The 55939-nt window shown below is 65.0% G+C and carries 49 protein-coding genes and 1 other RNA gene (2 of these 50 only partly in view); 29 read left to right on the plus strand and 21 right to left on the minus strand.

The window, feature by feature from the left end; translation table 11 throughout:
- Positions 1–209, minus strand: the 5' portion of a protein-coding gene (locus AC4OR5_RS16940; RefSeq protein ID WP_003140367.1) for a glutamate/aspartate ABC transporter substrate-binding protein. It extends 700 nt beyond the left edge of the window; 209 of the gene's 909 nt are visible here — the first part of the coding sequence; its start codon is at positions 207–209; the stop codon falls past the left edge of the window.
- 451 nt (positions 210–660) lie between these two features.
- On the opposite strand from AC4OR5_RS16940, the gene pagP reads away from it, so the two are divergent.
- From pagP to AC4OR5_RS16955, 3 genes are all read left to right on the plus strand, one after another.
- A complete protein-coding gene (gene pagP, locus AC4OR5_RS16945) occupies positions 661–1119 on the plus strand; it encodes a palmitoyltransferase PagP (protein WP_009876132.1) in 459 nt (152 codons plus the stop codon).
- A 95-nt stretch (positions 1120–1214) separates the two neighbouring features.
- Positions 1215–2009 carry an SDR family NAD(P)-dependent oxidoreductase gene (locus tag AC4OR5_RS16950; RefSeq protein ID WP_003082773.1) on the plus strand — a complete coding sequence of 265 codons (795 nt, stop codon included), beginning with the start codon at positions 1215–1217 and terminating at the stop codon, positions 2007–2009.
- Between the two features lie 183 nt (positions 2010–2192).
- The gene (locus AC4OR5_RS16955) at positions 2193–3782 is read left to right on the plus strand and encodes a RimK family alpha-L-glutamate ligase (RefSeq protein WP_003133393.1); all 1590 of its coding nucleotides are present in this window, start codon (positions 2193–2195) and stop codon (positions 3780–3782) included.
- 10 nt (positions 3783–3792) lie between these two features.
- Here AC4OR5_RS16955 and AC4OR5_RS16960 read toward each other — a convergent pair whose 3' ends face one another.
- Entirely contained in the window at positions 3793–5358 is a 1566-nt protein-coding gene (locus AC4OR5_RS16960) for an aminotransferase class I/II-fold pyridoxal phosphate-dependent enzyme (RefSeq protein WP_016254137.1), read from the minus strand.
- A gap of 65 nt (positions 5359–5423) precedes the next feature.
- Positions 5424–6116, minus strand: coding sequence for a helix-turn-helix transcriptional regulator (locus tag AC4OR5_RS16965; RefSeq protein WP_003082787.1), 693 nt, complete (start codon positions 6114–6116; stop codon positions 5424–5426).
- A gap of 434 nt (positions 6117–6550) precedes the next feature.
- Here AC4OR5_RS16965 and AC4OR5_RS16970 point away from each other — a divergent pair, with 434 nt between their 5' ends.
- The 4 genes from AC4OR5_RS16970 to AC4OR5_RS16985 all read left to right on the plus strand — a co-directional run bounded on the left by AC4OR5_RS16970 (position 6551) and on the right by AC4OR5_RS16985 (position 9578).
- Entirely contained in the window at positions 6551–6889 is a 339-nt protein-coding gene (locus AC4OR5_RS16970) for a hypothetical protein (RefSeq protein WP_016254138.1), read from the plus strand.
- Between the two features lie 182 nt (positions 6890–7071).
- Positions 7072–7422 carry a YciI family protein gene (locus AC4OR5_RS16975; RefSeq protein WP_003082795.1) on the plus strand — a complete coding sequence of 117 codons (351 nt, stop codon included), beginning with the start codon at positions 7072–7074 and terminating at the stop codon, positions 7420–7422.
- Between the two features lie 174 nt (positions 7423–7596).
- Positions 7597–8346, plus strand: coding sequence for a DUF899 domain-containing protein (locus AC4OR5_RS16980; protein ID WP_003107663.1), 750 nt, complete (start codon positions 7597–7599; stop codon positions 8344–8346).
- A gap of 17 nt (positions 8347–8363) precedes the next feature.
- Entirely contained in the window at positions 8364–9578 is a 1215-nt protein-coding gene (locus AC4OR5_RS16985) for an RNA polymerase sigma factor (RefSeq protein ID WP_116271268.1), read from the plus strand.
- Between the two features lie 7 nt (positions 9579–9585).
- Here AC4OR5_RS16985 and AC4OR5_RS16990 read toward each other — a convergent pair whose 3' ends face one another.
- From AC4OR5_RS16990 to AC4OR5_RS17000, 3 genes are all read right to left on the minus strand, one after another.
- Positions 9586–10797, minus strand: a complete 1212-nt coding sequence (locus AC4OR5_RS16990; protein WP_023097807.1) for an MFS transporter — start codon at positions 10795–10797, stop codon at positions 9586–9588.
- Positions 10798–10967: 170 nt separating this feature from the next.
- The gene (locus AC4OR5_RS16995) at positions 10968–11381 is read right to left on the minus strand and encodes a VOC family protein (protein ID WP_003082839.1); all 414 of its coding nucleotides are present in this window, start codon (positions 11379–11381) and stop codon (positions 10968–10970) included.
- Positions 11382–11417: 36 nt separating this feature from the next.
- Positions 11418–11843, minus strand: coding sequence for a YciI family protein (locus AC4OR5_RS17000; RefSeq protein WP_003086910.1), 426 nt, complete (start codon positions 11841–11843; stop codon positions 11418–11420).
- A gap of 257 nt (positions 11844–12100) precedes the next feature.
- Here AC4OR5_RS17000 and AC4OR5_RS17005 point away from each other — a divergent pair, with 257 nt between their 5' ends.
- From AC4OR5_RS17005 to AC4OR5_RS17015, 3 genes are all read left to right on the plus strand, one after another.
- Positions 12101–12370 (plus strand): MoaD/ThiS family protein, encoded by a 270-nt coding sequence (locus AC4OR5_RS17005; protein WP_003086912.1) that lies wholly within the window; start codon positions 12101–12103, stop codon positions 12368–12370.
- 20 nt (positions 12371–12390) lie between these two features.
- On the plus strand, positions 12391–13497 hold the full coding sequence (locus AC4OR5_RS17010; protein ID WP_003109596.1) for a WD40/YVTN/BNR-like repeat-containing protein: 1107 nt from the start codon (positions 12391–12393) through the stop codon (positions 13495–13497).
- Between the two features lie 68 nt (positions 13498–13565).
- Positions 13566–14042: a YbaK/EbsC family protein gene (locus tag AC4OR5_RS17015; protein WP_003086914.1), complete on the plus strand. Its 477-nt coding sequence runs from the start codon at positions 13566–13568 to the stop codon at positions 14040–14042.
- Between the two features lie 15 nt (positions 14043–14057).
- On the opposite strand, the gene AC4OR5_RS17020 is transcribed toward AC4OR5_RS17015, so the two are convergent.
- Positions 14058–14456 (minus strand): VOC family protein, encoded by a 399-nt coding sequence (locus AC4OR5_RS17020; protein WP_003109594.1) that lies wholly within the window; start codon positions 14454–14456, stop codon positions 14058–14060.
- A 37-nt stretch (positions 14457–14493) separates the two neighbouring features.
- Positions 14494–15144, minus strand: a complete 651-nt coding sequence (locus AC4OR5_RS17025) for a helix-turn-helix domain-containing protein (RefSeq protein WP_003082844.1) — start codon at positions 15142–15144, stop codon at positions 14494–14496.
- Between AC4OR5_RS17025 and rhtA the strand changes: the two genes are divergently transcribed.
- A complete protein-coding gene (gene rhtA, locus AC4OR5_RS17030) occupies positions 15143–16036 on the plus strand; it encodes a threonine/homoserine exporter RhtA (protein ID WP_023106893.1) in 894 nt (297 codons plus the stop codon). The genes AC4OR5_RS17025 and rhtA overlap by 2 nt on opposite strands.
- Here the strand turns inward: rhtA and pmpM are convergent.
- The gene (gene pmpM / locus AC4OR5_RS17035; protein ID WP_003140343.1) at positions 16019–17452 is read right to left on the minus strand and encodes a proton-coupled multidrug efflux MATE transporter PmpM; all 1434 of its coding nucleotides are present in this window, start codon (positions 17450–17452) and stop codon (positions 16019–16021) included. The genes rhtA and pmpM overlap by 18 nt on opposite strands.
- 491 nt (positions 17453–17943) lie before the next feature.
- Here pmpM and AC4OR5_RS17040 point away from each other — a divergent pair, with 491 nt between their 5' ends.
- The 4 genes from AC4OR5_RS17040 (at position 17944) to AC4OR5_RS17055 (ending at position 22378) form a co-directional block, all read left to right on the plus strand.
- Positions 17944–18267 carry a hypothetical protein gene (locus AC4OR5_RS17040; RefSeq protein WP_003082848.1) on the plus strand — a complete coding sequence of 108 codons (324 nt, stop codon included), beginning with the start codon at positions 17944–17946 and terminating at the stop codon, positions 18265–18267.
- Positions 18268–18495: 228 nt separating this feature from the next.
- Complete coding sequence (locus AC4OR5_RS17045) at positions 18496–19020, plus strand: RNA polymerase sigma factor (protein WP_023126326.1); 525 nt, start codon at positions 18496–18498, stop codon at positions 19018–19020.
- Positions 19017–19859 (plus strand): FecR family protein, encoded by an 843-nt coding sequence (locus AC4OR5_RS17050; protein WP_058161173.1) that lies wholly within the window; start codon positions 19017–19019, stop codon positions 19857–19859. Before AC4OR5_RS17045 ends, AC4OR5_RS17050 begins: the two co-directional genes overlap by 4 nt.
- Positions 19860–19936: 77 nt before the next feature.
- Entirely contained in the window at positions 19937–22378 is a 2442-nt protein-coding gene (locus tag AC4OR5_RS17055) for a TonB-dependent receptor (RefSeq protein WP_058161175.1), read from the plus strand.
- Between the two features lie 195 nt (positions 22379–22573).
- Here AC4OR5_RS17055 and AC4OR5_RS17060 read toward each other — a convergent pair whose 3' ends face one another.
- The 3 genes from AC4OR5_RS17060 to AC4OR5_RS17070 all read right to left on the minus strand — a co-directional run bounded on the left by AC4OR5_RS17060 (position 22574) and on the right by AC4OR5_RS17070 (position 24605).
- Positions 22574–23344 carry a Fic/DOC family protein gene (locus AC4OR5_RS17060; RefSeq protein WP_023112887.1) on the minus strand — a complete coding sequence of 257 codons (771 nt, stop codon included), beginning with the start codon at positions 23342–23344 and terminating at the stop codon, positions 22574–22576.
- Entirely contained in the window at positions 23341–23601 is a 261-nt protein-coding gene (locus AC4OR5_RS17065; protein WP_003102002.1) for a hypothetical protein, read from the minus strand. The genes AC4OR5_RS17060 and AC4OR5_RS17065 overlap by 4 nt, the downstream gene beginning before the upstream one ends.
- A gap of 167 nt (positions 23602–23768) precedes the next feature.
- The gene (locus tag AC4OR5_RS17070) at positions 23769–24605 is read right to left on the minus strand and encodes a PhzF family phenazine biosynthesis protein (RefSeq protein WP_058134538.1); all 837 of its coding nucleotides are present in this window, start codon (positions 24603–24605) and stop codon (positions 23769–23771) included.
- A 268-nt stretch (positions 24606–24873) separates the two neighbouring features.
- Between AC4OR5_RS17070 and AC4OR5_RS17075 the strand changes: the two genes are divergently transcribed.
- A complete protein-coding gene (locus AC4OR5_RS17075; RefSeq protein ID WP_176608084.1) occupies positions 24874–26067 on the plus strand; it encodes an HNH endonuclease in 1194 nt (397 codons plus the stop codon).
- A 93-nt stretch (positions 26068–26160) separates the two neighbouring features.
- Here AC4OR5_RS17075 and AC4OR5_RS17080 read toward each other — a convergent pair whose 3' ends face one another.
- Both AC4OR5_RS17080 and fabF read right to left on the minus strand, forming a co-directional pair.
- On the minus strand, positions 26161–27141 hold the full coding sequence (locus AC4OR5_RS17080) for a Shedu immune nuclease family protein (protein ID WP_058161177.1): 981 nt from the start codon (positions 27139–27141) through the stop codon (positions 26161–26163).
- Between the two features lie 348 nt (positions 27142–27489).
- Positions 27490–28758 carry a beta-ketoacyl-ACP synthase II gene (fabF, locus tag AC4OR5_RS17085; RefSeq protein WP_058161178.1) on the minus strand — a complete coding sequence of 423 codons (1269 nt, stop codon included), beginning with the start codon at positions 28756–28758 and terminating at the stop codon, positions 27490–27492.
- A gap of 108 nt (positions 28759–28866) precedes the next feature.
- Here fabF and AC4OR5_RS17090 point away from each other — a divergent pair, with 108 nt between their 5' ends.
- The 3 genes from AC4OR5_RS17090 to AC4OR5_RS17100 all read left to right on the plus strand — a co-directional run bounded on the left by AC4OR5_RS17090 (position 28867) and on the right by AC4OR5_RS17100 (position 32169).
- Positions 28867–29373, plus strand: coding sequence for a winged helix-turn-helix transcriptional regulator (locus AC4OR5_RS17090; protein WP_003086962.1), 507 nt, complete (start codon positions 28867–28869; stop codon positions 29371–29373).
- 214 nt (positions 29374–29587) lie between these two features.
- The gene (pdxB, locus tag AC4OR5_RS17095; protein WP_034028845.1) at positions 29588–30730 is read left to right on the plus strand and encodes a 4-phosphoerythronate dehydrogenase PdxB; all 1143 of its coding nucleotides are present in this window, start codon (positions 29588–29590) and stop codon (positions 30728–30730) included.
- 368 nt (positions 30731–31098) lie between these two features.
- Positions 31099–32169 (plus strand): hypothetical protein, encoded by a 1071-nt coding sequence (locus AC4OR5_RS17100; RefSeq protein ID WP_031655406.1) that lies wholly within the window; start codon positions 31099–31101, stop codon positions 32167–32169.
- Between the two features lie 673 nt (positions 32170–32842).
- On the opposite strand, the gene aceK is transcribed toward AC4OR5_RS17100, so the two are convergent.
- Positions 32843–34576, minus strand: coding sequence for a bifunctional isocitrate dehydrogenase kinase/phosphatase (aceK, locus tag AC4OR5_RS17105; protein ID WP_058161179.1), 1734 nt, complete (start codon positions 34574–34576; stop codon positions 32843–32845).
- Between the two features lie 135 nt (positions 34577–34711).
- Between aceK and AC4OR5_RS17110 the strand changes: the two genes are divergently transcribed.
- Complete coding sequence (locus tag AC4OR5_RS17110) at positions 34712–35245, plus strand: GNAT family N-acetyltransferase (protein ID WP_003086964.1); 534 nt, start codon at positions 34712–34714, stop codon at positions 35243–35245.
- A gap of 162 nt (positions 35246–35407) precedes the next feature.
- Here the strand turns inward: AC4OR5_RS17110 and guaD are convergent, their stop codons facing one another.
- From guaD to alkB2, 5 genes are all read right to left on the minus strand, one after another.
- Positions 35408–36712 (minus strand): guanine deaminase, encoded by a 1305-nt coding sequence (gene guaD, locus AC4OR5_RS17115; protein ID WP_058161180.1) that lies wholly within the window; start codon positions 36710–36712, stop codon positions 35408–35410.
- Between the two features lie 70 nt (positions 36713–36782).
- Complete coding sequence (xdhC, locus tag AC4OR5_RS17120) at positions 36783–37622, minus strand: xanthine dehydrogenase accessory protein XdhC (protein WP_003087215.1); 840 nt, start codon at positions 37620–37622, stop codon at positions 36783–36785.
- A gap of 26 nt (positions 37623–37648) precedes the next feature.
- Positions 37649–40048 (minus strand): xanthine dehydrogenase molybdopterin binding subunit, encoded by a 2400-nt coding sequence (xdhB, locus tag AC4OR5_RS17125; RefSeq protein ID WP_023126260.1) that lies wholly within the window; start codon positions 40046–40048, stop codon positions 37649–37651.
- The gene (gene xdhA / locus AC4OR5_RS17130; protein ID WP_003117772.1) at positions 40041–41495 is read right to left on the minus strand and encodes a xanthine dehydrogenase small subunit; all 1455 of its coding nucleotides are present in this window, start codon (positions 41493–41495) and stop codon (positions 40041–40043) included. Before xdhA ends, xdhB begins: the two co-directional genes overlap by 8 nt.
- Positions 41496–41715: 220 nt before the next feature.
- Entirely contained in the window at positions 41716–42849 is a 1134-nt protein-coding gene (alkB2, locus tag AC4OR5_RS17135) for an alkane 1-monooxygenase AlkB2 (RefSeq protein WP_003083349.1), read from the minus strand.
- Between the two features lie 180 nt (positions 42850–43029).
- On the opposite strand from alkB2, the gene AC4OR5_RS17140 reads away from it, so the two are divergent.
- The 7 genes from AC4OR5_RS17140 to AC4OR5_RS17170 all read left to right on the plus strand — a co-directional run bounded on the left by AC4OR5_RS17140 (position 43030) and on the right by AC4OR5_RS17170 (position 52720).
- Positions 43030–43689, plus strand: a complete 660-nt coding sequence (locus AC4OR5_RS17140) for a GntR family transcriptional regulator (RefSeq protein ID WP_003087224.1) — start codon at positions 43030–43032, stop codon at positions 43687–43689.
- A gap of 25 nt (positions 43690–43714) precedes the next feature.
- Positions 43715–47203: a chromosome segregation protein SMC gene (smc, locus tag AC4OR5_RS17145; RefSeq protein ID WP_031636342.1), complete on the plus strand. Its 3489-nt coding sequence runs from the start codon at positions 43715–43717 to the stop codon at positions 47201–47203.
- A 164-nt stretch (positions 47204–47367) separates the two neighbouring features.
- Positions 47368–48237, plus strand: a complete 870-nt coding sequence (gene zipA / locus AC4OR5_RS17150) for a cell division protein ZipA (protein WP_058161181.1) — start codon at positions 47368–47370, stop codon at positions 48235–48237.
- 92 nt (positions 48238–48329) lie between these two features.
- Positions 48330–50714, plus strand: coding sequence for an NAD-dependent DNA ligase LigA (gene ligA, locus AC4OR5_RS17155; protein WP_058161182.1), 2385 nt, complete (start codon positions 48330–48332; stop codon positions 50712–50714).
- Between the two features lie 45 nt (positions 50715–50759).
- A complete protein-coding gene (locus tag AC4OR5_RS17160) occupies positions 50760–51137 on the plus strand; it encodes a hypothetical protein (RefSeq protein WP_003083354.1) in 378 nt (125 codons plus the stop codon).
- A 110-nt stretch (positions 51138–51247) separates the two neighbouring features.
- Positions 51248–51344: signal recognition particle sRNA small type (gene ffs / locus AC4OR5_RS17165), an RNA gene on the plus strand.
- A 293-nt stretch (positions 51345–51637) separates the two neighbouring features.
- Positions 51638–52720 (plus strand): type I restriction endonuclease, encoded by a 1083-nt coding sequence (locus AC4OR5_RS17170; protein ID WP_003133016.1) that lies wholly within the window; start codon positions 51638–51640, stop codon positions 52718–52720.
- 178 nt (positions 52721–52898) lie between these two features.
- On the opposite strand, the gene AC4OR5_RS17175 is transcribed toward AC4OR5_RS17170, so the two are convergent.
- Positions 52899–53765 (minus strand): substrate-binding periplasmic protein, encoded by an 867-nt coding sequence (locus tag AC4OR5_RS17175; RefSeq protein ID WP_023657576.1) that lies wholly within the window; start codon positions 53763–53765, stop codon positions 52899–52901.
- 36 nt (positions 53766–53801) lie between these two features.
- Between AC4OR5_RS17175 and dnaX the strand changes: the two genes are divergently transcribed.
- Together dnaX and AC4OR5_RS17185 are read left to right on the plus strand one after the other, a co-directional pair.
- The gene (gene dnaX, locus AC4OR5_RS17180) at positions 53802–55871 is read left to right on the plus strand and encodes a DNA polymerase III subunit gamma/tau (RefSeq protein ID WP_034026239.1); all 2070 of its coding nucleotides are present in this window, start codon (positions 53802–53804) and stop codon (positions 55869–55871) included.
- Between the two features lie 45 nt (positions 55872–55916).
- Positions 55917–55939, plus strand: the beginning of a protein-coding gene (locus AC4OR5_RS17185) for a YbaB/EbfC family nucleoid-associated protein (RefSeq protein ID WP_003087236.1). The gene runs 304 nt beyond the window's last position; the window shows 23 of its 327 coding nt (coding positions 1–23); its start codon is at positions 55917–55919; its stop codon lies beyond the right edge, outside the window.

Raw genomic sequence — 55939 nt, forward strand, 5'->3', positions numbered from 1 at the left:
TTCAGTTGCAGGTCGTGGGAGTAGCCGATCGGCTTGCCCGGCTCGGTGCCGAGGTAGGAGAAGGGAATCGAAGCGTCACGGTGACCGAGGGTGATGGTGCCGGTGTCCTTGATCTTCTTCAGCGTGCCGGTGAGCTCGTCAGCGACGACCGGAGCGGACAACAGAGCGGCCACGATGGCGGTGCTCAGCAGACTGGGAGCGATACGCATGAATTTCTTCCTCGACTTGTTTTGATTTTTATTGAGCCGCGAGCGCCTGGCCTCTCCGGGACAGGGTGTTTCGCGGTTTTCCCCGGCGGGGGAAGCCACGAGAGTATCGTGCTTGCCGAACAGTGTAGTGGCAGGATGCATGCCAGCTTATGAAATCCGGCTTTTTTTAGTCTAACTATTTGAAAGTAAAAGAAATTAAATTTGGATGAAAATGCCCCGAAATGGCCTTTCGTCCGCTCTTCCGAATATTTTCGGGGCATGGCGTTCGGTTTTCCGAACGTTTCGCCGAGGTCCGTTCTTGAGCCATTCCGGGTTTTTCTGACGGTTCGTTCAGAAATTGTTCAGGCTTCGTTCAGGCCCGATTCAGGCCGGGTTCAGCAGAATTCACGCTGCGAGGCGCAAGCCGTCACGTCTTGCCTTCCTTACCTGGCGACGGCCGCCTGGAGTCCCCATGCGCTATCTCATCCTGAGCCTGCTGGCCGTGCTCGCCGCACCTGCCTGGGCTGCCGACGACGGCGACTTCTGGTACCTGCAGACCAGCGTCTACACCCGGCATTTCAACCCGGACCCGGAACACAACAACCACCAGGACCTGCTCGGCCTCGAATACAACCGCGCCGATGGTGTGCTGGCCGGCGGCGCGACCTTCCGCAACTCGTTCAGCCAGCGCTCCAACTACGCCTACCTGGGCAAGCGCTTCGACAGTGACAGCTACCCGGTCTACCTGAAGCTCACCGGCGGCCTGTTGCAGGGCTATCGCGGCGAATACCGCGACAAGATCCCGCTGAACCGCTTCGGCGTCGCGCCGGCGATCATCCCCTCGGTGGGCGTACGCTTAGGCCCGCTGGGCAGCGAGCTGGTGCTGCTCGGCAATTCGGCGGCGATGATCAACCTCGGCCTGCGTCTCTGAGGCACAGAGCGGGCACGGAACGCTGGCTGGTCTAGGCTGTCGTCTGTTCCCCGAGCCGCGTTCCTGAGCGGTTCGTCACTCGACAGGAGACTCCCATGCAGATCGATCTGAGCGACAAACTGGCAATCGTCAGCGGTTCCACCGCCGGCATCGGCTTCGCCATCGCCAGCGGCCTCGCCGCCGCCGGCGCCACCGTGGTGGTCAACGGACGCAGCCAGGCGGCGGTGGACCGTGCGATCGCGGCGATCCGGAACGGCCAGCCGGATGCCAGGGTACGCGGCGTCGCCGGCGACCTGGGCACGGCGGAAGGCTGCGCGGCTTTCGTTGCGGCCGAGCCGAAGGCGGACATCCTGGTCAACAACCTGGGCATCTTCGAGCTGAAGGACTTCTTCGACATCGAGGACGCCGAGTGGAGCCGCTTCTTCGAGGTCAACGTGATGTCCGGGGTGCGCCTGGCCCGCGCCTACGTCCCGGGAATGGTCGAGCGCGGTTGGGGGCGAGTGGTGTTCCTGTCTTCGGAATCGGCGTTGAACATCCCGGCGGACATGATCCACTACGGCTTCAGCAAGACCGCCAACCTCTCGGTGTCGCGCGGCCTGGCCAAGCGCCTGGCCGGCACCGGGGTGACGGTGAATGCGGTGCTGCCCGGACCGACCCTCACCGAAGGCGTCGCCGAGATGCTCCGCGAGGATGCGCAGAAGGCCGGGCAGAGCATAGAAGAGGCCGGCACCGCCTTTGTCCGGCAGCACCGTTCCAGTTCGATCATCCAGCGCCTGGCGACGCCCGAGGAAGTCGCCAACCTGGTGGTCTACACCTGCTCGACCCAGGCCTCGGCGACCACCGGCGCGGCCCTGCGGGTCGACGGCGGGGTGCTCGACAGCCTGGCCTGACGAGCGCGCAACGCCAGCGTAAAAATGCTCCTCGGCACTCGCGGCGCGGTACCCGGCGGCCCTGGCCGGTTGCCGCGCCGGCGCCTGGCGGCGGCGCTCGTAAAGCTTGCGTAACGAGGCGCGACAGGAGGCGCCGGCAGGTCTAGAACGGCAGGTACCGTCATTCAGAGGATACCGCCACTCATGTCAGCAGCCTCGTTAGCCACCCTCGACGGGTCGCTCCGCATGACCCCCGTCGAGCAACCCCGACCGCCGGCTCTCGCCGACCTCGGCAGCCGCCTGATGATCGTCGTCGAGCGACGCGAGGACTGGGCCTCCTACCTGCCCAGCGAGGAAGTCCTCACCGCCCAGGAATACCTCGAGCAATCGGCGCGCGACCACGGCGGCCGCCGCGTGCAGGTGATCAACCTGTGCCGCGGCTACAAGTACCTCGGCCTCGGCTACTACTGTTCGCTGCTGGCCGAGGCCCGTGGCCACCGGGTGATCCCGTCGCTGCGCTGCATCAGCGAACTGGCTCGCAAGTCGGTGTACGGGCTGGCCCTGGGTGGCCTCGACAAGGCCCTGGACAAGGCGCTGTGCCGTACGCCCTATGGCGCCACCGACGGCTTCACCCTGACCCTGTATTTCGGCCATACCGAGTTCGAGCCGCTGGCCGACCTCGCGCGCCAGTTGTTCGAAGCCTTTCCCTGCCCGATCCTGTTGGTGGAGTTCCGTCGCCAGCAGGGCTGGCATATCGAGGGCGTGCGCCCTGGCGTGCTGAACCGCCTGCGCAGCGACCAGGAGGATGTCTTCGCCGACGCCCTCGACGGTTTCAGCCGGCGCGCCTGGCGCATGCCGCGTTCGCGGCGGGTGGCGCGCTACGACATGGCGATCCTGCACGATCCCGACGAAGCGCTGCCGCCGTCCAACCCGCAGGCGCTGGCCAACTTCGTGCGGGTCGGCGCCAGCCTCGGCATCGACGTCGAACTGATCGGACGCAAGGACTACGCGCGCCTGGCCGAGTTCGACGCCCTGCTGATCCGCGAGACCACCCGGGTCGACCACCATACCTATCGCTTCGCCGAGAAGGCCGAGCGCGAAGGCCTGGTGGTGATGGACGACCCGGCATCGATCCTGCGCTGCACCAACAAGGTCTACCTGGCCGACCTGCTTGGTTGCCGGCAACTGGGCATGCCGCTCACCGAGATCCTCTACAAGGAACGCCCGCAGGACTGGCAGCGGGTGGCCCGGCGCCTGGGCTTCCCGCTGGTGCTGAAGATTCCCGATGGCTGCTTCTCCCGTGGCGTGGTCAAGGTCAACGACGACAGCGAACTGCTGGCGGCGGCGAGCGAGCTGTTCGAGCGCTCGGTCCTGTTGCTGGCCCAGGAGTTCTTCTACACCGAGTACGACTGGCGCATCGGCGTGCTCGACCGCCAACCGCTGTACGCCTGCCAGTACTTCATGTCGCGCGGCCACTGGCAGATCTACAACCACAAGGCCGACGGCCAGGACGTCAACGGCGAGTGCCGCGCCGTGCCGCTGGAGCAGGTGCCGCCGGCGGTGCTGGAGCTGGCCCTGGAGGCCGCCGGGCGGATCGGCGACGGCCTCTACGGGGTGGACCTGAAGCAGGCCGGCGACAAGGTGCTGGTCATCGAGGTCAACGACAACCCGAATATCGATGCCGGCATCGAGGACGGCCAGCTCGGCGACGAACTCTACCGGCGCATCCTCCAGGCCTTCGTCCAGCGCCTGGAACTCAAGCACCGTGGCCAGTTGAGCAAGGCGCTGCGCTGAACGGCGCGCCTCAGTCCGGCCGGCGCGTGGCCAGGCGCAGGCCGGAGCCGCGGGCGAGGGCGGCCGGCCTGACGCAACGGACCCGGTAGCGGCCGCGCTCATCGATCTCGATGCCCTGCAACTCGGGAGCGAAACCGGGAAAGTGCTCGCCGAAGGCCTGCAAGGCCAGCAGGTAGTCGATCAGCGCCGGCGATTCCTCGGCCACCCGTTCGCCGGGCAATAGCAGCGGTGTGGCCGCCGGATGGACGCCGACCAGGCTGGCGACCACACGGCCGCCGAGCCTGTCGATCGCCACCGCTTCGGTTTCGTCCCTGACCAGGTGCCCATAGACCGTGGCCGGCGCCAGCGCGGCGTGGCCGGCAGCCCTGGCGGCGGCGTCGGCGAGGGCGGTCAGGTGCAGCCGCAGGCTGGCTTCGTGGATCATCGCGCAGAGTTCGCGCAGGCCGATGTAGCGGTACAGCGGCGAGCTGTCGAGCAACTCCGGCAACACCTGCTTCAGCGGCGCATCGTCGTCGTGCCGGCGTTTGAATTCGCACAGCCTGTCCACCAGCGGCTGCGCGTGTTCCGCCCTGGCGCCCTGGGGAAACAGCAGCAGGAAGCGATAGTCGCCGGTGCGCAACGGGGCGATGCCGTGCCGGCGCAGGTAGCGGCAGACCACCGCGGCGGGTACTCCGAAGCTGGCCGGGCGACCGCGCGAATCGAGGCCGGGGGCGCTCAGGGCGACGCGCAGCGGGTCCAGCCGAGGACTGCTGTCGAGTGTCTCGGCGAGCCCGTGCCAGCGCTTCGCCGGCGTCTCCCGGCCGGCCTCGATGCCAGGCCCCGGGTTGCCCCGCAGTATCTCGAAGAACCACGTATCGCCATCCTCCCTGGCGAGCCGCGCGGCGGCTTCCCAGAGCGCCCGGCGAAAGGCCTCGGCGATGTCGCCGGCGTGCGCCGCCGGGGCTCCTGCGGACGTCTTGCGGTAGGCCGTGGAGAGGTCGTTCAGCGGCGTCGCCAGGCGCTCCGCGGTGCTCCCCGAGCCGATCCGCCACTGCTTGGCCGGCGCCAGATCGAGGCGTGCGCGGCCGTTGTAGCGGGCGCTCACCGGCGTGCGCGGGACCGGCGGGGCATAGTCGCGCAGCCGCCTGGGGCCCGCCGGGGCGCGCCATTCGCGCAGGTCGCTGTCGATGCGCTCGGCGATGAAGCGTGCGGGGCCGGCGGCCAGGTTGAAGCATCCCTGGACCTCGTCCAGTAGCTGGCTGGACAACTGCTCGATGCGCAGTTGACGAAACAACAGGAACAGCGGGATGGACGGCGCGACCTGGCGGAGTTCATCGAGGGCCGACAATTGTGCGGCCTCGTTCTCGCCTGTCGGCTCCGCGACGAGCAGGAGGATGCCGGCGGGGTGCGCGGCGTTGCCGAGAAAATCCAGGGCGACCTTGCGGCTTGGCGCCTGGAAGAGCCGATAGCCGCGTATTTCCAGTTGTCGACAAAGCTCGGAAAGACGATTCGCATCATTGGCCGCGTTTATGTTGGAAGTGACGAGTATTGAATGACGCGAAGGATTGTTTCGAGACATGCTGTTGTCCTTGTCCATTCGAACCGCTCGGTTTTGCCGGCAAAAGCGTCGCCCGGCACGCCGAAGGCTCTCGCGAGGCGCGACTAGTGATTGATGATGTACTTGGCGCTGGCGAAGGTCGGCGGGATATAGAAGTTCCACTTCTTTTGCCGGGCGAGTGCCTTGAAGGCGCCGATGCAACTGCAACCGACCTTCTGGAAGATGTTGCTCTTGTGAAACTTGACGGTACTCAGGGAGCGGCTGATCTGTTCGGCTATTTCTTTTTCCGAGAGACCGGAAAGCAGCAGGTAGATCACGTCCCATTCGCGCGAGGTGAACAACTCCGAGGGGGGCGTGAAGGTGAAGGTACCGATGCCGTCGGTGGCGATGAAGCCGCGCGGGGCGACCGAGGTCAGGGTCTTGGCATGGGCGATCACCCCGGTGCGGTTGCCGCGCCGGTCATACAGCGGCATGCGTTCGAAATACAGGCAGCAGGGCGCCGGATGATCGTCCGGCCTGAGCAGCGCCAGGGCCTCGATGCGCTTGCCGGTCTGGATGACCAGCTTGTCGTGCTCTTCGATGCTGGCACTGAAGGGGGATAGCAGGGAGTTCTTCTGGCCGAACCGCGGGGTGATCAGTTCGGTATAGCGACGATTGACATAGACGAAGTTGAGACAGTTGTCTTTCACACTCCAGGCCTCTTCGCTCTGCTCCCAGGAAATGATCAGTTCGATGGGAATGTGCACCGACATGTGGTGAGTCATGTCCAGCAGCTTTTCGATATCCAATAGCGTCATTGGCTACTCCACTCATTTACATGTGGGCGGGTCTTTGAATGGAAGAAAGATGGCGAGGCGAGTGCGTGCCGGGATGTTCGTTGGGTCCTGCGGAAGTTTCTCTGGCAAGTGCTATCTTCTTTTCGGTGGCGTTCGACTCCTGCGTCTGCGAAGTGTTACCGGAGCAACTACGCCGGGGCGCAATTCGATTTCAGGTTATATCCGCGACCTCATGCTCAGGCTGTACTTTTGATCGAGTTTTTTTGCGCTGTTCTAATAGGGGGCGGGCGCGTTGTTCGAAAAGTCGATTGACAGCTGACGGAGGTGGCCAGGGTCCTATCGAACAATTCCAGGAATTCCCTTTTTCCAATGCGCGATGCCGCTGGTCCGTACTTCGCTCGCCGGGGCCGTTGCGCGGCTATGGTGGAAGTCCCGAGGCCTATCGAGGCTTTGTCATGTCGCGTGTGCTTTTCCTGCTCCTGGCCATGGTGCTCGCCGGCCTGGGCCAACCGACCCTCGCCGCGCCCCTGCCGGACGAGCTGCCGGCAGCCTTGCCCGCCGCGCCGCCAGTCGCGCCGTTGCCCATGGGCGGCGCGCCACAGCCGCAACCGGAGGCCGCCGAGCCGGACCTGCCGGGCAGCGACGCGGCCAGCGCCGACGGGGAGGCGACGACCAAGGACGGCTTGAAGATCGGCAACGGCAGTCTCCGCCTGCGCCAGGACGATCCCGGGCCGACCCGGGAAAGCCCGCTGCGCGATCCCCGCCTGAATCCCTACGCACCGCGCCAGCCCTGACCGACGGCCCGCGCCCGGTGGCCGGGCGGGTCTAGGCTTGTGCTGCGGTCGGCGGCGTTCCACGGCGAGCGCCGACCGTTCGTCCGCGCCGCGGGCTTTTTTCCCCGCCGCTGTCGAAAGGCGCCCTCGCCGGGCGACTACCGAACGAACGGATCGTCGATCCGCACCAGGAGCCCACCGCCATGAAATACCTCTGCCTGATCTATTTCGACGAAGCGAAGCTGGCCGCCGTGCCGGCCGAGGAGCTTGCCGCCATCGTCGACGAGTGCATGACTTACTCCGACCAGTTGGGCAAGGCCGGCCACTACATCGCCTCGCACGCCCTGCAGTCGGTGCAGACCGCCACCACCCTGCGCCACCAGGGCGGGCGGCTGGCGATGACCGACGGGCCGTTCGCCGAGACCAAGGAGCAACTCGGCGGTTTCTACCTGATCGAGGCGCGCGACCTCAACCAGGCCCTGCAGATCGCCGCGAAGATTCCGCCGGGACGGCTCGGCTGCGTCGAAGTGCGACCGGTCAAGGAATGGGAGTGAGGGCGCCCGGCGCCGGAGGTGAAGCATGTGCCCCCTGTGCATCGCATCCCTGTCCCTGCTGTGCGCCGGCGGCGCTTCGCTGGCCGGCTTCGCCCTGGCGACCGGGCGCCGGCGCCGCTGGCGGAACGACCCCGGGCAGGCTGGAAAACCGAGAATTTCCGTGGAGAATCGGCAATGAATCCTTCTTTGCAGGACCACCCGGTGAGCAACCGGGAACAATGGCTGGACGCCCGTCGCCGTCTGCTGGCGCGGGAAAAGCAACTCACCCGCCTGCGCGACCAGGTCGCCGCCGAACGACGCGAACTGCCCTGGGTCAGGGTGGACAAGGACTACCGCTTCCAGGGCGAGCGCGGCGAGCGTTCGCTGGCCGAGTTGTTCGGCGGCAATAGCCAGCTAATCGTCTACCACTTCATGTTCGCGCCGGGCTGGAGCGAAGGCTGCGTCGGCTGTTCGTTCCTCGCCGACCACATCGACGGCGCCAACCGGCACCTGGCGCACCACGACGTCAGCCTGGTGGCGGTATCGCGCGCGCCCCTGGAGGAGTTCCAGGCGTTCCGCCGGCGCATGGGCTGGCGTTTCGACTGGTACTCCTCGTACGGCAGCGATTTCAACCGTGACTTCGGGGTGTCCTTCGACAAGGCGCAACTGGCCGCCGGCAGCGTCGACTACAACTACCAGCCGACCCCCGACGCCGGCGAGGAAATGCCGGGTGCCAGTGTGTTCCTGCGCAATCCGGCGGGCGAGGTGTTCCACACCTATTCGGCCTATGCGCGCGGCCTCGACATCCTGCTCACCACCTACAACTTCCTCGACCTGACGCCCAAGGGGCGCAACGAGGACGCGATCATGGACTGGCTGCGTCACCACGACCGCTACGACGAGGCGCCGAAAAGCGCCTGCTGCCACGCGCAGGCCAGCCATTGAGGGAGCACGGCGAGCCGTTGCGCAGCCGCATCGAGGCACTGTACCGCGAGGAGTCGCGGCGCGTGCTGGCGACCCTGATCCGCCTGCTCGGCGATTTCGAGCTGGCCGAGGAAGCCTTGCACGACGCCTTCATCGCCGCCGTCGAGCAGTGGCCGCGCGACGGTATCCCGCGCAACCCGCGCGCCTGGCTGGTTTCCGCCGGGCGCTTCAAGGCCATCGACAACCTGCGCCGGCGAGCGCGCTTCGACGCCTCGCAGCGACTGCTCGCCGAGCAACTGGAAGAGCAGGCCGAGGCGCCGGCGGAGGAGGGCGATGCGGTGGAAGACGACCGGCTACGCCTGATCTTCACCTGCTGCCACCCGGCGCAGACCCCCGAGGCACAGGTGGCGCTGACCCTGCGCGAGGTCTGCGACCTGCGCACCGAGGAGATCGCCCGCGCCTTCCTCGCCGCGCCCAGCGCCATCGCCCAACGCATCGTGCGGGCCAAGAACAAGATCCGCGAGGCCCGGATTCCCTACCAGGTACCGACCCTGGAGGAACTCCCCGAGCGGCTGGGCAACGTCCTGCAAGTGATCTACCTGGTGTTCAACGAGGGCTACTCGGCTTCCACCGGCACCAGCCTGACCCGCGCCGATCTCAGCGGCGAGGCGATCCGCGTCGGCCGCCTGCTGGTCGAACTGCTGCCCGACCCCGAGGCCCTCGGCCTGCTCGCCCTGATGTTGCTGCACGACTCGCGGCGCCAGGCGCGGACCTCGGCCAGCGGCGAACTGGTGCGGCTCGACGAGCAGGACCGCACGCTATGGGATCGCGGACTGATCGTCGAGGGGCTCGGCCTGGTCGAGCGGGCCCTGGCCAGCCGCCGTTTCGGGGCCTACACCCTACAAGCGGCCATCGTCGCGGTGCACGCCCAGGCCCCGCGCGCCGAGGACACCGACTGGGCACGGATCGTCGCCCTCTACGACGCGCTACTGCGCCTGGCGCCATCGCCGGTGATCGAACTCAACCGCGCCGTGGCCTTGGCCATGCGCGATGGCGTCGAGGTCGGGCTGGCCGCGGTCGATGCGTTGCTGGCGCGGGGTGAACTGGCCGATTACCACCTGGCGCACTCGGCGCGCGCCGACTTCTGCCGCCGTCTCGGTCGCCGCCGCGAGGCCTACCGCGCGGCGCTGGCCCTGGCGCGCCAGGAGCCGGAGCGGCGCTTCATCGAGCAGCGCCTGCGCGAACTCGATTGAAGCCGGCTCAGGCGCCGTTGGCGCAGGCCGTACGCGCTTCGCCGCCAACGCCACGGGTGAACCACCAGAACGCCAGGGCCGCCAGGCTGATCGCCGCGCCGAGCAGGCTCACCGCGTCCCAGCCGGCCCAGGCGTACATGGCGGTGCCGGCGCTGGCGCCGAGGCCGCTGCCGGCGGCGTAGAACAGCATGTAGCAACCCACCAGGCGGCTGTGGGCGCGCGGGTCGATGGCGAAGACCAGGCTCTGGTTGAGCACATGGATCGCCTGGCCGGCGAGATCGAGCAGCAGCACGCCGAGAATCAGCGCCGCCAGCGAATGCGCGCCGAGGGCGAGCGGCAGCCAGGACAGCAGCAACAGCAGCAGGGCGCCGCCGCTGAGCGCCTGGGCGTGGCCGCGATCGGCCAGGCTGCCGGCCCGCGCCGCGCCCAGCGCGCCGAGCGCGCCGACCAGGCCGAAGGCGCCGATGGCGCTGTGCGACAGCGAATACGGCGGCGCGCTGAGCAGCAATACCAGGCTGCTCCAGAACACCCCGAAGGCGGCGAACATCAACAGCCCGAGCAGGCCGCGCACCTGCAGCACGCGCTGGCTCGCCAGCAGGCCGAACATCGAGCCGAGCAGCTGCCGGTAGGACAGCCCCAGTTCGTTGCTCGGCGCCGCCGGCAGTACCCGCCAGAGCAGCAGGCCAAGCCCGCCCATGCTCGCTGCCGAGACCAGGTAGACGCTGCGCCAGCCGCCGAGGTCGGCGAGCAGCCCGGCCAGGCTGCGCGCCAGCAGCAGGCCGATCACCACGCCGCCCTGCGCCGCGCCGACCACCCGCCCGCGCTCGCCAGGCGCCGCCAGCGCCGCGGCGTAGGCCAGCAGTCCCTGGGTCATGGCGGTGCCGAGCAGGCCCAGTCCGAGCAGCCCCAGCGCCAGGCCGAGGGTATCGCCGGCGAAGCCCACCAGCAGCAGCGACAGCACCAGCAGCAGGAGCTGGACGAACATCAGCCGGCGCCGCTCCAGCAGGTCGCCCAGCGGCACCACCAGCAGCAGCGCCAGGGCGCAACCGGCTTGGGTCGCGCCGAACAGCAGGCCGACCCCGGCCTGGCCGATGGCGAACTCGGCACCGAGGACGTCCAGCAGCGGCTGGGCGTAATAGACGTTGGCCACGCTGAGACCGCAGGCGACGGCGAACAGCAGCACCAGCGCGGAGGGGAGGGAGGATGGCGAGGATGGCATGCGAAGCGCTCCGTAAGGTTTCAATATGAAACTATGCGGAGGCTAGGAATTTTGGTTTTAAAATGCAACTTAAATTATCGCGGCAGTGCGTCTATCGATCGCGACTCGCGCACAGCGGAACGCGGGCCCGCCGCCGATTCACACCTGGCGGCGGGCCCGCGTAGCGGACGCTACCGGTCCTGCTCGCAGTTGACCATCCAGGCCACGCCGAAGCGGTCGGTGAACATGCCGAAGCTCGCCGCCCAGAAGGTCGGGCCCAGCGGCATCTGGACCGAGCCGCCCTCGGCGAGGGCGTTGAACAGGCGCTCGGCCTCGGCCTTGCTGTCGACGTTGAGGCTGATGGAACAGCCCTTGATGCCTTCGTAGGGATAGGCCGGGTGATTGTCCGAGGCCATCAGGGCGAAGCTGCCGACCACCAGCCGTGCGTGCATGATCTTGTCTTTCCAGTCGGCCGGGATGTCGCCGCACTCGGGGCTGTCGCCGAACGGCAGCATGGCCTCCAGGGTGCCGCCCAGGTGCTGGTGGTAGCAGCTGAAGGCCTCCCGGCAATTACCGTTGAAGATCAGGTAGGGGACGATTTGCATGGCGCTTTCCTCGTTCTTGGCGGAGTGCGGGGCGGTTCAGTTGCGTTTTTCCAGCTCGGCGCGCAGGCGCTCCTCGCGCTCGCGCAGTTCCGGGGTGAACTCCTCGCCGAAGTCCTCGGCCTCGAAGACCTGGCGGATCTCGATCTCGGATTCGCCGTCGAATGGGTTCGGGCATCGCTTGACCCACTCGATGGCCTCTTCCAGGGAGGCCACCTGGAACATCCAGAAACCGGCGATCAGCTCGCGGGTCTCGGCGAAGGGGCCGTCGATCACCGTCCGCGCGTTGCCGGAGAAACGCACCCGGGCGCCCTTGGCGCTGGGCTGTAGCCCTTCGCCGGCGAGCATCACCCCGGCCTTGACCAGTTCCTCGTTGTAGCGGCCCATCGCCGCGAGCAGTTCCTCGCTGGGCATCTCGCCGGCTTCGGAAGCCTGGGTGGCCTTGACGATCACCATGAATCTCATCTGCGTTCTCCTTGTTGTTCTGCGCAATGACGGCCCGTTCTGGCCCGCCTCCCGAACTGGTCGAACGGCGGGCCGGCGGATCGACAGGCGACGGCGGTTTTTTCGCTGGCCGGGGCAGTATAGGAGGCCCGCGCCGAGCGGCCGGGATGGCCGACGAGCGTCGCTGCGGAGTGTGCCGACCGCTGGGCGGGCCGCGCCAGCCGTGGCCTGCAGGGCTTCTACACTGTTCCAGCAGAACCATTTCCGCGAGCCTCGGCATGCCCCGTATCGTCTTCGCCCCGGCCATCCAGCGGCATGTCGCCATGCCCGCGCTGGACGTCGGCGCCGCCACCGTCGCCGCCGCCTTGCAGGCGGCCTTCGCCCGCGAGCCGCGCTTGCGCGGCTACCTGCTCGACGACCAGGGCAGTCTGCGCCGGCATGTGGCGCTGTTCGTCGATGGCGTGCAGGTCCGCGATCGCCGGGGATTGGGCGATCCGCTCCAAGACGATAGCGAGATCTACGTGGTGCAGGCGCTGAGCGGCGGTTGACCAACAGAGGAGGACATCCGGTGAGCGAGCGACTCTATGTCGGCACCCGCAAGGGCCTGTTCGAGCTGCGGCGCAACGCGGCGGGCCAGTGGCTGCCGATGGCCAGCCACTTCCTCGGCGAGCCGCTGAGCATGCTCCTCGCCGACCCGCGCGACGGCGCGCTCTACGCGGCGCTGAACCTCGGCCATTTCGGCGTCAAGCTGTGGCGTCGCGACGCCGGCGCGACGGACTGGATGGAATGCGCGGTGCCGGTCTATCCGCCGCAGCCGCCAGCGGCCGAACCGCTGGAAGGCCAGGCGGCGGAGCCACCCTGGTCGCTACAGCAGTTGTGGATCCTCGAGCCAGGCGGCGCCGACCGGCCCGGCACGCTGTGGGCCGGGACCATCCCCGGCGGCCTGTTCCGCTCCGACGACCGTGGCGCCAGCTGGCGCCTCAACCGCGAACTCTGGGAACGACCCGAGCGCGCCCAGTGGTTCGGCGGCGGCTACGACCATCCCGGCATCCATTCCATCTGCGTCGACCCACGCGACAGTCGCCACCTCACCGTCGCGGTGTCCTGCGGCGGCGTCTGGCAGAGCCACGACGACGGCCGCAGCTGGACCTGCACCACCAAAGGCATGCGCGCCGACTACATGCCGCCGGAGCAGAGCGAGGAGGCGGCGATCCAGGACCCGCACCGCCTGGTGCAGTGCCAGGCGCGCCCGGAGTTCCTCTGGGTGCAGCACCACAACGGCATCTTCCGTTCCCGCGACGGCGGCCTGCATTGGCAGGGCGTGGTCGCCGAGCCGTCCAGCTTCGGTTTCGCCGTCGCCGTGCATCCGCGGCAGCCGGACACGGCCTGGTTCGTCCCGGCGACCAAGGACGAATGCCGCATTCCCAGGGACGCCCGTTTCGTGGTCACCCGCACCCGCGACGGCGGCCGCAGCTTCGAGACCCTCGAGCGCGGCCTGCCCGACGGCCCGGCCTACGACCTGGTCTACCGCCACGGCCTGGACATCGACCCCAGCGGCGAGCGCCTGGCCATGGGCTCGACCACCGGCGGCCTGTGGCTCAGCGAGAACGGCGGGGAGGACTGGCAGCAGCTCTCCGCCAACCTGCCGCCGATCTACTGCGTGCGCTTCGCCTGAGCGCGCGGCGCTGGACAGCCTCGGCGCGCTTGCATAAGTTCGTGGGTTTTCGCCAAGGAGCCCACCCCATGAGCCTCGAATCCGTCCGGCGGTTCTTCGCCGAGAAAGCCCCGGACCTGCGCATCATCGAGCTGGAAACCAGCACCGCCACCGTCGCCCTGGCCGCCGAGGCCCATGGCGTGGAGCCGGGGCGGATCGCCAAGACCCTGTCGCTGCGGGTCGGCGAGCGCACCGTACTGGTAGTGGCGCGCGGCGACGCGCGGCTGGACAACCGCAAGATCAAGGCCGCCTTCGGCGGCAAGGCGAAGATGCTCGGCGCCGAGGACGTGGTCGAGCTGACCGGGCACCCGGTCGGCGGAGTCTGCCCGTTCGGCCTGGCGACGCCGCTGGCGGTGTACTGCGACGTCTCGCTGCAAGCCTTCGACGAAGTGCTGCCGGCCGCCGGCGCGGTGCACAGCGCGGTCCGCATCGCCCCGCAACGGATGGCCGAGCTGGTGGATGCGCAGTGGGTCGATGTGTGCCAGGAAGTCCTCCAGGAAGCCTGACGGCAACTGCCGGGCTCAGGCCAGGTTGAGCTGCCAGGACACCCCGAAGCGGTCGGCCAGCCAGGCGAAACGCTGGCTGAAGCCGTAGTCGCCGAGCGGCATCAGGGCCTTGCCGCCGTCGCCCAGGGCTTCGGCCAGGCGCTCGATCTGCGCGTTGCTCTCGCAGTCGACGAAGAAGGAGAACGCCGGGGTGAAATCGAAGGCGTGCCGCACATGGCTGTCGATGCAATGCACGCTCTGGTCGCCGAGGCGGAACAGCGCCTTCAGCACCGAGCCCTCCGGGCCCGGCCCCTCGGCGCCGTAGCGCTGGATCTGGAGGATCTCGGCGTCGTCGAACAGCGACAGGTAGAAGTTCATGGCCGCCTCGGCCTGGACCCCCTGGAACATCAGGAAGGGTCGTACGCGTGCGCTCATCGCGGTCTCCTCTGGAAGGCTGGCTCGAGGCTAGAGCCTAGCTCACCACGTTGCGGGTGAAACGCACCACCTCGTCCCCATCGTTGACGTAGGCGTACGGCTGGTCGCTGGCGAAGGCATGGAAATCGCCGGCCTCGATGCGCCGTTCGCCGTCGGCCAGTTCCAGGCGCAGGCGACCTTCGATGACCAGAACCATCTCCCGCCAGCCGGCGGCGTCGGGTTCCGATACGTAGCGCTCGCCCGGTCCCAGCGACCAGGCCCAGAGTTCCACCTCGCGCCGCGCCGGCGCGCTGGCGAGGAGGGTGGCGCGGCTCTCGGGGTGGTGGCCGACCCAGGCTACCGCATTGATCCGCGAGCGGTCGGTGGCCGGGGCCTGGACCAGGTCGGGGAACAGCACGCCGAGGGCGGCGGCGATACGGTCGAGGGTCGACAGGCTGACATTGACGTCGCCGCTCTCGATGCCCACCAGCATCCGCCGGCTGACACTGGCCGCGCGGGCCAGCGCTTCCTGGCTGAGGCCGGCTTGCAGGCGTAGGCGGCGGACGTTGCCGGAGACATGTTCGAGGACGCTGGGGCGTTCGGTAGGGTTGGGCAATATATTGCTCACTGTCGCGGTTTTGCGCATTATAGTGCACATCCCGTTTCCCGCAGTCCATCGGGCTGCTTCCCACTGCCGGACCTCTTCCATGACCTCCACCTCCCGCGGCCTCGCCGGAACGCTGTTGCCGGTCGGCCTGCTATTGATCGCCATGGCCTCGATCCAGAGCGGCGCCTCCCTGGCGAAAAGCATGTTCCCCCTGGTCGGTGCCCAGGGCACCACGGCCCTGCGGCTGTTCTTCGCCGCGCTGATCCTGCTGCTGTTCCTGCGCCCCTGGCGCAAGCGCCTGAGCCTGCAATCGCTGCGCTCGGTGGTGGTCTACGGCATCGCCCTGGGCGGCATGAACCTGCTGTTCTATCTCTCGGTGCGCACCGTGCCGCTGGGCATCGCGGTGGCCCTGGAGTTCACCGGGCCGCTGCTGGTGGCGATCCTCTCCTCGCGGCGCCTGCTGGACTTCCTCTGGATCGGCCTGGCGGTGTTCGGCATCTGGCTGTTGCTGCCGCTGGGCAACAGCGCCGAGCCGCTCGACCTGGTCGGCGCCGCCTATGCCCTCGGCGCCGGCGTGTGCTGGGCGCTGTACATCCTCTTCGGCCAGCGCGCCGGCGCCGACCATGGCGCCCAGGGCGCCGCGCTGGGGGTGCTGGTGGCGGCGATCCTGGTTGTGCCGATCGGCGTCGCCCACGCCGGCGCCGACCTCCTCGACCCGGCGCTGATCCCGTTGGCGCTGGGCGTCGCGGTGCTCTCCACGGCCTTGCCCTATACCCTGGAAATGGTCGCGCTGACCCGCCTGCCGGCGCGCACCTTCGGCACCCTGATGAGCATCGAGCCGGCCTTCGGCGCGCTCTCCGGGCTGCTGTTCCTCGGCGAGCGGCTGAGCCCGACCCAATGGCTAGCCATCGGCGCGATCATCCTCGCCTCGGTCGGCACTACCCTCAGCGTCAAGTCGCGTGGCGCCGCCCCGGCGCTACCGGCCAAGGACTGAGGCGGCCGCCGCGTCCTCCCGCTGCAGGCGCTCGTGCTGGCGGATGAAGCGCCGCGCGCTGCGCGCCAGGCGGATGCAGAGCATGATCGCCGCGCCTGTCAGGCCCACCACCAGGCCCTGCCACAGGCCGCGCGGTCCGGTGGGTTCCTGGAACCAGTCGGTGAGGCCGAGGCTGTAGCCCACCGGCAGGCCGATGCCCCAGTAGGCGAACAGGGTCATGATCATCGTCACCCGGGTATCCTGGTAGCCGCGCAGGGCCCCGGCGGCGGTGACCTGCAGGGCGTCGGAGAACTGGAACAGCGCGGAGAACACGATCAGCGAGGCGGCGATGGCGATCACCGCCGGGTCCGGCGAATACATCGCGGCGATCTGCTCGCGCAGCAACAACATCAGGCTCGCCGAGACGCAGGCGTAGCCCAGCGCCGCGGCCATCCCCACGCCGGCGGCGAAGCGCGCGTCGCGCGGCAGGCCGGCGCCGAGGTTGTGGCCGACCCGCACGGTCACCGCCATCCCCAGCGAATAGGGAATCATGAACACCAGCGCGCTGAAGTTCAGGGCGATCTGGTGGCCGGCCACCACGTTCTCGTCGAGCCCGCCGATCAGCAGGGCGATCACCGAGAAGATGCTCGACTCGGCGAACACCGCGATGCCGATCGGCAGGCCGACCGCCACCAGCGGGCCGATGGTCGCGCGATCCGGCCACTCCCAGCGCGAGAACAACTGGCTGGCGCGGTAGATCGAGGCCTTGTTCACCCAGAACAGCATGCCGAGGAACATGAACCACATCACCGAGCCGGTGGCCCAGCCGCAGCCGGGGCCGCCCATCTTCGGCATGCCGAAGTGGCCGTAGATCAGCGCGTAGTTGATCGGGATGTTCAGCAGCAGCCCGCCGATCCCCAGCACCATGCTCGGCCGGGTCCGTCCCAGGCCGTTGGTGTAGCAGCGCAGTACGTGATACAGCGCCGCCGCCGGGAAGCCCAGGGCGATGCCCTTGAGGTACAGCAGGCTCGGCCCGATCAGTTCCGGGCGCACTTTCATCAAACCGAGGATCGGCTCCGACAACCACCACAGCACCGCCCCCGACAGCGGCCCGATCAGCAGCGCCAGCCACAGCGCCTGGCGCACCAGCGGTCCGGTGCCGGGCTGGTCGCCGGCGCCGTAGCGCTGGGCGACCTTGGCCGTGGTGGCGAGCAGGGTGCCGGTCATCAGCAGGAACATCGGGATCCAGATCGAGTTGCCCAGCGCCACCGCTGCCAGGTCGTGCGGACTGGCGCGCCCGGCCATCACCGCATCGACGAAGCCCATGGCGGTGGTCGCCAGTTGCGCGATCATGATCGGCGCGGCGAGGGTCAGCAGTTCCTTGAGTTCGGCGCGGATGCGCAAGCCACGGGAAAGGGGCAGGGCGGGGCTGTTCACGGCAGTCCTTGTCTGGGCAGGGGAACCGCGTAGTTTACGGGTTGACGGGGTGGTCAGGAAGGGTCAGCAGGGTCGTGCCGGTTACCCAGCCGCGTAGGGCGAATAGCCGCCTAGCGGTTATCCGCCGATTACCCATGGCAGCGGCGGATAACGCCTACGGCGTCATTCGCCCTACCACCGCCCTACGCGCAGGCAAACGACCCCGCACTGCCCGCTTGAGCCCAACCCCGTAGGGCGAATAACCGCCTAGCGGTTATCCGCCACATACCCGTGACAGCGGCGGATGACATGCCCTGGAAACGCCGGACATCTCCCCCAGACTTTTCCGCAGCCTCTCTCAGACGCCCAGGAATTGGATAAAAAACCAGTAGGAGGAAGATGGAGGGGTCGCCAAGTCCATCTGTTTTCTTGGGGGCAGAAAAGACGCGGGCCGCAGGTGCAGGAACACCTACGACCCGCTAACCAGAGACCAGCTTAAAAGGAGCTGACCCATGGCTAAGGCCGATGATACGTCGAATCCCGCAATAACCGCACAGTCCCCTTCCACCTTCATCCCCCTGCGACGCACCTCGCAATGCAACCAGCACCCCGGTTGCGCCACCCTCTACTTGGACAGCAGCGCAGCCAGCGAAGACCTGTTCGACACCGCCCGCCGCCGGCTGGAGTCGGCGATCGGAACGCTGAGCGTCCTCGACCTGCTCGACGAAACCGAAGAACCCGGCGAAAGCATCTGCCGCATCACCGGTTCCCTGCTGTCGTTGCTCAGCGACGCCCTGTCGCTGTTCGAGGCGGAGTACGCACGCAGACACCGATAACCGACGGAGGCGGTGCCCCCCGGCAAGGCCGGGGGGTTGAGTAGCGGGGCGAAAAGGGGATCCCTCTCCGCCCTGGCTCGGCAGTTGCGCGGTCGGGCGAAAGCCACCTGCCCGCTACGCACGCCAACCCAGGCAATCCCTGACGATGACCGGTCTTTCATCTGCGACTGTTTCTCATTTACACTCGGCCCCCATTCTTCGGAGCCAGGCTCCTTTCCTGGGTGCATCGTGCCGTTCGATCCCGCCAAGCCGACGCTGCTGTCCACACTGGTTCGTCACTACGAGGAACTGGTCGACCATGTTCGCCGGCGCTTCGGCGACCGGGGCATGGCGCGCGAAGTGGTGCACGACGTGTGCGTGCAGTTGCTCGAACGCGACGAGAAGGAGGACGTGCACACGCCCCTGGCCCTGCTGCGGAAAATCTCCCACGACGCCGCCGTGAGCCGCTATCGTAGCGACCGTCGTCGAACCGCCTGGGTGGAAGCCGTCGCCGAGCTACCGGAAGTCGCCTGCATGGCGGCGACGCCCATGGGTCGCCACGAGGCCGAGCGCGAGTTCCAGGCACTGGTCGACGCCATCGCCACGCTTCCTCCTCGCTGCCGGGCCGTTTTCGTCATGCACAAGATCCACGAAATTCCCCAGGCGCAAGTCGCCCACCGCCTCGGCATCTCCGTCAAGACCGTGGAAAAGCACCTGCGCCTCGGACTGGCGGCCTGCCGGGAACGGCTCGGCCGCGGCGAGGCACGGCCATGACCCAGCCTTCGAAACGGAATGGGCAGGTTCCGCTGGACGACGCCCTGGAGCGCCATCGCGACGCGCTGAAGGACCTGTTCCCGCTGCCGCCCTCCCGGCCGAAATCGCGCAAGGCAAGCAAGGCGGCCGGCGTCGCGCTATTGCTGGCGCTGGCCATCGGCGCCCTGGCCTGGCTGGACCCGGCCTACAAGCGCGAGCGCTTCGCCACCGCCATCGGTGAGCGGCGCGACGTGACCCTGGCCGACGGCAGCCAGCTCCTGCTCGACAGCGGCAGCCAGATCGAGGTCAGTTGGCACCCGCTCAGCCGCCGGGTCGCGTTGCGCGCGGGGCAGGTGCTTTTCGAGGTATCCCCGGCGCGCTATCGGCCCTTCGTGGTGTCCGCGGGGTCGACCGACGTCCGCGTGCTCGGCACCCGGTTCAACGTGCGCCGCCTGGACGACGACGTCCGCGTGACCCTGGAGCGCGGACGGGTGGAGGTCGGCACCTCGGCTACGGCGCAAGCGCCAGTCGTGCTCCTGCCGGGCCAGCAGGTCGATGCCATTGGCGGGCAACTGATGCCGCTGGCCAAGGTCGATGCCGCCACGGCGATGGCCTGGAAAGACGACCGCCTAGTCTTCGAGCGCACGCCCCTGGACGAAGCCGTCGCGCTGCTGCGCCATTACCGCAAGGCGCCCATTCTCCTGGACGACCCCAGCCTGGCCTCCCTCCGGCTGACCGGCGTCTTCGCCGCGCACAACGCCGACCGGCTGCTCGACCTGCTGCCGAGCATCCTTCCCGTCGCCGTGTCGCGGCAGGAGGACGGCAGCGTCGAGATCCAACGCAAATCGACGCGAAAATAATTCTCGGACGCAGGTAGGGTTTCCCGCGCGCCATGGCGGCTATCCAGGAAAAGCCAACCTGCATAGGAAATCGAGACGTGCATTTTTCCCTCCGCAGTCGCCACCTGCGTCCTTCATTGCTCGCCAGCAGCCTGCTCCTGGCGGTGTCGGCCCAGGGCCAGGAAAAGCTCGATGTGGATCTGCCCGCCGCGCCGCTCGGCCAGGCGATCAACGCCCTCGCGCAACAATCCTCGGTACAGATCCTCTTCGCCGGCGATCTCGGCGCCGGCCGCCAGGCGCCGGCGCTGAAGGGGCGTTTCACCCCCGAAGAGGCATTGCGCCAGTTGCTCAGGGACAGCGGCCTGCAGGCGCAGGCCAGGGACGAACATACCTTCATCGTCGTTCCGGCCAGCGAAGCCGCCGTGCCCGCTACGCATGCCCGCAGCGAACCGCTGGACATGGAGCAGATGGAAATCACCGCCTCGCGCACCAGCAGCGACCTGGTCTCCGCCACGCGCCAGTCCACCGTCATCGAGCATGCCCAGCTGGAAGAGCTGCGCCAGGGCTCCGACAGCCTGGCCACCGTGCTGGCCAAGGCGGTGCCGGGGATGTCCGATTCCAGCCGCACCATCACCGAATACGGCCAGACCCTGCGCGGGCGCAGCATGCTGGTGATGGTCGATGGCGTGCCGCTGAACACCAACCGCGACTCCTCGCGCAACCTGGCCAACATCGACCCGGCGCTGATCGAGCGGATCGAGGTGATCCGTGGCAGCAGCGCCATCTACGGCAGCGGCGCCACCGGCGGGATCATCTCCATCACCACCCGTCCGGCCGGCGGCGAGAACCGCGCGGAAACCCGCCTCAGCGCCACCTCGCCGCTGACCCGGCTGGGCAGCGATGGCCTCGGCGGCCAGTTCCAGCAATACTTCGCCGGCTCCCTGGGGGCGCTCGACTATTCGTTCGACTTCGGCACCCGCCACGTCGGCGCTTCCTACGACGCCCATGGCGACCGCATCGCCCCGGAACCCAGCCAGGGCGACCTGTTCGACTCGAACGTCTACAACATCGGCGGCAAGCTCGGCCTGCGCATCGACGAGAACCAGCGCGTGCAGCTCGCCCTCAGCCACTACGACGCCCGCCAGGACACCGACTACGCCACCGACCCGAGGGTCGCCAGGCTGCCGCCGGGCTCGGTCCCGGCCAACGCGATCAAGGGCCTGGAGCTGGACGAGCAGAACCGAATCCGCAACACCCTGGCGAACCTCGAGTACGAGAACCTCGACATCCTCGGCAGCCGGCTCTCCGCGCAGCTCTACTACCGCGACTACTTCACCCGCTTCACCCCGTTCGACGCCCGCGCCGTTTCCACCCGCGGCGGCAACGTCGACCAGATCATGCAGAACAGCGAAGTGTTCGGCAGCCGCCTGACCCTGCGCACGCCGCTGGGCGAAAGCGGCAATACCGAACTGGTCTGGGGCGGCGACTACAACCAGGAACGCAGCGACATGCCGCTCGACGTGTTCGACCCGGCGGCCTACGACGCCAGCGGCGGGCTGGTCTTCGACAAGATCGGCAAGCTCACCTACATGCCGCCGCTACGCACCCGCAGCGCCGGCGCGTTCGCCCAGTTGCAGCATCGCTTCGACGAACACTGGTCGATCGACGGCGGCCTGCGCTACGAATACTCCACCGCCGAATTCGACGACTTCATCCCGCTCTCCGAGTCCAAGGCCGCCTCGCCGGTGACCGTCAAGGGCGGCGACCTCGACTACGACGCGGTGCTGTCGAACCTCGGCATCGTCTATTCGCCGGTGGCTGGCCAGGAAATCTATGCCTCCTTCAGCCAGGGCTTCCAGCTGCCCGACGTCGGCATCCAGCTGCGCAACGCCCGCCGTGGCTTCGATATCGGCTCCTCGAACCTCGAACCGGTGAAGACCAACAACTACGAACTCGGCTGGCGCGGCGCCATCGGCGGCAACACCCTGGGCAGCCTGGCGCTGTTCTACACCACCTCCAAGCTGGGCGACGTGCAGAGCTTCAACAACGGCCTGATCCTCACCCGCACCAAGGAGCGCATCTACGGCGTCGAGGCCAGCGCCGACTGGCTCAGCGACGACGAAGTCTGGGGCGCGGGCGGCAGCGCCACCTGGATGCGCGGACGCGAGAAGCCGGACGGCAAGGACTGGCAGGACATGACCGGCTACCGCGTGCCGCCGCTGAAGCTGACCGCCTACCTGCAATACAAGCCGGATGCCGACTGGAACAACCGCCTGCAGGCCACCTTCTTCGACTCCAAGGACTACCGTCTCGACGGCGTGGAAAGCTTCGGTCGTCGCCAGGTCAGCACCTACACCACGGTCGACCTGGTCAGCCAGTACCGCATCACCCCCGACGACCAGTTGAGCCTGGGCATCCAGAACCTGTTCAACCGCGACTACTACCCGCTCTACAGCCAGTTGCTGCGCAACAACAACAACACCAGCCACCTGCCGGCGCCGGGCACGGTGCTGACGGCGAGCTATACGCACAACTGGTGAGGGGAGGGCGGAGCCACCGGGCCTGGGCGGCCCGGTGGGGGGCTGGGCCGCAGCGTCGAGGGCTGCACGCCTTCGGAGAGAGGACGGTTGGGGGCGGGTTCTTGCGGGGCGGCAGCTACCGGCCAATTGCGCTCAGTGTGCTGGGCACTCCGGGCCTGGATTACGCGAAATCCCATACCTCCTCCGGCCTGCAGCTTAGGGCTCGGAGTCGGGTGTGCCATCTTTGGCTGGGTAGGGATGCTCGGCGTGATACACCGCATAGACTTTCTGAACCTCGGGATCATCAAGGTTCTCGTAGGTAATGTTCTCACCATCCATACCATCGAGTCCGTTGATTTGCCCGATGATCTCAGGCCACTGATCACGGCTGTGGATAGGCACAACGAATGGGACAAGGTAGCGGTCCAGGTGACCCTTGCCAGGATTGTGAATCTCATCGTCCAGGGCCTGGAGATAGTCGTCCTTGCGTGTGCTGGCCCAGTCGATGGCAAAGCCGGCTCGATAACTGAGCTCCATGTAGAACAGCAGAATCGAGCGTCCGTTGCCGTCTAGAAAGGGATGCGCAAAGCAAAGAAGTCCCATGACCTCACCGGGCTTCTGCATGAATCCCTGCTTCTTGCTCGCCAGGCTCAGGGCATAGTCCACCGCGCGTTCGATCATCGCGGGACTTTCGAAGAAGGTACGTCTGGGAGCGCCCTTGGGACCTTTCCAGACAGAAAGATGAGGGACCAGCTCGAGACGGTCACGCCCGGCCCAGGGGTAGAATTTCTCGAACAACAACCTGTGTACCTGCAAAAGGGCCTGGTAGTTCAGGTCCTTTGTGCGTTCGAGATAGGAAAGGGCTTCATCGAGCCCCATTTCGAAGGAGAAGTGTTCGTTTTCCTTCACTTCCGCCGGATCTTTCAGACCCAAGCTGTTGCGCAGGTAGCCAGTCGTTTCGAAGTCACCAAAGGGATCGAAACTCATCCACCAGGTATCTCTTTCGCCTTGCGCTTCTCGATGACGTAGCGGCGCTGGAGATCGAACGCCTGGGACTTGCTTAGTGCGCCTTTGCGCTTGAGGTTGATCAGCATCTGCTCAACGCTGTCGAGAGATACCGAGTCGCCGGCCAGGCACGTGATGGTGAGCGCCATCCGGCTCAGACCATCGCGCTCCGCGCTAACGCCATTGGCCTGGGCAAGTCTCTGAATTTCGGTTGCGACTAAGCCTTTGCTCTTTTTCATCGGTAAACCTCTTTCCATTCCGCAACTTTAGCATCAAAGCCATATATACGCGGGACCGCTCGACAGTACGAACTCGGGCTGCCCCAGCACGTCAGTGTCGCGGCACGCATCCTCCAGCCCTGCATCGAGTGTCCGCTCACGACCGGTTTTGCCTGCGACGAATGGGCTCAGAACACGACCCGCCCCGACATGCCCGGCTGTACCTCACCGCCGATCCAGATATCGCCGCCGACCTGCTCGACGCTTATCCGCCCCCGGCGACCCAAGGCCGTGCCCTGGCTTGCCGTGTAGCGCCCGGGCATGACTCCCGTGCCGATCAGCCATTGCGCCAGGCTCGCGTTGAGGCTGCCGGTGACGGGGTCTTCATTGAGCTCCTCGCCCATGAAGGCGCGCACTTCCACATCCGCCTCCGCCTGGGGACCTTGCCAGGGCGCGACCACGCCCACGTTGAGCCCGTCGAGCTTCGCGTAGTCCGGGCGAATGGCCAGGACCTCGTCACGCGTGGCCAGCCGAACGGCGACCCAGCCGGGTCCGTTGTCCACCCATTGGCTGCCGAGTACCTGCCCCGGGGACAGGCCAAGCCCGCTCTCGATCCGTCGCAACACCTCGTCTTCGACCGCTCCGCCACGAAGCAGGGGAGGCGCCGCGAACGACAGCAAGGCGCCCTTGCGGCGGATGCGGATCAGGCCCGCCAGACACTCCTGGACGATCTCGTCAGCAGCATTGCCGCCCCCCTGGTTCAGCCAGACCTGGCAGCTCCCCAGCGTCGGATGCCCGGCAAAGGGCAGCTCCCGCAGCGGGGTGAAGATTCTTACGCGGTAGTCTGCTTCGGCAGTGGTCGGCCGCAACAGGAAGGTCGTCTCGCTCAACTGGGTCCAGGCGGCGAACTCCAGCATCTGCTGGCTGCTCAGGCGGTCGGCGCCAATCACCACGGCAACGGCGTTGCCTTTGAAGGGCTGTTCGGAGAAGACATCGACTTGCTCGAAGGGTAACGAAACCGGCATGGGGCCTCCTGAGGTTGTGGCGGGGGAGGATAGGGCAGGGGGCGGATGTCTGAAACCGGGGTGCAGATCTTCGGGGGCTTGGGGCTTCTTGTCAGGGGCAGCAATCGGCCAATAGCGGCCTGCTACCCGCGCCAGCCGAGCCCGAACTCCGCGCTGATATCGAAGACCTAAAGCAGTGACGGGATGGGCTCGCAAATCAACGCAAAAAGGCGTAGAGATTGGATGCAGAAAAACTCATCTCTAACCTCAGAAGGGAACATAGAGCCACATGGGATACCCATTTTCCGACAATCCACTTGACGAGTATCTTCCCAAGATATTTCAGCTGAAAATAGATGAATTTAACGCTAATTGTACTAGGGAAGATGCAACAGCAACGAAGGAGGAAAGAGATGCCGCTGGGGTTGAAATCGCTAACTTAAGCACAAAAATTCGCGAACTAAAAAATAAATTCAGATTGCCAGAGCGGGATTTCGATCAATTCAAAAGCTCACCTGAGCTTGCAGTTGAGAGATTTCTACTTGAGAACCCTGAGCCTCCAAGGCCGGAGGCATATGGCTGCAGGCATAGCCAAACGCGTGTAGTTCGGCGAAAGTTTCGCAACGAAACATTGCACGTCGTCACTCAATGCGTAACGTGTGGCGCTCAGTCAAAGGCGCTACAGAAGAAAGAATACGACATTGAAAAACTACCAGAATTTGATGAGGGCTTATATAAGCGGCTCACGTTTGAATGGGATATTTGGAATTCAGCTCGCCATGATGTTTACGTTACTGAATTAAATAAGGGAAATAGTCTCCCCGAGTTCGACGAGGTGGGATTTAATACTGTATTTCAGTTAGAAGACCCGCCTCCCAACTTCGAAGGTTGCGATCACAGCCACACTGATGCTCGCTTACGCACTTATAAATCGGGAGGGACTGCTGTCGTTATGCAATGTACTCTCTGTGGGCATCACACAGGCAGCGTTAGTAAAAGCAAGTATCCAGACCTAGCATCGCTCCCCTCTTTCGATGAGTTCCTGAAAGAACGATCCAAGGAAGATCTTACAGCTTGGTACAGAAGAAGAGGAGATGCTTGGAGAAGGGCATATCTAGAACATCGGGAACGAATTCAAAGATTGATTCAAGCTGGCGAGTTAGCGACGAAAGATAACTCAAGATTTGGAACCTATTATAAATCCCCGGAATGGGAAAGAACGCGAGCCCGAATTCTTCATAGAGATGACTACGAATGTCAAGCTTGTAAGCGACCCGCTGAATGCGTGCACCACATCGTCTATGACAGGCTCGGTGCCGAGAATGATTTAGATCTTATATCTCTTTGCAACAGCTGCCACAATCTTATCCACCAAGAACAAAGGCATCTCCAGAATATCTTCCGGATGCCCCCTAGCCAAATTCGCGAGTTGCATGAAGATTCAGATGAGTATTCTGAGGATGATCATGCCGAGGACGATTGAATCGCACCTACTAGCTAGACACTTAATGACCGCTTCTGGCCGGCTTCTGCCCGTAATGAGAGGCAGAAATCGGCTCAGAACCGTCAATCAGTGTTATTTGACCATATCTAAAATGTCTTGAGCCTTTTGAAAAAGCTCATCGTAAGTGACAATCTCTACATTCGTCATACTATTTCTGAATAGCTCAAAAGATTTGTATTGATTCCCATCTTTAAGCTCTGATTCAAGCGTGCCAATAACAATTAAGCATTTTGGGTTGAATGCAGAAAAGGAACTACCTTCGTCGCCCTCGCTTAGCTTGTAATACTCTTTCATCAGTTGGTCTTTGTAATTTAACACCTGAATAAATGATCCGGACATCTCCTCGCTAATTGAATAGGCATTAGATCTATACTTTTTTCCAAGCAATTTAGTCTTCGGGGTTTTTGTTTCGACCAATGCTATATTGCCAGTCAGCCTGCTTGCGTAGATAAAGTCGACGAGATTTCCACCCGAGTTTGTTATAGATTTTCCACCAACGTAGCATTTATTACCTAGCTGAAACATACTTTGCGGAAATATCTGTGACAATACAGCTGGACATTTTTGCAGAAGAGTTTGCCAGAACTCCTCGGATGAGTTTTCACGATTTACTTTCCAAACACCTATTGCTTCCTCTAAGGAAACTTCAACCTGCTCATCTAGTTTTATCTCGTCTACAAAGTTCGAGGCAGACAGTGCTTCTGACACTTTACTTAGATGATCTTCCCTAGCCTTTTTTAGCCACTCAGTCGAATATATTTCAGGCTGCCTATCAATAACCGCATGATGATTAGGGCATAAGAGAAGATAGTTGTCTATTTCAAGTAGCTCGTCTCCATCCTTAGACGGGTTGTGTCTTGGGCCGTGAGAATGAACGGCTTCGATCGAAGATATTTCCCCGATAAATGACGAGCCATCGAGCATGAGGTCTTGGTCACAGCCTGGGAACGAGCATCGATAGCCACTCAATATAGCTACCTGCCGTTTCACGCTGGCGGTGAGAATACGCCTTTTTTTAATCTCAACAGTTCTTGATCCTACCTCAAATTCCATTTGCGCGCTCTCAACTTTCGCGGTGTATTTTGTATTTGCCTAAGCATGAATTTTGCAGAAGCATATAGCATCTTCGAGTGTTTCTACGGGCAGGCTACGGTTTTGCCAGTATGGTGTCCACTGACAGCTTATGAGTGTGGATTCAACCGCAGGATGCGAGAGACAGCTTCTGGCCGAAATCGGCCATTGAACGCCCACTCCACAAGCAATTGCCCCACGAATCCAGATCGCGCCTACAGACTGTCACGACGCAGCTACCAGGAAAACCCACACGCCCTGAGGCATGCGACATGAGTGGCTTCCCCTCCGCCAGTGTGCTCAGGAGTGCCTGGCGGAGGGCCGGCCGCGCTACACCCAGCGCCGGAACAACAGGCTGGCATTCACCCCGCCGAAGCCGAAGCCATTGGACAGCGCGTGTTCCATCGGCCAGCTCCGGGCTTCGCCGCGAACCAGGTCGAGGCCCTCGGCGTCGGTGTCGGGCGTTTCCAGGTTGAGCGTGGCGGGGGCGAGCTGGTCGCGCAGTGCCAGGACCGTGAAGATCGCCTCGATGCCGCCGGCAGCGCCCAGGAGGTGGCCGGTGGCGGATTTGGTCGCGCTGATGGCGAGCCCGCTGCCGGCGCCGAACACGGCCTTGATGGCGGCCAGTTCGCACTTGTCGCCTACCTGGGTGGAGGTGGCGTGGGCATTCAGGTGCTGCACCGCGGCCGCTTCCACGCCGGCCTGGCGCAGCGCCTGCTGCATGGCCCGGCGGGCGCCGCTGCCATCTTCCGGCCCGGCGGTCATGTGGTAGGCGTCGGCGCTGGTGCCGTAGCCCACCAGCTCGGCGATGGGCCTGGCGCCGCGCGCCAGGGCGTGCTCCAGTTCCTCGATGACCAGTAGGCCAGCGCCTTCGCCCATGACGAAGCCGTCGCGGGCCTGGTCGAAGGGGCGTGAGGCGCGTTCGGGGCTGTCGTTGAAATCGCTGGACAGGGCGCGCGCGGCGGCGAAGCCGGCCAGGCTCACCCGGTGGATGGTCGCTTCCGCGCCGCCGCAGAGCGCCACGTCGACCTCTCCCGCGCGGATCATCCGCGCCGCGTCGCCGATGGCTTGCACGCCCGCCGCGCAGGCGGTCACCGGAGCGCCCAGCGGTCCCTTGAAGCCATGGCGGATCGACACATGGGCGGCCGCCATGTTGCAGAGAAAGGACGGGATGGTGAAGGGCGACAGGCGTCGCGGTCCCTTGCCGTCGGTGGTCCGCACCGCTTCGGCGATGGCATGAAAGCCGCCCACCCCGGAGGCGATGACGGTCGCCGTGCGCTCCTGCGCCTCGGCGCTCTGCGGCGCCCAGCCGGCCTGGGCCAGGGCCTCTTGCGCGGCGGCCAGGGCGAAAAGGATGAAGCGGTCCATCTTGCGTTGCTCCTTGGCGGCCAGCAGCAGGTCGGGATCGAAGCCGGCCTGCGGGTCCCGGGCACGGTCGGGGACCTGGCCGCCGATGCTGATGGGCAGGTCGCCGATCAGCTCCGCCGGGAGCTTGGCGATGCCCGATTGCCCGGCCAGCAGGCGTTGCCATATGGGTTCGACTCCGCAGCCCAGCGGGCTGACCGCGCCCATGCCGGTGACGACGATACGTTTGCTCATGAGGGTCCGAGTCCTTCTGTTCCGATGGAATAGCAGTCAGTGGACGTAACTATCATAATGAAAGTAACATGCGGACCAGCACTTTGTGAGCCTCGCCAAGGAAGAACCATGCAACGCAAGACCTTCGCCGATGCCGAATGCCCCATCGCCCGCAGCCTGGAACGGGTCGGCGAATGGTGGAGCATCCTGATCATGCGCGATGCGCTACAGGGCCTGCGCCGCTTCGACGAATTTTCCCGCAGCCTGGATATCGCGCCGAACATGCTTACCCGGCGCCTGAACGCGCTGGTGGAGGCGGGCCTGCTCGAACGCCAGCCCTACAGCCAGCGTCCGCTGCGCTATCAGTACGTGCCCACGGCCAAGGGCGAGGATTTTCGCGTCGTGCTCATGGCTTTCGTCGCCTGGGGCAATCGCCACTACGCAGAGGAAGGGCAGAGCGTGCAGCTCGTCGAGCGAACAAGCGGGCGGCCGGTGCGCTCGTTCATGGCGGCTCTCGCCGATGGCCGAACGGTACCGCTGGAGCAATGCACCGTGCAGGCCGGGCCTGCCGCCAGCGAGGAAATGCGCCAGCGCCTGGCGGCCATGCCGGAGCGGAGCGAGCTACCGGCTCGATGAACGGGCTCCCTGGCGTACGCCGCCTGGTCGAGGAGGCGGACGAGGCGTTCGCGGTTCTGTTCCTTGTAGCTGGCCATCGTTCGCGGTCGTGGTTGGGAGAAACGCGATCGTCGAGGCTTGCGCATGGCGCTGGCAGGTCCGCCTCGCGAGCCGTTCGGCAACACCGCGAGCCCTTGGCCTGCTAGAGTGTGCAGCCTCGTTCGCGGAGGTCTGCATGCGTATTCTCGCCGATGAAAACATTCCCGTGGTCGACGCCTTCTTCGCCGACCAGGGCTCCATTCGCCGCTTGCCCGGGCGCGCCATCGACCGCGCGGCGCTGGCCGAGGTCGACGTGCTGCTGGTGCGCTCGGTCACCGAGGTCAGCCGCGCCGCGCTGGCCGGCTCGCCGGTGCGCTTCGTCGGCACCTGCACCATCGGCACCGACCACCTCGACCTCGACTACTTCGCCGAGGCCGGCATCGCCTGGTCCAGCGCACCCGGCTGCAATGCCCGCGGGGTGGTGGATTACGTGCTCGGCTGCCTGCTGGCGATGGCCGAGGTGCGCGGCGCCGACCTGGCCGAACGCACCTATGGGGTGGTCGGCGCCGGGCAGGTCGGCGGGCGGCTGGTGGAGGTGCTGCGTGGGCTGGGCTGGAAAGTGCTGGTCTGCGATCCGCCGCGCCAGGCACGCGAGCCGGACGGCGAGTTCGTCTCGCTGGAACGGCTGCTGGCCGAGGCCGACGTGATCAGCCTGCACACTCCGCTGAACCGCGACGGCGAATACCCGACCCGTCACCTGCTGGATGAGACCCGCCTGGCCGCCCTGCGTCCCGGCACCTGGCTGGTCAACGCCAGCCGTGGCGCGGTGGTCGACAACCAGGCCCTGCGCCGCCTGCTCGAAGGCGGCGCCGACCTGGAAGTGGCGCTGGACGTCTGGGAAGGCGAACCGCAGGCCGACCCCGAGCTGGCCGCGCGCTGCCTGATCGCCACTCCGCACATCGCCGGCTACAGCCTGGAAGGCAAGCTGCGCGGCACCGCACAGATCTACCAGGCCTACTGCGCCTGGCGCGGCATCGCCGAACGTGTGAGCCTGCAAGACGTGCTGCCGGAAACCTGGCTCGCCGGCCTGCAACTCAACCCCGGCTGCGACCCGGCCTGGGCGCTGGCCACTCTGTGCCGCGCGGTATACGACCCGCGCAGCGACGACGCCGCCTTCCGCCGCAGCCTGACCGGCGACAGCGCCACCCGCCGCGCCGCCTTCGACGCCCTGCGCAAACACTACCCGCCGCGCCGCGAGATCACCGGCCTGCGCGTCGCCACCGGTGGACGGGCGGAGTTGCAGCGGGTGGTGCGGGCGCTGGGGGCGCAGTTGGTCTAGGAGCGTGCGACTGGTTCGATTCCTGCCTCTGCACGAGAAGTCAACAAGACTGGCTGCTGCTTGGGCTCGGTGTATGTTCGCAACCATCACCGTAGATCAAGATCAGCCTTTCTTTTCTGAATCAATCAATTAGCGCTTACGTTAAGTGCTATTCAAATTCGTCCCCTTTTTTCCGCAAGTATAGGTCGACAGTTTTCGTCGACCACGGCTAAGATCGGTGTCTCACTTTTCAAGGACGATCATCCGCGATGTACCGTACGATTGATGTTCATGTCGATAAGTCCAGTTGGCCTGGTGTCGGCAAGACTCCAAGTTTTCCACCTGCTTTCACAGCAGGTACCAATAATTTCAATCTGAATATCAACGCGATGTTATTGATGATCGGTTACTTGACAACACCGACATCTGTCACTGGCGTTTCGCTTGCAGAGTTCTGGGCGTGGGTTAGGTATCTGGCAGCGATCACCCCCCATGATGCGGATCTGCGTTTGACAAGAAGTTATGCAGATCTTGATGCGCATCAGAAAACCATTCTGAGCGATGACTTCGGAATGGGAGTGCCGATCGTCTGGCTCATTAAACATTTGCCATTGGTTGAAATTGTTGATGGCCGCTATTTTTTGCAACGCTATGGTGCGAGACATGGCGCACACCAGCATCGCACGGCAAAGCGAGGACCAAATAAGACGCCTGATTTCGTGGCGCGAGACCGCGATGGCAACTGGCACATTTTAGAATGTAAGGGCACCCAATCTGGCGAGGCTTTCAGGAATCGTCAAATCAATTCGGGCGTATCCCAGAAACTCTCAATCATATTTCCGTCTGGGCATACAGGCCAACGGTTGGTCTCAGGTCTTAGTATAGGCATTGAAGATGGCAATTCAAGTCACCTGAGGATCATTGATCCAGTACCCGACGATCCCGTAACAATTGCTGAAAGTGAACTGGAGTTTGCTCAAGATGCAGCAACCCGTGGCGTAATGGCTAAACTGCTTCGGTCGACAGGTTTCGAAATTTCGGCAGAGGCTGTAGCTGCACCGTTCGGCAAACCACAAGCTATGCCTCCCTCGAAAAGAAAGGCGGATAAGAAACGCGTCGAGTACATAGCAGATCGAGACCGTCGTGCACGAGAAGAGCTGTTGGAAAGCACCTCAAGAGATCATCTTTTCAACGGTCGCTATCGCGGTCGTGAGGTTACTTTCCAGTTGCCGAGGCCAATCTACATTCGTGACGTGGCGATTTCAAAAGTTACTGTAAGACAAGGTATCAACCTGGATGCACTAGACCTGCTCCGTGAGCAACCTACCATCGAGGCGCTGGTTGACCCATCCCGCAACAATTGGATCGACATGATGGGCACAAACATCATCAGCGATGACGAGCAAGCCGCGACGTTGCAGATCGGGGATATTTTCCGATCCGAGATGATTCTTGAATGATGGCCTGATAGCTCGCTATAGTTCATTTTAGATAATTCTGGTTGCGCGATGCCGTAAAGTTTTATCTTGCGATACAGAGTAGAGTGCGAAATCGGCTATCGCGCTTATTATTCCAGCAGGGGATGGGTTCCCATGGTTTTCACATACGATTCCAGTTGTTGGGGTGGTGCCGGGCTTGTAGGTATGTCCTCCGGCAGGCAGTTCGCTCCGATCAGGGTGTCTGATGTGCTGATATATATTAAAAAGGTTGGCGGCTATGTCAAAATCCGCGTCAGATAATTTTTATCGCTTGGGCATGGCGGAATGTTTACCGAGAGGCTATAACCATATTGAAAATCAGGCCTGCCGGAGGCGTCGACGGCGTTTCAAGGGTTTCACACCACGTAGTCGAGGTAAACAAAGATGCTAGGAATGTACGCATCTTATGTTGAGTGTAGGCTATTTGCTTTCGGTTTGTAACGGAAAATTACTGCTTCCGCTGTGCCCCTTCAGAACTCGTCAGAGTAAACTCTATTTTTGTAGGATATCAATGAATTCACAATTCGACGCCATGGAAGGCCAACTCTAGCTGAGGTTTTTTAGATACTTTATGAGGTAAAGCTAAAATCCACCAAATTCCAGCCCCGCGAAAACAGGCATATGACGGCCAACAACCGTCCGTCTGTCTCCGCACCTACCCGAGCAACTGCTCAGGCGTCTCCTGCCGCCGATAGGGAAACACGTCGATCACCTTGCCCTCGCGGATCTGCTCCTGCAGGCCCTGCCAGTATTTGGCGTCGTAGAGGTTGCCGTGCAGCTTGGCGAATAGCCGGCGCTGGTTGAGGTCGACGAACAGGAAGCGCGGGAATTCTTCCGGGAACACGTCGTTGGGCCCCACCGAATACCAGGGCTCGGACGACATCTCGTCCTCGGGGAAGCGCGGCTCGGGGATGTAGCGGAAGTTCACCTCGGTGAGGTAGCAGATCTCGTCGTAGTCGTAGAACACCACCCGGCCGTGGCGGGTCACGCCGAAGTTCTTCAGCAGCATGTCGCCGGGGAAGATGTTCGCCGCCGCCAGTTGCTTGATCGCCAGCCCGTAGTCGTTCAGCGCCTCGCGGGTCTGCGCCTCGCTGGCGTTCTCCAGGTAGATGTTCAGCGGGGTCATGCGCCGCTCCGTCCAGCAGTGGCGGATCAGCACCACGTCGCCTTCCATCACCACCGTCGACGGCGCCACTTCCAGCAGTTCTGCCAGGCACTCCGGCTCGAACTTGCTCACCGGGAAGCGGAAGTCGGCGAACTGCTGGGTGTCGGCCAGGCGTCCGACCCGGTCGTGGTTCTTCACCAACTGGTACTTCTGGATCACCGTGGCGTGGTCGACGCTCTTCGACGGGTTGAAGCGGTCCTTGATGATCTTGAACACCGTGTTGAAGCCGGGCAGGGTGAACACGCTCATCACCATGCCGCGCACCCCGGGGGCCATGACGAAGCGGTCGTCGGTGGTCGCCAGGTGGTTGATCAGGGCGCGGTAGAACTCGCTCTTGCCCTGCTTGTAGAAGCCGATCGAGGTGTACAGCTCGGCCAGGTGCTTGCCCGGCAGCAGGCGCTTGAGGAAGGCCACCAGCTCGGCCGGCACCGGCACGTCGACCATGAAGTAGGAGCGGGTGAAGGAGAAGATGATCGAGACTTCCGCCTCGTCGGTGATCACCGTGTCGAACTGGATGCCGTGGCCCTCGCGGTGCAGCAGCGGGAACACCAGCGGCCACTGCTCGTCCGGGGTGAACAGGCGACCCACCAGGTAGGCGCCCTTGTTGCGATAGAACACCGAGCCGATCAGCTCGATGGCCAGGTCCGGGTCCTTGCACACCCAGTCCGGCAGGTTGCTGTGCAGCAGTGCGTCGATCCGTTCGAGGTCGCGCTCGCGGTCGTCGTAGGGCACGTCGAAGCGGTAGTCGTCGAAGATCTTCTCCAGCGCCTGGCGCAGGTCGCCGCCTGGCCGGTAGGTGCGGGTGTAGGGCGCGCGGGCGTGGGCGCGCAGCGAGGGCCGGGTGGTGTGCACGAACATCGTGCCGTCGCTGATGTTGTCGTGGCTGAACAGCCCGCAGAAGATCGAGTTGAACCAGGTCTCGGCCAGCTCGTCGTCCAGCCGCAGGTCGATCTGCGCGATGTAGGCGCTCTTGATGATCGGCCAGCGCTCCACGTCCAGCAGCTCGCTGTCGGCCAGCCCCGCGCGCAGCCCGGCCACCGTCTCGGCGACCTTTTCCTCGTAGAGGTTGATCCGCTGCGCCGAGGCGCGCTGCGCTTCCTGCCACTGCGCCTGCTCGAAGCGGGCACGGGCGCCGTCGGTGATCTCGCGGAACTGCTCTCGGTAATCGTCGAAACCGCGCAGGATGAGGGCGGTGATTTCGCTGGCTGGGGCGCTCTGGACCATGCTGGCGTCCTTTCGTTGTTCGAAGGTCGAGCTTAGCCAGAGCCGCGCGGCAGGGAAAGCGCGATCTCCGACCGGCTGGTCGAGCCCGGCGCAGACGCTTATGCTGGGTGGCCAGACAGCCCAGGGATGACCGCAATGACCGCCGAATCGCCGACGATCCGCCTCGAACGCTACAGCGAACGCCACGTGGAAGGCCTCACCGCCCTGTACAACGACCCCGCCGTGGCCCGCCAGGTCCTGCAGATGCCCTACCAGTCGGTGGAGCAGCGCCGCAAGCGCCTGCACGACAGCGTGGACGACGACCGCCTGCTGATCCTCGTCGCCTTGCACCAGGGGGACGTCATCGGCAGCGCCAGCCTCGAACAGCACCCGCGCATCCGCCGCAGCCACAGCGGCAGCATCGGCCTGGGCGTCGCCGTCGCCTGGCAGGGCAAGGGTGTCGGTAGCCGTCTGCTCGGCGAACTGCTGGACATCGCCGACAACTGGATGAACCTGCGCCGCGTCGAACTCACCGTCTACACCGACAACGCCCCGGCGCTGGCGCTGTATCGCAAGTTCGGCTTCGAGACCGAAGGGGAGATGCGCGATTACGCGGTGCGGGATGGGCGCTTCGTGGACGTGTACAGCATGGCGCGCTTGAGGAGGGTCGAGGGGCGGGTGGGGGAGTGAGGGTGGCCGGGAGGCTGCCTCCGGCCAGCAGCGGCCTATTCTATTAAGGACCGCTCCAGCCCACCGATACAGGTGACTCAGCCACGCGAAACTCAGCAGGGCAGAAGTGTGGCTCCCCCCAGCTAGAGTTCGGACACTTTCGGGGCTTTTTTCATGAGCGTGTCAGACGCGGCGATGCACCGAGCGACCGGCGGCGAAGGTTTCCTTCACCGTGCGGTCGTCGCCGAGGATGGTCAGCGCGAACAGCCGTTCGGCCAGGCTGCCGGCCTGGCTCAGGCGGTAGGAGAGCAGCGGGGTGGCGTGGTAGTCGAGGACCACGAAGTCCGCCTCGTTGCCGGTGGCGAAGCTGCCGATCCGGTCGTCCAGCTCCAGCGCACGGGCGCCGCCAAGGGTGGCGAGGTAGAGCGACTTGAACGGATCGAGGCGGGCGCCCTGCAACTGCATGACCTTGTACGCCTCGTTCAGGGACTGCAACTGGGAGAAGCTGGTGCCGGCGCCGACATCGGTGCCGAGGCCGACCTTGACCTTGTAGCGCTCCAGCTTCGGCAGGTCGAACAGACCGCTGCCGAGGAACAGGTTGGAGGTCGGGCAGAACGCCACAGCCGAGCCAGTCTCCGCCAGGCGCTGGCATTCGCCGTCGCACAGGTGCACGCCATGGGCGAACACCGAGCGCGGCCCGAGCAGGCCGTGGTGGTCGTAGACGTCCAGGTAGCCGCTGCGCTCGGGGAACAGCTCCTTCACCCACTCGATTTCCTTGAGGTTCTCCGACAGGTGGGTGTGCAGGTATACGCCGGGATGCTCGCGCAGCAGCCGCGCCGCCATGTCCAGCTGTTCCGCGGTGCTGGTCGGGGCGAAGCGCGGGGTCACTGCGTAGAGCAGACGGCCCTGGCCGTGCCAGCGCTCGATCAGCGCCTTGCTGTCGCGGTAGCTGCTCTCGGCGGTGTCGGTCAGGTAGTCCGGCGCGTTGCGGTCCATCATCACCTTGCCGGCGATCAGGCGCAGGTCCAGGCGCCGGGCGGCCTCGAACAGCGATTCCACCGACTGCCGGTGCACGCTGCCGAAGACCAGCGCGGTGGTAGTGCCGTTGCGCAGCAGTTCCTGCAGGAAGATCTCGGCGACCTGGTCGGCATGGGCCTGGTCACCGAATTGGCGCTCGGTGGGGAAGGTATAGGTGTTCAGCCAGTCCAGCAGTTGTTCGCCGTAGGAGGCGATCATCCCGGTCTGCGGGAAATGGATGTGGGTATCGATGAAGCCGGGGGTGATCAGCGCGTCGCGGTACTCGAAGACCTCGACGTCGCCGATCTCGCCGAGCAGGGCTTCGGCGTCACCGAGGCGAGCGACCTTGCCGTCCTCCACCAGCAACAGGCCGTCCTCGAAGTATTCGTAGGAGCGTTCGACGCCTACCTCCGCGGGGTCGGCGATGCTGTGCAGGATGGCGGCGCGGTAGGCTTTGGCGTTGCGGGTCATGGCAGTCTCGAAAAAAGGGTTCGTGGGAGGTCCGCCGCCTGGCGGCGGACGCGGGGGAGCGGGGGGCCGCTCAGGATTCGTGGGCGCGGCGCGACTCCGGGGTCAGCCGGGTGACGCTCGACGGCCCCTGCTTGCGTTCCAGGCCGAAGGCGGCGTTGTAGGTGGCGATCACCTCGCCGGCGATGGAGATGGCGATCTCCGCCGGCAGCTTGCCTTTCACCTGATCCAGGCCCATCGGGCAGCGCATCCGTTGCAGGCGTTCGGCGTCGACGCCACGTTCGCGCAGGCGGTGCTCGAACTTGACGCGCTTGGTCTTCGAGCCGATCAGGCCGAAGTAGGCGAAGTCGTTGCGCGCCAGGATCGCCGCGGTAAGCTCCAGGTCCAGCGGGTGGTTGTGGGTCATGACGATGAAGTGGCTGCCGGGCGGCATCCGCTCGACCTCGTCGAGCACTTCGTCGTTCACCACTTTCTCCACGCCGTCGGGCAGGAGCGCGGGAAATTCGTGTTCCCGCGAATCGATCCAGCGCACCCGGCAGGGCAGACTGGCGAGCAAGGGTACCAGGGCGCGACCGACGTGGCCCGCGCCGAACACGGCGATGTGTGCCTGCGGCTGGCCCATCGGCTCGAACAGCAGCACCGTGGCGCCGCCGCAGCACTGGCCGAGACTGGCGCCCAGGCTGAAACGCTCCAGGCGGGTGTCCTGGGTCCGCGCGGCGAGCATTTCCCGGGCAATGGCCTGGGCCCTGTATTCCAGGTGGCCGCCGCCGATGGTGTCGTAGAGCCGCTCGGCGCTGACCACCATCTTCGAGCCGGCGTTGCGCGGGGTCGAGCCGCGCTCCTCGATGATGGTCACCAGGACGCAAGGTTCGCCGCTACGCTGCAACTCGGCCAGGGCGCTGATCCAGTTCATCTCGTCATCCTCCCGATCGCGGCGGTTCAGGCCGGCTCGACCGCGGCGTCCGCCGCTTGCGCCTGGGCGGTCTTCAACCGGCGCATCTGTTCCACGCCCCAGAGCACCCGCTCGGGCGTCGCCGGCGCGTCGATGGCGGGTTGCGCGCGGTAGTCGGCGAGGCTGGCCACGGCGTCCTTGATCGCGCACCAGACCGAGATGCCGAGCATGAACGGCGGCTCGCCCACGGCCTTGGAATGGAACACGGTCTGCTCCGGATTCTTGCGGTTCTCCAGCAGTTTCACCCGCAGGTCCAGCGGCATGTCGGCGACGGCGGGAATCTTGTAGCTGGCCGGGCCGCTGGTCATCAGCTTGCCCTTGGCGTTCCAGACCAGTTCCTCCATGGTCAGCCAGCCCATGCCCTGGACGAAGCCGCCTTCGACCTGGCCGATGTCGATGGCCGGGTTCAGCGAATCGCCGACGTCATGCAGGATGTCGGTGCGCAGCATGCGGTATTCGCCGGTGAGGGTATCGACTATCACCTCCGAGCAGGCGGCGCCGTAGGCGAAATAATAGAAGGGCCGGCCACGGGCCTGCTCGCGGTCGTAGAAGATCTTCGGCGTGCGGTAGAAGCCGGTGCTGGACAACGAGACCTGGCCGAAGTAGGCCTGCTGGACCAGTTCCTCGAACGGCAGGATCAGCTCGCGGATACGCACCTGGTTGTTGCGGAACTCGACGTCTTCCTCGCTGACCTTCCAGTGCCGCGCGGCGAACTCCACCAGGCGCCGCTTGATGGTTTCGGCGGCATTCTGCGCGGCCTTGCCGTTCAGGTCGGTGCCCGAGGAGGCGGCGGTGGGCGAGGTGTTGGGCACCTTGTCGGTATTGGTGGCGGTGATCTGGATGCGCTCCACGTCGACCTGGAAGACCTCGGCGACCACCTGGGCGACCTTGGTGTTGAGGCCCTGGCCCATCTCGGTGCCGCCATGGTTCAGGTGGATGCTGCCGTCGGTATAGATGTGGATCAGCGCACCTGCCTGGTTGAGGAAGGTCGCGGTGAACGAAATGCCGAACTTCACCGGGGTCAGCGCCAGGCCTTTCTTCAGGACCGGGCTGGCGGCATTGAACGCACGGATTTCCTCGCGGCGGCGGGCGTACTCGCTGCTCGCTTCCAGCTCGGCGGTCATCTCCGCCAGCAGGTTGTGCTCGACGGTCTGGTGGTAGTGGGTGACGTTGCGCTCGTCCTTGCCGTAGTAGTTGAGCTTGCGCACCTCCAGCGGGTCCTTGCCCAGGCTGCGGGCCACGGCGTCCATGATCTCCTCGATGGCGACCATTCCCTGGGGCCCGCCGAAACCGCGGTAGGCGGTGTTCGAGGCGGTGTTGGTCTTGCAACGGTGGCCGTTGATGGTGGCGTTGCCGAGGAAGTAGGCGTTGTCCGAGTGGAACATGGCGCGGTCGACGATCGAGCCGGAGAGGTCCGGCGAGTAGCCGCAGTTGCCGGCCAGGTCGATCTGGATGCCGTGCAGGCGGCCATCGTCGTCGAAGCCGACGTCGTATTCGACGTAGAACGGGTGACGCTTGCCGGTGATCTGCATGTCCTCCATGCGCGGCAGGCGCATCTTCGCCGGACGCCCGGTGTGGTAGGCGACCACCGCGCACAGGCAGGCCGGCGCCGCGGCCTGGGTTTCCTTGCCGCCGAAGCCGCCGCCCATGCGGCGCATGTCGATGACGATGCGGTTGAAGGAAACCCCGAGGACCTCGGCCACCAGCTTCTGCACTTCGGTGGGGTTCTGCGTCGAGCAATAGACGATCATGCCGCCGTCTTCGCTGGGCATTACCGAGGAAATCTGCGTCTCCAGGTAGAAATGCTCCTGGCCGCCGATGTGCAGCGTGCCTTGCAGGCGATGCGGCGCGCCGGCCAGCGCGGCGGCGGAATCGCCGATGCGGTGCTGGTGGCTGTCGAGGACGAAATGGCGCTTGCGCAGGGCCTCGACCACGTCGAGCACCGGTTCCAGGTCTTCGTACTCGACGATCGCCGCCATGGCCGCCTTGCGCGCGGTTTCCAGGCTGTCGGCGGCGACCGCCAGGACCATCTGTCCGACATACTCCACCTTGCCATCGGCCAGCAACGGGTCGCCGGCCACTACCGGGCCGATGTCGAGCTGGCCGGGAACGTCGGCGGCGGTGAGGGCGATGGCGACGCCGGGGAACTGGTAGCAGGGCGTCACGTCGAGGTGGGTGATGCGGGCGTGGGCGCGCTCGCTCAGGCGCGCATAGACGTGCAACTGGTTGGGAAACTCCAGGCGATCGTCGATGTAGATCGCCTCGCCGCTGACGTGCTTGGGGGCGCTTTCGTGCTTGACGCTGCGGCCGACTCCGGTGGTCAACTCGGCGCGGAACAGGTCGGCCAGCTCTTCCTGGCTCTTGTGCGGCTTGCGATGGTTAGACATAGGCGGTCACCCGGGTTTCGACGGCGGGAGCGTGCAGCTCCAGGAAGCATTTGCGCAGCAGGTTCTGCGCGGTCAGCAGGCGATATTCCTTGCTCGCGCGGAAGTCGCTGAGCGGGGTGAAGTCGTTCGCCAGGGCGGCGGCGGCACGTTCGAAGCTGGCGGCTTCCAGGCGCGCGCCTTGCAGCGCCGCTTCGCAGGCGGCGGCGCGCTTGGGAATCGCCGCCATGCCGCCGAAGGCGACCCTGGCGCGGGCGATCCGGCCATCTTCCAGGTCGAGGCTGATGGCGGCGCAGACCGCGGAAATATCGTCGTCGATGCGCTTGGAGACCTTGTAGGCCTTGAACGCCTGGCCGGGCCGGGCACGCGGGACGAGGATCTTCTCGATGAACTCGCCTTCTTCGCGGGCGGTGACCTTGTAGTCGAGGAAGTACTCCTCCAGCGGCAGCTCGCGGCGCCGTTCGCCGCGGCGCAGGACGATCTTCGCGCCGAGGGCGATCAGCAGCGGCGGGGCGTCGCCGATCGGCGAGGCGTTGCCGATATTGCCGCCGAGAGTGCCCTGGTTGCGGATCTGCAGGGACGCGAAACGCTGCAGCAATTCGCCGAAGTCCGGGTAGTCCGCGGCCAGCGCCTGGTAGCAGTCGGTCAGCGGGGTGGCGGCGCCGATTTCCAGGCAGTTGGCGCCCACTTCGATGCGTTTCATTTCGCGGATGTGGCCGACATAGATCATCACCGGCAGTTCGCGATGGAACTGGGTGACCTCCAGCGCCAGGTCGGTGCCGCCGGCCAGCAGGCGTGCCTGCGGATTGGCGCCGTAGAGGTCGGCCAGGTCGGCGACGGTGAGTGGCAGCAGGCAGCGCCGGTCACCGCTGTTCAGCTCGGCGGTTTCGCGCGGAGCGATGGCGCGCAATTGCTCGATGGTGGCGGCTTCCCGGGCGTCGAACTGGTCTGCGCGCTTGTGGCAGCAGGCCTGCTCGGCGGCGTCGAGGATCGGCCGGTAGCCGGTGCAGCGGCAGAGGTTGCCGGCGAGCGCCTCGTGGGCCTTGGCCGGATCGGCGCCGGCGCTGTTCTTCTGCAGGGCGAACAGCGACATGACGAAACCCGGCGTGCAGAACCCGCACTGCGAGCCATGGCAGTCGACCATCGCCTGCTGCACGTCGTGCAGGCGGTCCTGGTGCTTGAGGTCCTCGACGGTGATCAATTGCTTGCCGTGAAGGGCGGAAACGAAGGTCAGGCAGGAGTTCAGGCTGCGATAGCGGATGCGTTCGGCACCATCCTCGCCGGTGACCAATTCGCCGACCACCACGGTGCAGGCGCCGCAATCGCCGGAGGCGCAGCCTTCCTTGGTGCCGGTCTTGCCGAGGTGCCGGCGCAGGTAGTCGAGGACGGTGAGGTTGGGGTCCAGGCGTTCTTCGACGCGGATCTCCCGATTGAGCAGGAACCTGATCAAGGCGTGCCTCCAGGCGGGTTCTTGTTATTGAATTCTAGGCCTTGCAGGAGAACCGGCCGGAGTGGGGCGGTTTCCGCACAGGGCTCCACGGTAGGAGCTATGGAGGCGAATCTAGAAAAAACTGACTTTTGAGTCAAATAATTTTTTGACCTGTAGGTCAGTCAGTTTCCCCATAAACGAAAACGGCACCCGAAGGTGCCGTTTCCCAGGGGCGGGACGCTCAGATGCGCTGGGTGTCGGTAAGCTGGTATTCCTCGCCGGCATAGTAGGCGCGCACCTTCGGGTCCATCACCGCGCGCCAGAGCGGCGGGAACAGGGCGAGGACGATCATCCCGGCGTAGCCGTTGGGCAGTTGCGGGCTGCTGTCGTAGTGGCGCAGCACCTGGTAGCGGCGCTTGGCGTAGGCATGGTGGTCGGAATGGCGCTGCAGGTGGAAAAGGAACAGGTTGGTCAGGAGGAAATTGCTGTTCCACGAGTGTTCCGGCGTGGTGCGTTCGTAGCGGCCGTTGTCCAGACGCCGCCGATGCAGGCCGTAGTGCTCGACGTAGTTGACGATCTCCAGCAGGGTGAAGGCCATCACCGACTGGCCGAGGAAGAAGATCGCTCCCAGCCAGCCGAAGGCCAGGCTGAAGCCGAGCAGGAAGAGGGCGCTGATGGCGTACCACCAGATCAGCTCGTTGCGCCAGTGCAGGGCCGGCAGGCCCTTGCGCTTCAGGCGCTCGGCCTCCAGGCGCCAGGCGTTGAGGAAGTTGTGCTTGTAGGCGTGCGGGAGGAACGAGTAGAGGCTCTGGCCGTAGCGCGAGGACGAGGCATCTTCCGGGGTCGAGACGTGTACATGGTGGCCGCGCACGTGTTCGACCTTGAAGCCGGCATAGCACACCGCCGCCAGCAGCAGGCCGCCGGCGTTCTGTTCCAGTTGCGGGTCCTTGTGGATCAGTTCGTGGGAGACGGTGATGCCGATGGCGCCCATCACGGTGCCCACCGACAGGATCCAGCCCAGTTGGCCGACCCAGTCCCAGCGGGTCTCGTGGGCGAGGATCCAGCCGGACCAGACGAGCATGCCCAGCAACAGCGGGACGGTGGCCAGGGACAGTACGCGGTAGTAGCCCTGTGCTTCCATCTCCGGCACTTCGCTGGCTTCCTCGGGGTTGGCTGGATCGCGGCCGACGATGGCATCGAGGATCGGGATCAGCCCGAACACCACGCTGATCACCAGCCAGGGCCAGGCGTTGGGATAGTCGCTACCGAGCGACCACCAGTAGCTGAGCGGAATGCCGAGCACCGCGATCAGCCAGATCCAGTAGCCGTACTTTTTCAGACGCAGCATCCAGGCAGAGGAAAGCGAGGCAAACATGGGAAGTCCTCGTATTTATCTTGTTAGATTGTCTGACAATTGTCCTCCCTTGGCCGGCCTGCCCCATCCCAACCTTCGTTCTGTCCGCCGCTTCGCCGGGAAGCCGGCGGGGTAACGCCCTGTGTTACACTTCCCATCCATATACCCCCGGAAAACGCGCCCCTGGATAAAAGGATCACCATGACGTTCAAGGCCCCGGACAGCCTGGCAGAGCAGATCGCCCACCACCTCGCGGAACGCATCATCCGGGGAGAACTCAAGGAACGGGAACGTATCCAGGAGCAGAAGGTCACCCAGACCCTCAACGTCAGTCGCGGCTCGGTCCGCGAGGCGCTGCTGATTCTCGAACGCCGCCACCTGGTGAACATCCTGCCGCGCCGCGGCGCCCAGGTGTCCGAACTGTCCCCGCAACATGTGGAAAGCCTCTACGCGCTGATCGTGCAGCTCTACATCCTGCTGGCGGAAAGCGTCGCCCGGCGCTGGCGCAGCGAAGCCGAGCTGGCACCGTTCCTGGCCATCCAGCAGCGCCTGCTGAACAACCTGGCGCAAAGCGATATCGACGGCTTCGTCGAGGCCAGCTTCGACATCATGCGCGCGGCCTTTCCTTTCGCGAACAATCCCTACCTGCAGGAGACCGTCGAAAACCTGCTGCCGGCGGTGAGTCGCGCCTACCACCTGGCGCTGGAGCGGCGCAAGGCGGAAATGAACCAGTTCCTCGGCAGTTTCGCCCAGCTCCTGCAAGCGGTGATCGCCCGTGACGAGGCGAGGATCCGCGAGGTCCTGCTGGAATACGGCCGCCACAACTGCCAGCTGGTGCTGGCCGCGCTCGCCGAACGCTGATGGCGACCCTGGCGGGAGCGCACGCATGCGCCTGAAGAGCATCAAGCTGGCGGGGTTCAAGTCCTTCGTCGATCCGACCACGGTGAACTTCCCCAGCAACATGGCGGCAGTGGTAGGGCCGAACGGCTGCGGCAAGTCGAACATCATCGACGCGGTGCGCTGGGTGATGGGCGAAAGCTCGGCGAAGAACCTGCGCGGCGAGTCGATGACCGATGTCATCTTCAACGGCTCGAATACCCGCAAGCCGGTGAGCCAGGCGAGCATCGAGCTGATCTTCGACAACGCCGAGACCACCCTGGTGGGCGAATACGCCCAGTACGCCGAGATATCCATTCGCCGGCGGGTCTCGCGGGATGGACAGAACACCTATTTTCTCAACGGCACCAAGTGCCGGCGGCGCGACATCACCGACATCTTCCTCGGCACCGGCCTGGGGCCGCGCAGCTACTCGATCATCGAACAGGGCATGATCTCCAAGCTGATCGAGGCGCGTCCGGAAGACCTGCGCAACTTCATCGAGGAAGCCGCGGGCATTTCCAAGTACAAGGAGCGCCGCCGCGAAACCGAAAGCCGCATCCGTCGGACCCAGGAAAACCTGGCACGCCTCACCGACCTGCGCGAAGAGCTGGGGCGGCAACTGGAACGCCTGCACCGGCAGGCCCAGTCGGCGGAAAAATACCAGGAGCACAAGGCCGAGGAGCGCCAGCTCAAGGCCCAGCTGGGTGCCGTGCGCTGGCGCGACCTGAACGAGCAGGTCGGTCAGCGCGAGCGGGTCATCGGCGACCAGGAGATCGCCTTCGAGGCCCTGGTGGCCGAGCAGCGTGGTGCCGATGCCGGCATCGAACGGCTGCGCGACGGCCATCACGAGTTGTCCGAACGCTTCAACCAGGTGCAGGCGCGCTTCTATTCGGTCGGCGGCGACATCGCCCGGGTCGAGCAGAGCATCCAGCATGGCCAGCAGCGCCAGCGCCAGTTGCAGGACGACTTGCGCGAAGCCGAACGGACCCGCCAGGAAACCGAATCGCACCTCGGGCACGACCGTACCTTGCTCGCGACCCTGGCCGAGGAAATGGCCATGCTCGCACCGGAACAGGAACTCAGCGCGGCCGCCGCGGAAGAAGCGGGCATCGCCCTGGAACAGGCCGAGCAGGGCATGCAGGCCTGGCAGCAGCAGTGGGATGCCTTCAACCAGCAGAGCGCCGAACCCCGCCGCCAGGCCGAGGTGCAGCAGTCGCGCATCCAGCACCTGGAGCAGAGCCTGGAGCGCCTGCTGGATCGCGAGCGGCGCCTGCAGGACGAGCGTGGCCAGTTGGCGGCCGACCCCGAGGACGCGGCGATCCTCGAACTCAACGAACAGGTGGCGATCGCCGAACTGGCCCTGGAAGAACTGCAATTGCAGGAGCAGGGCCAAGCCGAGCGGCTCGAACAATTGCGCCAGGAATTGCAGCAACTGGCCGCCGAACAGCACCAGGCGCAGGGCGAGTTGCAGCGCCTGAACGGTCGCATCGCTTCGCTGGAGGCCCTGCAGCAGGCCGCTCTCGATCCCGGACAGGGCGCCTTGGAGTGGTTGCGCGAGCAGGGCCTGGAACAACGTCCGCGCCTCGCCGAAGGCTTGCGTGTCGAGCCGGGTTGGGAACTGGCGGTGGAGACCGTGCTCGGCGCGGATCTGCAGGCGGTCTTGCTGGACGGCTTCGACGGGCTCGCCCTGGCCGGCTTCGGCAAGGGCGAGCTGCGCCTGCTCAGCCCCGCTCGTGGAGCCGCGACGGCGGCCGGTTCGCTGCTGGACAAGGTCCGCGCCGACGCCGACCTGAGTCCCTGGTTGGCCCGGGTGAAACCGGTGGAGACCCTGGAACAGGCGCTCGCCCAGCGCGGCGCCCTGGACGACGGCGAGAGCCTGATCAGCCGCGATGGCTACTGGGTCGGCCGGCACTTCCTGCGGGTCCGGCGCAGCGACGAGGCCCAAGGCGGCATGCTCGCCCGCGCCCAGGAACTGGAGGCGTTGCAGGAACGGCGCGAGGTCCTGGAAACCCGCGTCGCCGAGGGCGAGGAGCGTCTGGCTGCGGCCCGCGACGAGCAGCGCGAGCTGGAAGGCTCGCGCGAGCAGGTGCGGCGCCAGGTCCAGGAGGAGGGGCGCCGGCACGGCGAGCTGAAGGCGCAGTTGTCCGCGCAGCAGGCCAAGGTCGAGCAACTGGTACTGCGTCGCCGCCGTCTCGACGAAGAAGTGGCGGAACTGGCCGAGCAGCGCGCGCTGGAACAGGAGCAACTGAGCGAGGCGCGCCTGACCCTGCAGGAAGCGCTGGATAGCATGGCGCTGGACACCGAGCGCCGGGAAACCCTGCTGGCGGAGCGTGACGCCCTGCGCGAACGGCTCGACCGGATTCGCCAGGATGCCCGTACCCACAAGGACCATGCGCACCAACTGGCGGTGCGGGTCGGCTCGCTGAGGGCGCAGCACAATTCGACCCAGCAGGCTCTGGAGCGCCTCGACCAGCAGTCGGCGCGCCTCAACGAGCGTTGCGAACAGCTCAACCTCAATCTGGAGGAGGGTGCGGCGCCGCTGGAAGAGCTGCGCATGAAGCTCGAGGAGTTGCTGGAGCGACGGATGGCCGTCGAGGACGAACTCAAGCAGGCGCGGCTGGCCCTGGAAGACGCCGATCGCGAACTGCGCGAGGTGGAGAAGCGCCGCGGCCAGGCCGAGCAGCAATCGCAACTGCTGCGTGGCCAGCTGGAGCAGCAGCGCCTGGAGTGGCAGGGGCTGGTGGTGCGGCGCAAGGCCTTGCAGGAGCAGCTCGCCGAAGACGGCTACGACCTGCACACGGTACTGGCCAACCTGCCCCTGGATGCCAGCGAACGCGAATGGGAGGAGCGTCTCGAGAGTCTCGCGGCGCGCATCCAGCGTCTGGGGCCGATCAACCTGGCGGCGATCGAGGAGTACCAGCAGCAGTCCGAGCGCAAGCGCTACCTGGACTCGCAGAACGACGACCTGGCCGAAGCGCTGGAGACGCTGGAAAACGTCATCCGCAAGATCGACCGGGAAACCCGCAATCGCTTCAAGGAAACCTTCGACCAGATCAATGCTGGCCTTCAGGCATTGTTCCCGAAGGTATTCGGCGGCGGTACGGCATATCTGGAACTTACCGGCGAAGATCTACTCGATACCGGTGTGGCGATCATGGCGCGCCCGCCGGGCAAGAAGAACAGCACTATCCACTTGTTGTCCGGCGGGGAAAAGGCGCTGACCGCGCTGGCGCTGGTATTCGCCATCTTCCAGTTGAACCCGGCGCCGTTCTGCATGCTCGACGAAGTCGATGCGCCATTGGACGATGCCAACGTCGGACGTTATGCGCGATTGGTGAAGGAGATGTCGGAAAAGGTGCAGTTCATCTATATCACCCACAACAAGATCGCCATGGAAATGGCCGATCAGTTGATGGGCGTGACCATGCATGAGCCGGGCTGTTCACGGCTTGTTGCTGTTGACGTGGAAGAGGCGGTCGCATTGGCTGAAGCCTGAGTGTCAGGCAGTGTAAACTTGTGCATGGGCATGTTAGTTTAATGGCCACTTTTTGTATCGCGTGGGAAAGTTCTGTCAGAACAAGGTTGGCTCCACGTTTCAAGGGACAGGACGTCCTTTTTTCATTTTTTATTCACCATTTTCACTAGGGGCTACGGAATTACATGGATATCGGTCTGCGCGAATGGCTTATCGTTATCGGGCTTATCGTGATCGCCGGCATTCTCTTCGACGGTTGGCGGCGGATGCGGGGCGGCAAGGGCAAGTTGAAGTTCAAGCTCGACCGCAGTTTCGCCAATCTGCCGGACGACGACGGCGACTCGGCTGAACTGCTGGGGCCGGCGCGGGTGGTCGAGCATCGCGAGCCGTCCTTCGACGAACAGGACCTGCCCAGCGTCAGCGCCCGCGAATCCAAGGAGCGCAAGGGCGGCAAGCGCCAGGAAGAGCCGCGCCAGGGCGATCTGGACCTCGACGAGGGGCTGGCCCTGGAGGCGGACCCGAGCGATGCCGCCGAGCCGGTGGAGCCACGCAAGGGCAAGTCGAAGGGACGCAAGGAGAAAGAGCGGGAGAAAGCCCCTGCGGTCGCCGCCGAACCTGCTCCGGTCGACGAGGTGCTGATCATCAACGTCATCGCCCGCGACGAAAGCGGCTTCAAGGGGCCGGCCTTGCTGCAGAACATCCTCGAGAGCGGCCTGCGCTTCGGCGACATGGACATCTTCCATCGCCACGAAAGCATGGCCGGCAATGGCGAGATCCTGTTCTCCATGGCCAATGCGGTGAAACCGGGCACTTTCGACCTGGACGACATCGACAACTTCAGCACCCGCGCCGTGAGCTTCTTCCTCGGCCTGCCGGGGCCGCGCCATCCGAAGCAGGCCTTCGACGTGATGGTCGCCGCCGCGCGCAAGCTGGCCCACGAGCTGAACGGCGAGCTGAAGGACGAGCAGCGCAGCGTGCTGACCGCCCAGACCATCGAGCACTACCGCCAGCGCATCATCGACCATGAGCGCCGCAGCCTGATGCAGAAGCGCTGATCCGGCCACAGCCCCTTTCTTCGTGCGGGAGAGGCGGCGAACTACTCTATAGAGCAGCCGAGGCTGCTCTTTTCGTTTCACGGACTCCCACCATGACCGACACCCAGGCTGCCGCCGAACGCATCGCGCAACTGCGAACCGAACTGGACACTCACAACTACCGTTACTACGTGCTCGACGAACCGAGCATTCCCGACGCCGAATACGATCGCCTGTTCCGCGAGTTGCAGGCGCTGGAGGCCGAGTACCCGCAACTGCTGACGCCCGACTCGCCGACCCAGCGGGTCAGCGGCACTCCGGCCTCGGCGTTCGGCGAAGTGCGCCATGAGATCCCCATGCTCAGCCTCGGCAACGCCTTCGAGGAGCAGGACCTGCTGGACTTCGACCGCCGCGTACGCGAAGGACTGGCCGACCTGTTGCCTGGCGGCGACCTGCTCGGCGGTGGCGCGGAGGTCGAGTACAGTTGCGAGCCGAAGCTGGACGGCCTGGCCGTCAGCCTGCTCTACGAGCGCGGCCAACTGGTGCGCGGCGCCACCCGCGGCGACGGCAGCACCGGCGAGGACATCACCAGCAACGTACGCACCATTCGCAACGTACCGCTGAAGCTGCACGGCGAAGGCTGGCCGGAGACCCTCGAAGTGCGCGGCGAGGTGTTCATGTCCAAGGCCGGTTTCGAGGCGCTCAACGCCAAGGCCCTGGAAACCGGCGGCAAGACCTTCGCCAACCCGCGCAACGCGGCGGCCGGCAGCCTGCGCCAGCTGGATTCGAAGATCACCGCCAGTCGCCCGCTGGAGTTCTGTGCCTACGGCTTCGGCCAGGTCAGCGGGACGCTGCCGGACACCCAGGTGGGCATCCTCGAGGCGTTCCGCGGCTGGGGTATCCCCATCAGTCGCGAGCTGCGCCTGGTCAAGGGCGCCCAGGCCTGCCGCGACTACTACGACGACATCGGTCGCCGACGCGATGCGCTGGCCTACGAGATCGACGGCGTGGTGTTCAAGGTCAACCGCATTGCCTTCCAGCGCGAACTGGGCTTCCGCGCGCGCGAGCCGCGTTGGGCGATCGCCCACAAGTTCCCCGCGCGCGAGGAGCTGACCGAGCTGCTGGGCGTCGAGTTCCAGGTCGGCCGCACCGGCGCCGTGACCCCGGTGGCACGCCTCAAGCCGGTGCAGGTGGCCGGCGTCACGGTGTCCAATGCGACCCTGCACAACATGGATGAAGTCGCCCGCCTGGGCCTGCGCATCGGCGATACGGTGGTGATCCGCCGTGCTGGCGATGTGATTCCGCAGGTCATGCAGGTGGTGCTCGAGCGCCGCCCGGCGGATGCGCAGGCGATCGAGGTGCCCGAGCATTGCCCGGTCTGCGGCTCGGCGGTGGAGCGGACCCAGTTGGTCAAGCGCAGCAAGGGCAAGGAGTCGATCAGCGAGGGCGCCATCTATCGCTGCGTCGGCCGCCTCTCCTGTCAGGCGCAGTTGAAGCAGGCGATCATCCATTTCGTATCGCGCCGGGCAATGGACATCGACGGTCTTGGCGACAAGATCGTCGAGCAACTGGTGGATCGCGGGCTGGTCGCCTCGCCGGCGGATCTCTATACCCTGACCTATGAACAGGTGTTCGAGCTGGAAGGGTTCGCCGAGCTGTCCACCAACAACCTGCTGGCGGCCATCGCCGACAGCCGCAAGCCTTCGCTGGCGCGCTTCATCTTCGCCCTGGGGATTCCCGACGTCGGCGAGGAAACCGCCAAGCTGCTGGCGCGTTCGCTGGGTTCGCTCGAGCGGATCGGCAAGGCGCTGCCGGAAGTGTTGACCTACCTGCCGGACGTCGGCGCCGAGGTGGCCTACGAGATCCACAACTTCTTCGCCGACGAGCACAACCGCCAGGTGATCGCCCAGTTGCGCGATGCCGAACATGGCGTGCAGTTGCAGGAAGAGGGCGAGGTCGCCGCGGAGTTCGCCGCTTGTGCCTCGCTGGCCGGTTTCATCGACAAGCTGAACATTCCCTTCATCGCCGCCACCGGTGCGGAAAAGCTGGCCAGCCGCTTCGGTTCGCTCGACGGCATCATCCGCGCCGACTGGCTCGATCTACGCCAGGTGGAGCGTCTGCCCGAGCGAGCGGCGAAAAGCCTGCGCGATTTCTTCGACGAGCCGGCCAACGTGCAGCGTGCCCTGGCCATCGAGGCGCAGTTGCGTGAGTTCGGCATGCATTGGCAGAGCGAGCGCAAGGCGGTCGAAGGCCTGCCTCTGGCCGGGCAGACCTGGGTGCTGACCGGCACCTTGGAGGCGATGAGCCGGGACGTGGCCAAGGACAAGCTGGAAGGGCTCGGCGCCAAGGTGGCCGGCTCGGTGTCGGCCAAGACCCACTGCGTGGTCGCCGGGCCCGGCGCCGGCTCGAAGCTGGCCAAGGCCAACGAGCTGGGCGTGAAGGTGCTCGACGAAGACGGCCTGCTGAAACTGTTCGACGAGCACGGCGTCGCCCGCTGAAGCGGCGGCGCTGCTGCGAAAGATTTCCGAAGACTGGAGTTAACGATGGACAAGGCAAGAAAGCAGCGGTTGCTGGGCGTGCTCGCATTGGTGGTGCTGTTCGGCGCCTACGTGGGTTGGAGCGAGCGGCCGCGCATCCTGCTGCATTACAGTGGCCAGGCTTCGGCGCCGATCGCCTACAGCTACAAGGAGCAGGGCGTGGAAACCTTCTCCGGGGAGATCCGGCCCGGCCAGGTCCGCGAGTTTCCGGTGAAGCTGTTCGGCGGCAGCGATTACCGGATCGCCTTCTCCTTCCATCGCGGTGAGGAGAAGTATGCGTCGTTCAGCACCAAGCCGGGCTGGGGCACCCTGGACCTGTATGTCGATACCGAGCTGAGCGTATCGACCCAGCCGCCGCCGGAGGGTCTGATCCAGCAGCAATGAACCGCTTTCGCGAAATGGATTGCAAACGTAAGTGCTTGAAGTGGTTGTAACTTACGCGCAAGCCGGTAGAATGGCGCGGCCTACCCGAGGGTAGGCTGCAATGGTGGCCCTGTCGGTCCCCCCGCAACGATTACCCGTCAACCTGGTCAGGTCCGGAAGGAAGCAGCCACAGCGGGAACATTGTGTGCCGGGGTGTGGCTGGCGGGGCCGCCTCCATTTCGTAGGTCCTTAATTCTAAAGGACTTCCTCTCCTGAAAAACTCTGAGTGTGACAGCGCCCTGATACACCTGTGTGGTGCGCCGTAAGGGCGATTCTAGCCGTCCGCTTTTCTCTGATGTAGGTCGTCATACCGCTGAATCGCTGTAGAGCTGGTGCTCTGCTGTCCGTACCGAAGCCTTCGCTGCTGCCTTTGAGCTGGGTCAACTGGCGGGCTGTGCTTGCCAATTGCCAGTATCGACGCCTGTTACTACGATGAATGTGTTCTCAACAAGGAGCGTGACATGGAATTCGTAGAGCGACTGAATGCACTCTCAGCCAAGGTTCGACAGCAAGGCGGGGCGATCCAGACGGAGGAAGGCACCAAGACTGCCTTGGTGATGCCCTTCATAAACTCTGTGCTCGGCTACGATGTGTTCGACCCGTCCGAGGTGACGCCTGAATACATCTGCGACATCGGTACCAAGAAAGGCGAGAAGATCGACTACGCCATTCTGAAGGATGGCCAGATTCAGATTCTGATTGAGTGCAAGAAGATCGGTGAGCCTTTGCACATCAATCATGCCAGCCAGCTTTTCCGCTACTTCCACGTCACGAGTGCCCGAATCTCCATCCTCACTAACGGGCAGGTCTACAAGTTCTTCACGGACCTAGACGCTCCCAACAAGATGGACGAAAAGCCGTTCCTGGAGCTTGATCTGCTGGATGTTGATGAGCACGTATTGCCCGAGCTCCAGAAGCTAACCAAGGCTGCATTCGATGTTGATTCGATCATCAATGCGGCTGGGGAGCTGAAGTACGTGAGTCAGATCAAGCGGGAAATGGCCAATCAGTTCAATCAGCCTGACGACGATTTCGTGAGGTTTTTCGCTGCGCGCGTATACGACGGAATCATCACGCAGAAGGTGCGAGAGCAGTTTGGTGTTCTAACCCGAAAGGCTGCGTCTCAATTTCTAGGAGATCAGGTCAACGACCGCTTGAAGTCGGCCATGAGCGGTGCAATTCAGCCGGCGATCACGATGGCGCCCGCAGAGCCTTCCATGGCATCTCAGGCTGAAAGCAATACTGACGATGACCGAGTCCACACCACGCTGGAGGAGCTGGAGGGGTTTCATATCGTTAAGGCTATTGTTCGGGCTGTCGTTGATGCGAAGCGGATTGTGCATCGCGATACGCAGAGCTACTTCGGCGTGTTGCTGGACGATAACAACCGGAAGCCGATTTGCAGGCTTCACTTCAATCGTAGTCAGAAGTACATTGGCCTGTTCGACCAAGAGAAGAACGAAACTCGTCATCCTATCTCCTCCCTGGATGACATCTACACATTCGCAGATCAGCTCAAGGGCTCCATTGCTTACTACGAATGAGCTGCGTGCTGCTAATAGGAGCCCGCTGACTAGCGGGCTTTTTCATTTCCTGTATTACTTCGCCCCGTTCCTGAGGCGATACCAGTTGGCGTCGGGTGATGCCTTGTCGGCGTTAGGATGCTACTGGCGGGGCCGCCTCCATTTCAGGCCCGCCATTTTTCGCAGGCCGTCGACGCTCTCATCGGTAGCGCTGCAGTATCTCCTCGATCTCTCCGCTGCGTTTCATTTCCTCGAACGTCTTCAGTATCGCTTCCACCGGAACCTCTGCGGAATCCCGCACCAGGCAGCTCACTGCCGTTTCCTCGAGCTGCGCGGCTTCCTGGAGTGGCGGCTGCCCCGGCGCCTGGCGGTTGCTCCAGTGCAGCGACAGTTGATGGCTGACCGCGTAGCGGTAGCGGCCGGCGCGCAGCTTTTCCAGCACCAGGTCCTGGGTGCGCGCATCGTCGCGGCGCAGCCGGCCGATGTCGAACAGCGCTTGCAAGCGGGGATAGCTGTAGCCGAGGACGGTACCGATACGCTGGGCCGGCAGCGCCTCGGGAATCGGCGCGAAGCCTTCGCGGGCGACCAGGATGTCGCGTTGCACCAGCAGCGCGACGCTCCAGCGATAGCCGGGGAAGTCGTGGCTGAGCCAGGCGGGGCTGATGTAGCAGCGGACATCGATTTCGCCAGCGTTCATCGCCTGCTCGATGCGCCCGCGCGGGTAGGGGTGGTAGAGCGCCTTGCGGCCGACCTGCCGGGCAAGGGAGCGGGTGATGTCGTAGACGATGCCGTCGATCGGCTGGCCCCGTTGCAGGCGGACCAACGGCATGCTCCAGCTTTCCATCACCGAGAAGCGCAATGGCGTCGCGTCGGTCTCCGCGGCCGTCGCTGGCAGGGCGGCGAGCAACTGCAGCAGGAGCAGCGCCGGTGCGCCGAAATGAGGCATGAACGATGTCAGGGAAGGTAGAGTCATTGCCACCGACGAGGGCTGCTGAAGGGCCAGGGGAATTCTTAGCACGCAGTTTGCCAAGTCGGCGAGCGCAGAAGGGGTAAATTGCGCTAGCATTGGCCGACTTGTGCTTCCCTTCTGCGACGGTTTTCGATGAGTTATCAAGTTCTTGCGCGTAAATGGCGTCCCCGTTCCTTCCGTGAAATGGTCGGCCAGACCCATGTGCTCAAGGCTCTGATCAACGCCCTGGACAATCAGCGGCTGCACCATGCCTACCTGTTCACCGGTACCCGCGGGGTCGGCAAGACCACCATCGCGCGGATCCTGGCCAAGTGCCTGAACTGCGAGACCGGGGTCAGCTCCACGCCGTGCGGCGAATGCTCGGTCTGTCGCGAAATCGACGAAGGCCGCTTCGTCGACCTGATCGAAGTGGACGCCGCGAGCCGGACCAAGGTCGAGGATACCCGCGAGCTGCTCGACAACGTGCAGTACTCGCCGACCCGCGGCCGCTACAAGGTCTACCTGATCGACGAAGTGCACATGCTCTCGTCGCACAGTTTCAATGCGCTGCTCAAGACCCTCGAGGAGCCGCCGCCGCACGTCAAGTTCCTGCTGGCCACCACCGACCCGCAGAAGTTGCCGGTGACCATCCTCTCGCGCTGTCTGCAGTTCTCCCTGAAGAACATGCCGCCGGAGCGGGTGGTCGAGCACCTGACCCACGTGCTCGGAGCCGAGAACGTGCCCTTCGAGGATGACGCCCTGTGGTTGCTCGGGCGCGCCGCCGACGGCTCGATGCGTGACGCCATGAGCCTGACCGACCAGGCCATCGCCTTCGGCGAGGGCAAGGTGCTGGCCGCAGACGTGCGGGCGATGCTCGGTACCCTCGATCACGGCCAGGTCTATGGCGTGCTCCAGGCCTTGCTGGAGGGCGATGCGCGCGCCCTGCTCGAAGCGGTGCGCCACCTGGCCGAGCAGGGGCCGGACTGGGGCGGCGTGCTTGCCGAAATACTCAACGTGCTGCACCGCGTCGCGATCGCCCAGGCCCTGCCGGAAGCGATCGACAATGGCCAGGGCGACCGCGAGCGGGTGCTGGCCCTGGCCCAGGCGTTGCCGGCGGAAGACGTACAGTTCTATTACCAGATGGGCCTGATCGGCCGTCGCGACCTGCCGCTGGCGCCCGATCCGCGTAGCGGCTTCGAGATGGTGTTGCTGCGGATGCTCGCGTTCCGCCCGGCGGACGCCGACGGCGCGCCGAGGACGCCGCTAAAGGACCTGGGGATCAGCAAGGCCACGACTGATCCCGCCAACTCCCCCGTGGCCGGCGCGGCCTCGCCTGCGCCGGTCGCTGCCGTTGCTGCCGCGCCTGTCGTGGCTGCGCCCGTCGAAGCCCCGGCTGCCCCGGCGGCAGCGCCATCCGCGCCGCCGGCGGCGGTCGAGGTGCGCGTCGCGGAAGCGGTTGTCGAAGAGCCCGCCGCCGCGGCAGAGGTCGTCGACTTGCCCTGGGAAGAGCCGGCTCCGAGCCTCGCTGCCGAGCCCGAGCCCGAGCCCGAGCCCGAGCCCGAGCCCGAGCCCGAGCCCGAGCCGCTAGCCGTGGAGGCTCCCTCGGTCCCTCCGGCAGTGGCGGTCGAGGCGGTGGTGGAAACCGTTCTGGAAGCCCTGCCGGCTGCGTTGCCGGTAGCGCCTGACGAGCAGGACGAGCAGGACGACGAGCCACCGCCCGCGGACGACTACTACGAAGTCGACATGGATACCCTGGCCTACCTGGATGCCGCGCCCGAGCCTGACGTGGTCGTGGTGGAGGAGCCGCTGCCGGCGGCGAAGCCGGCCACCGGCCTGGCCGCGGAGTGGCTGGAGCTGTTCCCGCGGCTCGGCCTCGGCGGCCTGACCGCCAGCATCGCTGCCAACTGTACGCTGGTAGCCGCCGACGACGACCACTGGCACCTGCATCTCGATCCGGGCCAGAGCGCGCTGTTCAACGCCACCCAGCAGCGGCGGCTGAACGATGCGCTGAACCAGCACCTGGGGCGCACCCTCAAACTGGAGGTGACCCTGCAGAAGCCTGAGCAGGAGACCCCGGCCCAGGCAGCGGCACGCCGGCGTGCCGAGCGCCAGCGGGCGGCCGAGGCATCGATCGATGCCGACCCGTTGGTCCGGCAGTTGCGCGAGCAGTTCGCCGCGGTGGTCCGTGACGGTACCATCGAACCTTTGGAAGCCAAGGCCTGACCGGCGCTTGGCGCACGCAACAAGACGACATTCGAGGTGAAGAACATGATGAAAGGTGGCATGGCCGG

The organism is Pseudomonas sp. YA1, assembly GCF_058680555.1.

Excerpts from the sequence above, each read along its gene's own strand:
- pagP (WP_009876132.1), top strand. The coding sequence starts at position 661 with ATGCGCTATCTCATCCTGAGCCTGCTGGCCGTGCTCGCCGCACCTGCC.
- AC4OR5_RS16950 (WP_003082773.1), top strand. The coding sequence starts at position 1,215 with ATGCAGATCGATCTGAGCGACAAACTGGCAATCGTCAGCGGTTCCACC.
- AC4OR5_RS16955 (WP_003133393.1), top strand. The coding sequence starts at position 2,193 with ATGTCAGCAGCCTCGTTAGCCACCCTCGACGGGTCGCTCCGCATGACC.
- AC4OR5_RS16960 (WP_016254137.1), bottom strand. The coding sequence starts at position 5,358 with ATGGACAAGGACAACAGCATGTCTCGAAACAATCCTTCGCGTCATTCA.
- AC4OR5_RS16965 (WP_003082787.1), bottom strand. The coding sequence starts at position 6,116 with ATGACGCTATTGGATATCGAAAAGCTGCTGGACATGACTCACCACATG.
- AC4OR5_RS16970 (WP_016254138.1), top strand. The coding sequence starts at position 6,551 with ATGTCGCGTGTGCTTTTCCTGCTCCTGGCCATGGTGCTCGCCGGCCTG.
- AC4OR5_RS16975 (WP_003082795.1), top strand. The coding sequence starts at position 7,072 with ATGAAATACCTCTGCCTGATCTATTTCGACGAAGCGAAGCTGGCCGCC.
- AC4OR5_RS16980 (WP_003107663.1), top strand. The coding sequence starts at position 7,597 with ATGAATCCTTCTTTGCAGGACCACCCGGTGAGCAACCGGGAACAATGG.
- AC4OR5_RS16990 (WP_023097807.1), bottom strand. The coding sequence starts at position 10,797 with ATGCCATCCTCGCCATCCTCCCTCCCCTCCGCGCTGGTGCTGCTGTTC.
- AC4OR5_RS16995 (WP_003082839.1), bottom strand. The coding sequence starts at position 11,381 with ATGCAAATCGTCCCCTACCTGATCTTCAACGGTAATTGCCGGGAGGCC.
- AC4OR5_RS17000 (WP_003086910.1), bottom strand. The coding sequence starts at position 11,843 with ATGAGATTCATGGTGATCGTCAAGGCCACCCAGGCTTCCGAAGCCGGC.
- AC4OR5_RS17005 (WP_003086912.1), top strand. The coding sequence starts at position 12,101 with ATGCCCCGTATCGTCTTCGCCCCGGCCATCCAGCGGCATGTCGCCATG.
- AC4OR5_RS17015 (WP_003086914.1), top strand. The coding sequence starts at position 13,566 with ATGAGCCTCGAATCCGTCCGGCGGTTCTTCGCCGAGAAAGCCCCGGAC.
- AC4OR5_RS17020 (WP_003109594.1), bottom strand. The coding sequence starts at position 14,456 with ATGAGCGCACGCGTACGACCCTTCCTGATGTTCCAGGGGGTCCAGGCC.
- rhtA (WP_023106893.1), top strand. The coding sequence starts at position 15,143 with ATGACCTCCACCTCCCGCGGCCTCGCCGGAACGCTGTTGCCGGTCGGC.
- AC4OR5_RS17025 (WP_003082844.1), bottom strand. The coding sequence starts at position 15,144 with ATGGAAGAGGTCCGGCAGTGGGAAGCAGCCCGATGGACTGCGGGAAAC.
- AC4OR5_RS17040 (WP_003082848.1), top strand. The coding sequence starts at position 17,944 with ATGGCTAAGGCCGATGATACGTCGAATCCCGCAATAACCGCACAGTCC.
- AC4OR5_RS17050 (WP_058161173.1), top strand. The coding sequence starts at position 19,017 with ATGACCCAGCCTTCGAAACGGAATGGGCAGGTTCCGCTGGACGACGCC.
- AC4OR5_RS17060 (WP_023112887.1), bottom strand. The coding sequence starts at position 23,344 with ATGAGTTTCGATCCCTTTGGTGACTTCGAAACGACTGGCTACCTGCGC.
- AC4OR5_RS17065 (WP_003102002.1), bottom strand. The coding sequence starts at position 23,601 with ATGAAAAAGAGCAAAGGCTTAGTCGCAACCGAAATTCAGAGACTTGCC.
- AC4OR5_RS17070 (WP_058134538.1), bottom strand. The coding sequence starts at position 24,605 with ATGCCGGTTTCGTTACCCTTCGAGCAAGTCGATGTCTTCTCCGAACAG.
- AC4OR5_RS17075 (WP_176608084.1), top strand. The coding sequence starts at position 24,874 with ATGGGATACCCATTTTCCGACAATCCACTTGACGAGTATCTTCCCAAG.
- AC4OR5_RS17080 (WP_058161177.1), bottom strand. The coding sequence starts at position 27,141 with ATGGAATTTGAGGTAGGATCAAGAACTGTTGAGATTAAAAAAAGGCGT.
- fabF (WP_058161178.1), bottom strand. The coding sequence starts at position 28,758 with ATGAGCAAACGTATCGTCGTCACCGGCATGGGCGCGGTCAGCCCGCTG.
- AC4OR5_RS17090 (WP_003086962.1), top strand. The coding sequence starts at position 28,867 with ATGCAACGCAAGACCTTCGCCGATGCCGAATGCCCCATCGCCCGCAGC.
- pdxB (WP_034028845.1), top strand. The coding sequence starts at position 29,588 with ATGCGTATTCTCGCCGATGAAAACATTCCCGTGGTCGACGCCTTCTTC.
- AC4OR5_RS17100 (WP_031655406.1), top strand. The coding sequence starts at position 31,099 with ATGTTATTGATGATCGGTTACTTGACAACACCGACATCTGTCACTGGC.
- aceK (WP_058161179.1), bottom strand. The coding sequence starts at position 34,576 with ATGGTCCAGAGCGCCCCAGCCAGCGAAATCACCGCCCTCATCCTGCGC.
- AC4OR5_RS17110 (WP_003086964.1), top strand. The coding sequence starts at position 34,712 with ATGACCGCCGAATCGCCGACGATCCGCCTCGAACGCTACAGCGAACGC.
- guaD (WP_058161180.1), bottom strand. The coding sequence starts at position 36,712 with ATGACCCGCAACGCCAAAGCCTACCGCGCCGCCATCCTGCACAGCATC.
- xdhC (WP_003087215.1), bottom strand. The coding sequence starts at position 37,622 with ATGAACTGGATCAGCGCCCTGGCCGAGTTGCAGCGTAGCGGCGAACCT.
- xdhB (WP_023126260.1), bottom strand. The coding sequence starts at position 40,048 with ATGTCTAACCATCGCAAGCCGCACAAGAGCCAGGAAGAGCTGGCCGAC.
- alkB2 (WP_003083349.1), bottom strand. The coding sequence starts at position 42,849 with ATGTTTGCCTCGCTTTCCTCTGCCTGGATGCTGCGTCTGAAAAAGTAC.
- AC4OR5_RS17140 (WP_003087224.1), top strand. The coding sequence starts at position 43,030 with ATGACGTTCAAGGCCCCGGACAGCCTGGCAGAGCAGATCGCCCACCAC.
- smc (WP_031636342.1), top strand. The coding sequence starts at position 43,715 with ATGCGCCTGAAGAGCATCAAGCTGGCGGGGTTCAAGTCCTTCGTCGAT.
- zipA (WP_058161181.1), top strand. The coding sequence starts at position 47,368 with ATGGATATCGGTCTGCGCGAATGGCTTATCGTTATCGGGCTTATCGTG.
- ligA (WP_058161182.1), top strand. The coding sequence starts at position 48,330 with ATGACCGACACCCAGGCTGCCGCCGAACGCATCGCGCAACTGCGAACC.
- AC4OR5_RS17160 (WP_003083354.1), top strand. The coding sequence starts at position 50,760 with ATGGACAAGGCAAGAAAGCAGCGGTTGCTGGGCGTGCTCGCATTGGTG.
- AC4OR5_RS17170 (WP_003133016.1), top strand. The coding sequence starts at position 51,638 with ATGGAATTCGTAGAGCGACTGAATGCACTCTCAGCCAAGGTTCGACAG.
- AC4OR5_RS17175 (WP_023657576.1), bottom strand. The coding sequence starts at position 53,765 with ATGCTAGCGCAATTTACCCCTTCTGCGCTCGCCGACTTGGCAAACTGC.
- dnaX (WP_034026239.1), top strand. The coding sequence starts at position 53,802 with ATGAGTTATCAAGTTCTTGCGCGTAAATGGCGTCCCCGTTCCTTCCGT.